This window comes from Halohasta salina (genome assembly GCF_024178165.1).
Taxonomy (GTDB): Archaea; Halobacteriota; Halobacteria; order Halobacteriales; family Haloferacaceae; genus Halohasta; species Halohasta salina.
Genome location: NZ_JAMZIE010000006.1, coordinates 1 through 55,221, shown reverse-complemented (window position 1 = coordinate 55,221; position 55,221 = coordinate 1). Strand labels below are relative to the sequence as shown.

General features: G+C 65.3%; 56 protein-coding genes and 1 pseudogene. 34 read left to right on the top strand and 23 right to left on the bottom strand.

Annotated features, from left to right (window positions below):
• Positions 1-50 precede the first annotated feature (50 nt).
• From NKJ34_RS12490 to NKJ34_RS12470, 5 genes are all read left to right on the top strand, one after another.
• Positions 51-323: a DUF7508 domain-containing protein gene (locus tag NKJ34_RS12490; protein WP_253738639.1), complete on the top strand. Its 273-nt coding sequence runs from the start codon at positions 51-53 to the stop codon at positions 321-323.
• Between the two features lie 40 nt (positions 324-363).
• Positions 364-2,562, top strand: coding sequence for an AAA family ATPase (locus NKJ34_RS12485; RefSeq protein ID WP_253738638.1), 2,199 nt, complete (start codon positions 364-366; stop codon positions 2,560-2,562).
• Between the two features lie 107 nt (positions 2,563-2,669).
• On the top strand, positions 2,670-4,733 hold the full coding sequence (locus tag NKJ34_RS12480; RefSeq protein ID WP_253738637.1) for an ATP-binding protein: 2,064 nt from the start codon (positions 2,670-2,672) through the stop codon (positions 4,731-4,733).
• Positions 4,734-4,816: 83 nt separating this feature from the next.
• A complete protein-coding gene (locus NKJ34_RS12475) occupies positions 4,817-5,218 on the top strand; it encodes a DUF7522 family protein (protein ID WP_425491824.1) in 402 nt (133 codons plus the stop codon).
• A gap of 45 nt (positions 5,219-5,263) precedes the next feature.
• Complete coding sequence (locus NKJ34_RS12470; RefSeq protein WP_253738636.1) at positions 5,264-6,157, top strand: hypothetical protein; 894 nt, start codon at positions 5,264-5,266, stop codon at positions 6,155-6,157.
• Here NKJ34_RS12470 and NKJ34_RS12465 read toward each other — a convergent pair.
• From NKJ34_RS12465 to NKJ34_RS12450, 4 genes are read right to left on the bottom strand one after another with little or no spacing between them, the layout of a single operon-like run.
• Positions 6,143-9,025 carry a DEAD/DEAH box helicase gene (locus tag NKJ34_RS12465; RefSeq protein WP_253738635.1) on the bottom strand — a complete coding sequence of 961 codons (2,883 nt, stop codon included), beginning with the start codon at positions 9,023-9,025 and terminating at the stop codon, positions 6,143-6,145. The genes NKJ34_RS12470 and NKJ34_RS12465 overlap by 15 nt on opposite strands.
• A gap of 50 nt (positions 9,026-9,075) precedes the next feature.
• On the bottom strand, positions 9,076-9,873 hold the full coding sequence (locus tag NKJ34_RS12460) for a metallophosphoesterase (RefSeq protein ID WP_253738634.1): 798 nt from the start codon (positions 9,871-9,873) through the stop codon (positions 9,076-9,078).
• Positions 9,873-11,732 carry a hypothetical protein gene (locus NKJ34_RS12455; protein WP_253738633.1) on the bottom strand — a complete coding sequence of 620 codons (1,860 nt, stop codon included), beginning with the start codon at positions 11,730-11,732 and terminating at the stop codon, positions 9,873-9,875. Before NKJ34_RS12455 ends, NKJ34_RS12460 begins: the two co-directional genes overlap by 1 nt.
• Positions 11,729-12,997 carry a Single-stranded DNA binding protein gene (locus NKJ34_RS12450; protein ID WP_253738632.1) on the bottom strand — a complete coding sequence of 423 codons (1,269 nt, stop codon included), beginning with the start codon at positions 12,995-12,997 and terminating at the stop codon, positions 11,729-11,731. Before NKJ34_RS12450 ends, NKJ34_RS12455 begins: the two co-directional genes overlap by 4 nt.
• A 104-nt stretch (positions 12,998-13,101) precedes the next feature.
• Between NKJ34_RS12450 and NKJ34_RS12445 the strand changes: the two genes are divergently transcribed.
• Positions 13,102-13,476: a DUF7510 family protein gene (locus NKJ34_RS12445; protein WP_253738631.1), complete on the top strand. Its 375-nt coding sequence runs from the start codon at positions 13,102-13,104 to the stop codon at positions 13,474-13,476.
• A 61-nt stretch (positions 13,477-13,537) separates the two neighbouring features.
• Here NKJ34_RS12445 and NKJ34_RS12440 read toward each other — a convergent pair whose 3' ends face one another.
• On the bottom strand, positions 13,538-14,566 hold the full coding sequence (locus NKJ34_RS12440; RefSeq protein WP_253738732.1) for a glycosyltransferase family 4 protein: 1,029 nt from the start codon (positions 14,564-14,566) through the stop codon (positions 13,538-13,540).
• Between the two features lie 157 nt (positions 14,567-14,723).
• On the opposite strand from NKJ34_RS12440, the gene NKJ34_RS12435 reads away from it, so the two are divergent.
• Positions 14,724-15,395, top strand: coding sequence for a 2,5-diamino-6-(ribosylamino)-4(3H)-pyrimidinone 5'-phosphate reductase (locus NKJ34_RS12435; RefSeq protein WP_253738630.1), 672 nt, complete (start codon positions 14,724-14,726; stop codon positions 15,393-15,395).
• 72 nt (positions 15,396-15,467) lie between these two features.
• Entirely contained in the window at positions 15,468-15,803 is a 336-nt protein-coding gene (gene trxA, locus NKJ34_RS12430; RefSeq protein WP_253738629.1) for a thioredoxin, read from the top strand.
• A 29-nt stretch (positions 15,804-15,832) separates the two neighbouring features.
• Here the strand turns inward: trxA and NKJ34_RS12425 are convergent, their stop codons facing one another.
• Both NKJ34_RS12425 and NKJ34_RS12420 read right to left on the bottom strand, forming a co-directional pair.
• A complete protein-coding gene (locus NKJ34_RS12425) occupies positions 15,833-15,976 on the bottom strand; it encodes a hypothetical protein (protein WP_253738628.1) in 144 nt (47 codons plus the stop codon).
• Positions 15,977-16,046: 70 nt separating this feature from the next.
• Complete coding sequence (locus tag NKJ34_RS12420; RefSeq protein WP_425491829.1) at positions 16,047-18,533, bottom strand: ATP-dependent DNA helicase; 2,487 nt, start codon at positions 18,531-18,533, stop codon at positions 16,047-16,049.
• A 222-nt stretch (positions 18,534-18,755) separates the two neighbouring features.
• Between NKJ34_RS12420 and tbsP the strand changes: the two genes are divergently transcribed.
• Together tbsP and NKJ34_RS12410 are read left to right on the top strand one after the other, a co-directional pair.
• Positions 18,756-19,574, top strand: a complete 819-nt coding sequence (gene tbsP, locus NKJ34_RS12415) for a transcriptional regulator TbsP (RefSeq protein ID WP_253738626.1) — start codon at positions 18,756-18,758, stop codon at positions 19,572-19,574.
• A 60-nt stretch (positions 19,575-19,634) separates the two neighbouring features.
• On the top strand, positions 19,635-21,341 hold the full coding sequence (locus tag NKJ34_RS12410; protein WP_253738625.1) for a YcaO-like family protein: 1,707 nt from the start codon (positions 19,635-19,637) through the stop codon (positions 21,339-21,341).
• On the opposite strand, the gene NKJ34_RS12405 is transcribed toward NKJ34_RS12410, so the two are convergent.
• Complete coding sequence (locus NKJ34_RS12405) at positions 21,342-22,343, bottom strand: mechanosensitive ion channel family protein (protein ID WP_253738624.1); 1,002 nt, start codon at positions 22,341-22,343, stop codon at positions 21,342-21,344.
• Between the two features lie 173 nt (positions 22,344-22,516).
• Here NKJ34_RS12405 and cbiT point away from each other — a divergent pair, with 173 nt between their 5' ends.
• Genes cbiT through cbiG form a run of 4 tightly spaced genes read left to right on the top strand, consistent with a single transcriptional unit; the run spans position 22,517 to position 25,651 of the window.
• Entirely contained in the window at positions 22,517-23,086 is a 570-nt protein-coding gene (gene cbiT, locus NKJ34_RS12400) for a precorrin-6Y C5,15-methyltransferase (decarboxylating) subunit CbiT (protein WP_253738623.1), read from the top strand.
• The gene (locus NKJ34_RS12395; protein WP_253738622.1) at positions 23,083-23,793 is read left to right on the top strand and encodes a cobalt-factor II C(20)-methyltransferase; all 711 of its coding nucleotides are present in this window, start codon (positions 23,083-23,085) and stop codon (positions 23,791-23,793) included. Before cbiT ends, NKJ34_RS12395 begins: the two co-directional genes overlap by 4 nt.
• Complete coding sequence (locus NKJ34_RS12390; protein WP_253738621.1) at positions 23,790-24,689, top strand: cobalt-precorrin-4/precorrin-4 C(11)-methyltransferase; 900 nt, start codon at positions 23,790-23,792, stop codon at positions 24,687-24,689. The genes NKJ34_RS12395 and NKJ34_RS12390 overlap by 4 nt, the downstream gene beginning before the upstream one ends.
• Entirely contained in the window at positions 24,686-25,651 is a 966-nt protein-coding gene (gene cbiG, locus NKJ34_RS12385; protein ID WP_253738620.1) for a cobalt-precorrin 5A hydrolase, read from the top strand. The genes NKJ34_RS12390 and cbiG overlap by 4 nt, the downstream gene beginning before the upstream one ends.
• Before the next feature lies 1 nt (position 25,652).
• On the opposite strand, the gene NKJ34_RS12380 is transcribed toward cbiG, so the two are convergent.
• Positions 25,653-26,111: a universal stress protein gene (locus NKJ34_RS12380; RefSeq protein ID WP_253738619.1), complete on the bottom strand. Its 459-nt coding sequence runs from the start codon at positions 26,109-26,111 to the stop codon at positions 25,653-25,655.
• 313 nt (positions 26,112-26,424) lie between these two features.
• Between NKJ34_RS12380 and NKJ34_RS12375 the strand changes: the two genes are divergently transcribed.
• Genes NKJ34_RS12375 through NKJ34_RS12355 form a run of 5 tightly spaced genes read left to right on the top strand, consistent with a single transcriptional unit; the run spans position 26,425 to position 30,408 of the window.
• On the top strand, positions 26,425-27,273 hold the full coding sequence (locus NKJ34_RS12375; protein ID WP_253738618.1) for a precorrin-3B C(17)-methyltransferase: 849 nt from the start codon (positions 26,425-26,427) through the stop codon (positions 27,271-27,273).
• A gap of 1 nt (position 27,274) precedes the next feature.
• Positions 27,275-28,237, top strand: a complete 963-nt coding sequence (gene cobJ, locus NKJ34_RS12370; RefSeq protein ID WP_253738617.1) for a precorrin-3B C(17)-methyltransferase — start codon at positions 27,275-27,277, stop codon at positions 28,235-28,237.
• 1 nt (position 28,238) lies between these two features.
• Positions 28,239-28,505, top strand: a complete 267-nt coding sequence (locus NKJ34_RS12365) for a ferredoxin (protein WP_253738616.1) — start codon at positions 28,239-28,241, stop codon at positions 28,503-28,505.
• A complete protein-coding gene (locus tag NKJ34_RS12360) occupies positions 28,502-29,185 on the top strand; it encodes a cobalamin biosynthesis protein (protein ID WP_253738615.1) in 684 nt (227 codons plus the stop codon). The genes NKJ34_RS12365 and NKJ34_RS12360 overlap by 4 nt, the downstream gene beginning before the upstream one ends.
• Positions 29,182-30,408, top strand: a complete 1,227-nt coding sequence (locus NKJ34_RS12355; protein WP_253738614.1) for a CbiX/SirB N-terminal domain-containing protein — start codon at positions 29,182-29,184, stop codon at positions 30,406-30,408. The genes NKJ34_RS12360 and NKJ34_RS12355 overlap by 4 nt, the downstream gene beginning before the upstream one ends.
• Before the next feature lie 8 nt (positions 30,409-30,416).
• Here NKJ34_RS12355 and NKJ34_RS12350 read toward each other — a convergent pair whose 3' ends face one another.
• Positions 30,417-31,295: a hypothetical protein gene (locus NKJ34_RS12350; RefSeq protein WP_253738613.1), complete on the bottom strand. Its 879-nt coding sequence runs from the start codon at positions 31,293-31,295 to the stop codon at positions 30,417-30,419.
• A 77-nt stretch (positions 31,296-31,372) separates the two neighbouring features.
• Between NKJ34_RS12350 and NKJ34_RS12345 the strand changes: the two genes are divergently transcribed.
• Positions 31,373-31,744: a DUF3209 family protein gene (locus NKJ34_RS12345; protein ID WP_253738612.1), complete on the top strand. Its 372-nt coding sequence runs from the start codon at positions 31,373-31,375 to the stop codon at positions 31,742-31,744.
• 26 nt (positions 31,745-31,770) lie between these two features.
• On the opposite strand, the gene NKJ34_RS12340 is transcribed toward NKJ34_RS12345, so the two are convergent.
• Both NKJ34_RS12340 and NKJ34_RS12335 read right to left on the bottom strand, forming a co-directional pair.
• The gene (locus tag NKJ34_RS12340; protein ID WP_253738611.1) at positions 31,771-32,616 is read right to left on the bottom strand and encodes a SprT-like domain-containing protein; all 846 of its coding nucleotides are present in this window, start codon (positions 32,614-32,616) and stop codon (positions 31,771-31,773) included.
• A gap of 249 nt (positions 32,617-32,865) precedes the next feature.
• Positions 32,866-33,657, bottom strand: coding sequence for a TrmB family transcriptional regulator (locus tag NKJ34_RS12335; RefSeq protein ID WP_253738610.1), 792 nt, complete (start codon positions 33,655-33,657; stop codon positions 32,866-32,868).
• Between the two features lie 364 nt (positions 33,658-34,021).
• On the opposite strand from NKJ34_RS12335, the gene NKJ34_RS12330 reads away from it, so the two are divergent.
• The gene (locus NKJ34_RS12330) at positions 34,022-34,798 is read left to right on the top strand and encodes a TrmB family transcriptional regulator (protein WP_253738609.1); all 777 of its coding nucleotides are present in this window, start codon (positions 34,022-34,024) and stop codon (positions 34,796-34,798) included.
• A gap of 2 nt (positions 34,799-34,800) precedes the next feature.
• Here the strand turns inward: NKJ34_RS12330 and NKJ34_RS12325 are convergent, their stop codons facing one another.
• Complete coding sequence (locus NKJ34_RS12325; RefSeq protein WP_253738608.1) at positions 34,801-34,998, bottom strand: heavy-metal-associated domain-containing protein; 198 nt, start codon at positions 34,996-34,998, stop codon at positions 34,801-34,803.
• 66 nt (positions 34,999-35,064) lie between these two features.
• Positions 35,065-35,841, bottom strand: a complete 777-nt coding sequence (locus tag NKJ34_RS12320; protein WP_253738607.1) for a 23S rRNA (uridine(2552)-2'-O)-methyltransferase — start codon at positions 35,839-35,841, stop codon at positions 35,065-35,067.
• A gap of 174 nt (positions 35,842-36,015) precedes the next feature.
• Between NKJ34_RS12320 and NKJ34_RS12315 the strand changes: the two genes are divergently transcribed.
• Together NKJ34_RS12315 and NKJ34_RS12310 are read left to right on the top strand one after the other, a co-directional pair.
• The gene (locus NKJ34_RS12315) at positions 36,016-37,140 is read left to right on the top strand and encodes a histidine kinase N-terminal 7TM domain-containing protein (RefSeq protein WP_253738606.1); all 1,125 of its coding nucleotides are present in this window, start codon (positions 36,016-36,018) and stop codon (positions 37,138-37,140) included.
• Positions 37,026-38,264, top strand: a complete 1,239-nt coding sequence (locus tag NKJ34_RS12310) for a sensor histidine kinase (RefSeq protein WP_253738605.1) — start codon at positions 37,026-37,028, stop codon at positions 38,262-38,264. The genes NKJ34_RS12315 and NKJ34_RS12310 overlap by 115 nt, the downstream gene beginning before the upstream one ends.
• A 4-nt stretch (positions 38,265-38,268) precedes the next feature.
• Here NKJ34_RS12310 and NKJ34_RS12305 read toward each other — a convergent pair whose 3' ends face one another.
• Genes NKJ34_RS12305 through samp2 form a run of 3 tightly spaced genes read right to left on the bottom strand, consistent with a single transcriptional unit; the run spans position 38,269 to position 39,444 of the window.
• The gene (locus tag NKJ34_RS12305) at positions 38,269-38,694 is read right to left on the bottom strand and encodes a GNAT family N-acetyltransferase (RefSeq protein ID WP_253738604.1); all 426 of its coding nucleotides are present in this window, start codon (positions 38,692-38,694) and stop codon (positions 38,269-38,271) included.
• Positions 38,691-39,191 carry a peroxiredoxin family protein gene (locus tag NKJ34_RS12300; protein ID WP_253738603.1) on the bottom strand — a complete coding sequence of 167 codons (501 nt, stop codon included), beginning with the start codon at positions 39,189-39,191 and terminating at the stop codon, positions 38,691-38,693. Before NKJ34_RS12300 ends, NKJ34_RS12305 begins: the two co-directional genes overlap by 4 nt.
• Before the next feature lie 52 nt (positions 39,192-39,243).
• Positions 39,244-39,444, bottom strand: a complete 201-nt coding sequence (gene samp2 / locus NKJ34_RS12295; RefSeq protein ID WP_253738602.1) for a ubiquitin-like small modifier protein SAMP2 — start codon at positions 39,442-39,444, stop codon at positions 39,244-39,246.
• Positions 39,445-39,559: 115 nt separating this feature from the next.
• On the opposite strand from samp2, the gene NKJ34_RS12290 reads away from it, so the two are divergent.
• Complete coding sequence (locus NKJ34_RS12290; RefSeq protein ID WP_253738601.1) at positions 39,560-39,928, top strand: hypothetical protein; 369 nt, start codon at positions 39,560-39,562, stop codon at positions 39,926-39,928.
• An 87-nt stretch (positions 39,929-40,015) separates the two neighbouring features.
• Positions 40,016-40,990: a replication factor C small subunit gene (locus NKJ34_RS12285; protein ID WP_253738600.1), complete on the top strand. Its 975-nt coding sequence runs from the start codon at positions 40,016-40,018 to the stop codon at positions 40,988-40,990.
• On the opposite strand, the gene NKJ34_RS12280 is transcribed toward NKJ34_RS12285, so the two are convergent.
• Complete coding sequence (locus NKJ34_RS12280) at positions 40,987-41,940, bottom strand: cation diffusion facilitator family transporter (protein WP_253738599.1); 954 nt, start codon at positions 41,938-41,940, stop codon at positions 40,987-40,989. The genes NKJ34_RS12285 and NKJ34_RS12280 overlap by 4 nt on opposite strands.
• Positions 41,941-42,038: 98 nt before the next feature.
• Here NKJ34_RS12280 and NKJ34_RS12275 point away from each other — a divergent pair, with 98 nt between their 5' ends.
• The 3 genes from NKJ34_RS12275 (at position 42,039) to NKJ34_RS12265 (ending at position 43,979) form a co-directional block, all read left to right on the top strand.
• Complete coding sequence (locus tag NKJ34_RS12275; protein ID WP_253738598.1) at positions 42,039-42,551, top strand: metallophosphoesterase; 513 nt, start codon at positions 42,039-42,041, stop codon at positions 42,549-42,551.
• Positions 42,552-42,641: 90 nt separating this feature from the next.
• Positions 42,642-42,785: a DUF7859 family protein gene (locus tag NKJ34_RS12270; RefSeq protein WP_253738597.1), complete on the top strand. Its 144-nt coding sequence runs from the start codon at positions 42,642-42,644 to the stop codon at positions 42,783-42,785.
• Positions 42,786-42,788: 3 nt separating this feature from the next.
• Positions 42,789-43,979: an inorganic phosphate transporter gene (locus NKJ34_RS12265; RefSeq protein ID WP_253738596.1), complete on the top strand. Its 1,191-nt coding sequence runs from the start codon at positions 42,789-42,791 to the stop codon at positions 43,977-43,979.
• A gap of 9 nt (positions 43,980-43,988) precedes the next feature.
• On the opposite strand, the gene NKJ34_RS12260 is transcribed toward NKJ34_RS12265, so the two are convergent.
• Positions 43,989-45,317: a hemolysin family protein gene (locus NKJ34_RS12260; protein WP_425491828.1), complete on the bottom strand. Its 1,329-nt coding sequence runs from the start codon at positions 45,315-45,317 to the stop codon at positions 43,989-43,991.
• Positions 45,318-45,461: 144 nt separating this feature from the next.
• Here NKJ34_RS12260 and NKJ34_RS12255 point away from each other — a divergent pair, with 144 nt between their 5' ends.
• The 4 genes from NKJ34_RS12255 to NKJ34_RS12240 all read left to right on the top strand — a co-directional run bounded on the left by NKJ34_RS12255 (position 45,462) and on the right by NKJ34_RS12240 (position 48,381).
• Complete coding sequence (locus NKJ34_RS12255) at positions 45,462-45,677, top strand: DUF7561 family protein (protein ID WP_253738594.1); 216 nt, start codon at positions 45,462-45,464, stop codon at positions 45,675-45,677.
• A gap of 103 nt (positions 45,678-45,780) precedes the next feature.
• Complete coding sequence (locus NKJ34_RS12250) at positions 45,781-47,556, top strand: ATP-dependent DNA helicase (RefSeq protein WP_253738593.1); 1,776 nt, start codon at positions 45,781-45,783, stop codon at positions 47,554-47,556.
• Positions 47,557-47,828: 272 nt separating this feature from the next.
• Positions 47,829-47,972, top strand: coding sequence for a DUF7317 family protein (locus NKJ34_RS12245; RefSeq protein ID WP_253738592.1), 144 nt, complete (start codon positions 47,829-47,831; stop codon positions 47,970-47,972).
• An 88-nt stretch (positions 47,973-48,060) separates the two neighbouring features.
• On the top strand, positions 48,061-48,381 hold the full coding sequence (locus NKJ34_RS12240) for a hypothetical protein (RefSeq protein WP_253738591.1): 321 nt from the start codon (positions 48,061-48,063) through the stop codon (positions 48,379-48,381).
• 69 nt (positions 48,382-48,450) lie between these two features.
• On the opposite strand, the gene NKJ34_RS12235 is transcribed toward NKJ34_RS12240, so the two are convergent.
• Positions 48,451-51,972: an LAGLIDADG family homing endonuclease gene (locus tag NKJ34_RS12235; RefSeq protein WP_253738590.1), complete on the bottom strand. Its 3,522-nt coding sequence runs from the start codon at positions 51,970-51,972 to the stop codon at positions 48,451-48,453.
• A 110-nt stretch (positions 51,973-52,082) separates the two neighbouring features.
• On the opposite strand from NKJ34_RS12235, the gene NKJ34_RS12230 reads away from it, so the two are divergent.
• Together NKJ34_RS12230 and NKJ34_RS16030 are read left to right on the top strand one after the other, a co-directional pair.
• Positions 52,083-52,892 (top strand): FAD-dependent oxidoreductase, encoded by an 810-nt coding sequence (locus NKJ34_RS12230; protein ID WP_256488741.1) that lies wholly within the window; start codon positions 52,083-52,085, stop codon positions 52,890-52,892.
• 15 nt (positions 52,893-52,907) lie between these two features.
• Entirely contained in the window at positions 52,908-53,246 is a 339-nt protein-coding gene (locus tag NKJ34_RS16030; protein ID WP_484494514.1) for a DUF7999 family protein, read from the top strand.
• A gap of 21 nt (positions 53,247-53,267) precedes the next feature.
• Here NKJ34_RS16030 and NKJ34_RS12220 read toward each other — a convergent pair whose 3' ends face one another.
• From NKJ34_RS12220 to NKJ34_RS12210, 3 genes and pseudogenes are all read right to left on the bottom strand, one after another.
• A complete protein-coding gene (locus NKJ34_RS12220) occupies positions 53,268-54,401 on the bottom strand; it encodes a DUF5305 domain-containing protein (protein ID WP_253738588.1) in 1,134 nt (377 codons plus the stop codon).
• Positions 54,402-54,447: 46 nt separating this feature from the next.
• Positions 54,448-54,939, bottom strand: coding sequence for a hypothetical protein (locus tag NKJ34_RS12215; protein WP_253738587.1), 492 nt, complete (start codon positions 54,937-54,939; stop codon positions 54,448-54,450).
• Between the two features lie 86 nt (positions 54,940-55,025).
• Positions 55,026-55,221 (bottom strand): annotated as a pseudogene (locus NKJ34_RS12210) (IS1595 family transposase); the annotation flags it as partial.

Below are 55,221 nucleotides of genomic sequence, written 5' to 3'. Positions count from 1 at the left end.
CGGTGACGTAGCCGCCGCCTACTTATCGACGGAGCCGTAACCGCCGGGAAATGAGCCTCCGAAAACAGTGGCGAGAGTTGGATCGGTCGACGGTTCGGCGCGCGCCCGACGCCTACGGGCTCTACGAGTTGGGCGACGCCGAAGGCACCAGCCTCGGGGTCGGGATCGGCGTGCTGCGGGACGCCTGCAAGGAGGCGCTGGCCTACGGCCCGCCGGCGGGGTTCGAACCGGCCGACGTCGACGGCGGCGACCCCGTGAAGGTGCGCTGGGAGCGGGCCACCTCGAAGGCCCACGCCGAGACGCTCCTCGACGAACACCGCTGAGCGGCGTGTGTGATAAACCACCGGCGCTCCAACGGGAGGTATGAGCGAGGATGCGGGAGTCGAACTCACCGTTCGCAGCGCCGAAAAGCGGGACGCCGGCCGGGGGATCGCCCGGCTCCCCGACGGAGCCATGCGGGAACTTGGCGTGCTGAGCGGTGACACGGTCGTCATCGAGGGTGAGGCCGCGACCGTCGCCAAGGTGTGGCCCGGCGGCCACGGGACCGCCGCCGGCTCGGTGCTGGTCGACGCCGACACCCGAACCAACGCGGGCGTCAAAGTCGGCGAGACCGTTCGGGTGAAAAAGGAGCCGGTCGCCGAAGCCCGTCGGGTACGGCTGCGAGCCCCGGCAGAACTCGCGGCCGCCGACATCGCCCACGAGACGATCGAAACCGCCGTCGAGCGGGACATCCGTGACCGGCCGATTCGGGCCGGCGAGGGCGTCCGCATCGAGCGGCTCGCCGGCAGCCGCTTTACCGTCGAGACCACCGACCCCGAAGGGACCGTCCGGGTCACCGACTCGACCCGACTGATGGTCATCCCGGCCGAACCGGTCGACGAGCCGACCGACGCGGACTCGGAGCCGACTGCCGGCGGGGCCTCGCCCCCACCCACCACCGACCTCCGAGCCGACACCGAGGGGCGCAGCCGGCCGGCGACCGGCGTCACCTACGAGGATATCGGCGGTCTCGACGACGAACTCGAACTCGTCCGGGAGCTGATCGAGCTCCCGCTGTCGGAGCCCGGCGTCTTCACCCGGCTCGGCATCGACCCGCCGAAGGGCGTGCTCCTCCATGGTCCCCCTGGAACGGGGAAGACCCTGATCGCCAAAGCGGTGGCCAACGAGGTCGACGCCAGTTTCTACACCGTCTCCGGCCCGGAGATCATGTCGAAGTACAAGGGCGAATCCGAAGAACGGCTCCGGGAGGTATTCGAGGAGGCCGGCGACAACGCCCCGGCGATCGTCTTCTTCGACGAGATCGACTCGATCGCCCCGAAACGCGAAGACGGCGGCGACGTCGAAAGCCGGGTGGTCGGGCAACTCCTGAGTCTGATGGACGGCCTCGACGCCCGCGGCGACGTGATCGTCATCGGGGCGACCAACCGCGTCGACTCCCTGGACGTCGCGCTCCGCCGCGGCGGCCGGTTCGACCGCGAAATCGAGATCGGCGTCCCCGGCGAGGCCGGCCGCCGGGAGATCCTCGACGTCCACACCCGACGGATGCCGCTGGCCGACGACGTCGACATCGAGACGCTGGCGGCCCGGACCCACGGCTTCGTCGGCGCGGATCTCGAATCGCTGGCCAAGGAGGCCGCGATGACCGCCCTCCGGCGGGTCCGGGCCGAGGGTGGTCGACTGCGGGGGATCACCGTCGGGCGGGCGGATTTCGAACACGCGATGGCGGCGGTCGAACCCAGTGCGATGCGGGAGTACGTCGCCGAAACCCCGACGACCGGTTTCGACGACGTCGGCGGCCTCGAAGCGGCGAAAGGCGAACTCGAACGGGCGGTGACGTGGCCCCTCCAGTACGGCCCGCTGTTCGATGCCGCCGACACCGCCCCGCCCGCCGGGGTGCTGCTCTACGGCCCGCCCGGCACCGGCAAGACGCTGCTCGCGCGGGCGATCGCGGGCGAAAGCGGGGTCAACTTCATTCAGGTCCAGGGGCCCGAACTGCTCGATCGCTACGTCGGCGAGTCCGAAAAGGCCGTCCGGGAGGTGTTCGAACGCGCCCGGCAGGCCGCCCCGGCGATCGTCTTCTTCGACGAGATCGACGCCATCGCCGGCGATCGAGACGGGTTCGGCGGCGATTCGGGCGTCGGCGACCGGGTGGTCTCCCAACTGCTGACCGAACTCGACCGCCTCAGCGACAACCCCAATCTGGTGGTGCTGGCGGCGACGAACCGTCGGGAGAGTCTCGACGGCGCGCTGCTGCGGGCCGGACGGCTCGAACGCCACATCGAGGTTCCCGAACCCGACCGGGAGGCCCGGCGGGCAATTCTCGACGTCCACACCCGCGACAAACCGCTGGCCGACGACGTCGACCTCGAGGCGATCGCCGACGCCACCGAGGGGTATTCGGGCGCGGAACTGACCTCAGTCTGCCGGGAGGCCGCCCAGCAGGCGATCGTGGCGGTCGCCGACCGCTACGAGGGCCCGACGGCCAACAAACACGCCGACGAGGTGGAGATCACCGACGCGCACTTCGAGACGGCCCTCGCGTCGACCGCGGCCAGTCGCTGAGGACCCCGTTTCCATACCGGCCCTGCGTGTGAATTCCGGCGGAATCGGCGGTATCGGCGGGGATGATCCGGCTTTTTATCACGCTTCGATACGAAAGGAAAACGGTAATGACTGCAGCGTGGACGACGCCTGCTGGCGTGGCGTATATGAGTCTGTTTTTCGTCAGTGGGATTGCCTGTTTTGCCGCGATTCCACGTGCGCGAACGTTTACCGACGTCGAAATGCGACGAGGACTGGTCGGACTGCTCGCGACGACCGGTCTCTGGGCCGTGCTCAAGACGGGGTTTTTCGTCGTCCCGGATCCGTTTCGGGAGGCCACCTACACCATCGGGCTGGTCTCGGGGTTCGCAACCGTCTGGGCGTGGCTCTACTTCGCGTCGGCCTACACCGGTCGACGACTGCATAGAAACCCGACACTCCGTCGGCTCGGCGCGGGTGTGTTTCTGACTGTCGTGACGCTAAAACTCACGAACCCGCTGCACGGCCTGTATTTCACGACCACGGAGGTGACAACGCCGTTTCGGTATCTGGCAATCGACCACGGGTTGATACACTGGGCCTCGACCGGCCTGTCGTACGTACTCGCGGCCGTCGGGCTGTTCATGATCTTCGAACTGTACGTCGACTCGGAGTACGATACCGGGGCCCTCGGTGTGCTCACCGGGCTGCTCGCGGTGCCTGTCACGCTCGATCTCGTCGCGATCTCGACACCGAGGCTCCTCAATCTCATCTATGCACCGGTCGGCGTCGCAGCGTTCGCGATTGGAGCGCTGTATCTGTTCGGCGACCGGTTTCTGGCGGTTCGAACGGCCGCACTGAGTGGTGATGCGGCGGTGATCGTCGACGACGGCGGTCGGATTCGGGACCGGTCGGCGGCGGCCGTCGAGGCGTTTCCGGCGCTCGAAGACGCGACCGGCGAACCGCTGGCCGACGTGCTTCCGGCGGTGGCAGCCGCACAGGAGCGTGACGGGACGGTCGTCGAACGGGACACCGGCGAGGGGTCGGAATACTATCTGGTCTCGCCGCGATCGATGACGCTTGGTGACTCGACGGTCACGGTCATCGCGCTCGCCGACGTCACCGATCGGGAACGCCAGCGCCGCCGGCTGGTCCAGCGGGAACGTGAACTCGACCAGCGCAACGAGCTGTATCGGGCCGTCATCGCCGCGAGCTTCGCGTTCATCATCCGGATCGATATGGCCGGGCGGTTCAGCTTCGTCTCCCCCTCGGTCGAGGAGTTCCTCGGCTACGAGCCGGACGACCTCGTCGGCGAGCCGGTTTCGATGCTCGCCCCCGACGAGCAGGGGATCGAACAGCTCGACGACTACCATCAAGAGGTTTTCGACGGTGAATCACTCCAGATACGAGATCTCCCGATCACGGCTCGGAGCGGCCGTACCGTTCACGTCGACGTGCGGACGGTGCCGATATACGAACCGGGTGTCGACCCGGCCGAGCGGACGCCGGCCGATATCGTCGGGGCGCAAGCAATGGTCCGGGACGCGAGCCAGCGACGCCAGCGGGAGGGGTTGATCAGCGTGATGAACCGCGTGCTGCGACACAACGTTCGCAACAAGCTGACGGTGATCAACGGCCGGGCCGCGATGTTGGCCGAGACGCTCGACGGGGACGCCAAATCGAACGCCGATGCGATCGTCCAGGCGGGCGACCGACTGTTGAACCTCACCGAATCCGCCCGTCGTATCGAGGCGAACCGCGAACTGTCGCCGGAGTTGCGGGCCGTCGACGTGATGCCGATCATCGGCGATTCGGTCGCCCAACTGACCGAGCGCTACCCCGAGGTATCGGTGTCGACCGAGATCCCCGAGACCGCGGTCGCCGAGACGCTGCCGCGGATCGAGACGGCGCTGTGGGAACTGCTCGAAAACGCCGCCGAACACGCCGGCCCACAGCCGACCGTCTCTGTGACGGTGACGACGACCGACCAACAGGTCGTCATCACGATCACCGATTCGGGACCCGGACTGCCCGAGGACGAACGGCAGGTGCTGGCCGACGGGAAAGAAGAGCCGCTGGTTCACGGCCAAGGCCTCGGCCTGTATCTCGCCTACTGGATCATCACGAACCTCAAAGGGGAGATCGAGGTGCCCAAATCACAGACGGGAACGACGATCGAGGTCAGACTCCCGGCGGCGTCGACGCCCCCCTGACGGGATCGATCCCGACCCGATCGGGTATCGTGTGGGAATCCCGACCCATGGATTCAAATCACCACACGACGTAGGCCGGAACTATGAGTGAAGAAGAACCGATGACCGAGCAGCCGCTCACGGATGCCCGAGCCGAACAACTCACAGCCGCCTGCCGGAGCGCCGTCGGCGACAACTGCCGGTCGGTTACCTACTTCGATGCGACCAACTACATGCAGGTGTACCTCCGCGGCGACCTCGAACAGGACGCCGACCTGATGTCGTTTATCGGCCACGAGTGGCACGACTACAAGACGACGACCGACGCCTACGCGGGCTCGGAACTCGGCTCCTACCGCTACTCGATCCGCGTGTTCGACAACGGGTTTCTCGTCCGGGTCGGCGTCGGCGACAGCGGCGTCTTCGTCACCACTGACGGGCTGCAACTGAAGGATTTCGAGTCGCTGGTCGCGACGATCTCCGAGCTGCTCGAAAGCTGGGAGTAGGCTCCCGGTACTGATAACCCGCTGACTCACGTACGCCGAGCCACCGTGTCATCCCGGCTGCTCCACGAACTCGGGTCCCTGCCCTCGACCGTCGTCGACTGGTGGCGACGAACGACCGCCGCCACGGCGGCCGAGCAGTGGCTCGTGTTAGGCGGGCTGCCGGCAATGCTCGTCTCGCTGTGGGTGGTCCCGCCGGTCGACGGCCCGGGGTTCAGTCTCGCCGTCGACTCGCTGTTCGAGAGCCCACAGACGCTGTCGACGGCCTTCACGACCAACTACATGCACGCCAGCGGCCGCCACCTGTTCGACAACCTGCTCAACTTCTGGATCACGCTGTTCGGGATCTACCCGCTGGTGGCGGTCGCCGACTGGCACCGTCAGTTCCGGCTCTCGGCCGGCGTCTACCTGCTGATCGGCCCCTTCGTTATTGCGTGGCTAACGCTGCAGACGCTCGGGACGATCACCGATCAGCCGTCGGTCGGCTTTTCCGGAATCGTCGCCGCCTTCCTCGGGTTTCTCCCGGTCGTATTGGCGGCAGCGGCCAGCGAGGTGACCGACGGCGAGGTCGACGCCGAGTGGGCGGCAGTCCCGTTTCTGCTCTCGCTGGCGGTCGTCTTCGCGGTCCCGTCGGTCTCGTACTTTCCGGTCCAGCCGATGGTCGCTTTCGGCCTCGTCGTCTGTGGACTGACCATCGGTGGCGTCCTCTGGCAGGCCCACCCACCGCGGCGGCTCGCCTCCTACAACCGCCGGCTCGATCCCGACGTTCGGCTGGCGTTCCTGATCGGCACAACGGTGTTCGTCTTCGGCGTCGCCGGGGCGCTGCTGTTCGTTCGGCCGGGGACCAACGTCTGGGGGCATCTAGCGGGGTATCTCGTCGGCTTTGCGGTCCCGTATTTCGGCTTCGTTATGCGGCCACTACGTATTTCAGTCCCAGAATGACTGCGTGCGGGCGTACTCCCGCTCCTGTTTCAACAGGTCGCGGTAGAACTCCATCTCGTCCTCGCGGAACCGACTGATGATTCGGGCGGCGTTGTGCGGGCCGACGCCGCGGGCCGCCAGCGCGATCACCGCCTGCTTGCCGTGGCTCTGGACGAGGTTGGCGGCCCGGTAGGCCCGCCGGGTCATCTTTTCTGCTTCGTCATCCTTCTCGTCGGTCCGGACCGCCGACACCACCTCGTCGGCCCACGGGTTCAGCGCGGCGACCCGCGTCGACCCACAGTCGGGACACTCGGGTTGCTCGCGGACGCGCCGGACCTTGGTCGTGTGGTCCCAGTCTTTGCAGTGGCAACAACACAGCAAAACGCGGTCGTTCCGAATCCGCTTCTTGATGGATTCGATCACGCTGGCGTCGGCCTTCTCCGGGACGAGTAGCTCCTGCCCGCTGGGACGGGCGGTCGTCCCGATCGGCGTCTCGTCGCCGATGACCACGAGTTCGAGGTCGTCGGACCGAATCCGTTCGAGCACGTCGGCCGTGCCGTCGACGTCCAGATCGCGGTGGAAAATCTCCCGCATCGCCTCGTCGTACACCGGCGTTCCCTCCAGCGCCGCAAGCAGGCGATCGCCGCCGAACCGGCCGCGACCCTGATACCGCTTGAGCGATCCGAACTTGGCAGCCACCTGCGCCAGCGTGAACTTCAGGGTCTCGGAGTTCTTCAACGCGAGTTCGAGATAGGATTCGAGGTGGGCGGGCTCGGTCGACCGGAGGACCTCGCGGAACGTGCCGGCCCCCACGCCCTGTGGCACCTCGAAGCTGATCCGGTAGGGGTCGACGCTCATCCCCACCGAGGAGCCGGTCCGTTGGCCGACCAGCGCCGACAGCAGCCGCCCCAGCGTCTCGTTGATCTCGTGGCCGAAGGCGGCGTTGACCCGCACCGTCCGACCGCGGGACTCGATACAGATCCGCCGGTCGGTCGGCAGCGAGAACCCCGCCTCGACGTGGCGGTCGATGGGACTGATAGCGGGTTCGATGGTCGACTCGTCGGTCGGATACCGACCACAGAGGTCGCGAGCGACCGCCGACTGCGAGGCTCCCGACTCGAACTGCGAGCCAGCGACCCCACGGAGTTCGCCAACCTCCCCGGCAACTGCGGCGGGAACTGGGATCTCTTGGCCGACCCACGAGGGGACCTCGCCGGCGGGGTCCTCGATAGGCGCGACGTTCACCCGTGCGTCCTCCTCGTCGATATCGTTGATCCGCCACATCTCGCCGCGCTGGATGAACACCTCCCCCGGCGCGGCGAAGTTGACGACAAAGCGCTCGTCGAGGGTTCCCACTTGGGTTCGGGAGGACATATCGTGGACCTCGTAGCTCTCCTCGTCGGGGATCATCGAGAGGTTGGCGTAGTAGTACTGCCACGTCCCGCCCGACTTTTCGAGCTGGTCGGCGTCCTCGTCGAGCCACAGCAGCCGGTTGCTGTTGAGTTCCCGAACGACAGCGCGGAACGCTTCCTCGCTCAGATCGTGGAACGGGCGGGCCCGCGTGACGGTTTCGTAGGCCCGGCGGGCGCTCACCTCGCCGAAATCCATCACCAGCCCGACGACCTGATTGGCGACGACGTCGAGACTGCCGTACTGGATGCCGGCGGATTCGACCAGTCCCTCGCCCGCCCGGCGAGCGATGGCGAGCGATTCGAGCGTGTCGTCGGGGTGGCTCGTAATGATCGTCCCCCGAGAGACCTGATCGTGGCGGTGGCCCGCCCGGCCGACTCGCTGGAGCAGTCGGGCGACCTCGCGGGGACTGCCGTACTGGACGACGTGGTCGACCCGGCCTACGTCGATCCCGAGTTCCATCGAGGAGGTACAGACCAGCGCGTCGAGTTCACCCTGCTTGAATCGGTCCTCGACGTCCACGCGAACGTCACGGGACAGCGAGCCGTGGTGGACCTCGATCGCCGCGCCGAGTTTCTTGAATCGGGAGCCGAGCGCTTCGGCCGTCTGGCGGGTGTTGACGAAGATCAGCGTCGACTCATTGTCCGCAACCAGATCACGGATCGCCCGGACGTGGCTAGCGATCTCTTCGGTGGTTGCGAGTTTCCCGGCGAGTCGTTCGTCTTCGGCCGTGATCTCGGGATGGGTGACGGTGAATTCGACACGACTGCCGACGTCGACCTCGACGATCGAGAAATCACGGTCGCTGTCCGTTTCCGACGCCAGGGCGTCGAGCCGGTGGCCGGTCAGAAACGCCGCCACCGCCTCTGGGTCGCCAACGGTCGCAGACAAACCGATCCGCTGGAACGACCCCGACAGCAGCCGCAGGCGTTCGAGGCCGACGGTGAGTTGGGCACCGCGTTTCGAGGCGGCGAGTTCGTGGACCTCGTCGACGATCACGTGCCGCACGTCCGCCAGCGCGGTCCGCAGTTTCGACCCCGTGAGCATCGCCTGCAACGTCTCCGGGGTCGTCACCAGCACGTCCGGCGGATCGTTTGCCTGCTTCCCCCGCTGGTACTGGGTCGTATCGCCGTGTCGTACGTCGATCTCGATATTGAGCCGCTCGCCCCACCAGTCGAGTCGGTCCCGCATATCACGGTTCAGCGCCCGCAGCGGAGTGATATAGAGGGCACAGAAGCCGTCGGTCGACCCCTCGCGCTTGCGGTGTTGGACGATCGCGTCGAAGACGGGCAACATCGCCGTCTCGGTCTTACCGGTGCCGGTGGGCGCGATGACCAGCGTGTTGCGGCCCGACGCGAGCGACGGGATCGCTCGCCGCTGTGGCTCGGTCGGCGTCGAAAACCCGCGATCAGAGAGAGCCGCCCGGACGGTCTCGCCGAGATGGGAGAAGGCGTCGACACCCGACTCCGCAGAACTCATTGTCCTATTATATGGCGCGAGAGAATTAAGCACACCGTCGTCGCGGTGGCTCAGACCGAATCGTACGCGCCGAGCCGCGTCCCGTCGAGGAGATAGCAGTCGGCGTCGATCAATCCCTCAGGCAAAAACGGCGAGAGAAACCCCTCCCCCTCGACGTTGATCCACGTCCCACCGGAGCGGTGGTTGAACGCCGGGACAACGACGAGTTCGGGATCGCCCCACGCCAGCGAATCGGGGTCGGCGTCGACGCCTGCGGCCAGCACCTCGGGATCGAGTCGCCCACGGAGCCACGCCGTTTCAGTACGGTAGCCGCCGACGCTGTCCTGTAGTTTGACGGTCGGATGCTCGTGGGCCATACAGATCACGTCTGCCGACAGGAGTTCGGGCGCGGGCCACGTGTGGCCGTGACAGACGGCGACTGTGCCATCGCCCAAGAGGCCGCCCGACTGTGGCAAGAGGTCGACGCCCGCCCGGTTGCCCCACAGTTCGTCGAGACCGCCGTCGTGGTTGCCGAGGGCGACCGTGATCCCGATACCGAAATCCTCGACGACCGCCGAATACAGGGCGTCGAGTTCCTCGCGTTCGGCCCCCTCGACCGAGCCGATCCGGTGGCCGAGATCACCGAGTACGATCAACCGATCCGCGCGCTCCGTTTCCAGCAGGTCCAACAGTCGCTGGCGGCGCGCCGAGGCGTCGCTCGGCAGTTCGACGCCGCGTTCGTAGCGGAGTCCGGCCTCGATGCCGGCGTGGTAGTCACCGACTACCAGCCCCCGTTGTTCACCGAGGTCGACCGTCGCCGCCGGGGCGTCGGGAACCGGCTCGACTCGGGGGCGGGAGCCGCGGTCCATCAGATCGCTTTGAGCGTGTCGTCGGCCGGTTCGTAGCATCGACCGCCCATCAGCGCGTCGGCGATAGCCTCCTCGACGGCCGCCTCGCCGACCCCGTAGGCATCGACTACCTCACCGACGAGCAGCCCGCGATCGACGCCGTCGCCGTCGTCCAACTGAGCCATCGTCTCGATGACCGCGTCTTCGAGGTCGACATCATCGGCTGGCTGGTCCGTCGGCTGCTCGTCGACCGGCTGTTCGTCGGTCTCGGACACCGCATCGGCAGCGTCGGTCTCGTCGGCCGGCTCGCTGGCCGACTCGTCGGTGGCCCCGGCGTCGTCCTCGAAATCACCCACGCCGTCGTCGAAATCACCCACGCCGTCGTCGAAATCACCGAGTCCGCCCGCATCACTCGATGCGGGGTCGGCCTCGGCTTCGGCCCGCTCGGCGAGTTCGTCGGCGTCGGGCACGTCGATGTCGGCCTCGCCGGCGGGGTCGACCTCGTTGCCGCTCGAAAAGCCGGTATCGAACTCGGATTCGAGTTCCTCGCGTTCCTCCTCGTCGAGCTGGTACATTCCCGTCTCGTCGGTCGACGACGGTTCCTCCGCGTCGGCCGTCGCAGCCTCGTCAGCGCCAGCCGTAGCTTCGGATGACGATGGTGATTCCGCCGATTCGGGCGCCGTGTCTACCGACTCGTCGACCGGCGCGTCGGTCGGCTCTGTCGGCTCCGCCGCGGCCGTCGGTTCGGATTCCGTGTCGGTCGACCCGACGGATGACGGATCGCTCGCCTCCGGTGTCCCGTCGGTCGTCGCATCGACGGTCTCCTCGTCGGGTGCGCCGGTCGCTGTCTCGGTCGTTTCGTCGACCGTTTCGGTACCGTCGACCGTTGGCGTCGCGCCATCTGCCGGTTCTCGCTCGCTCGTCGACTCCGCTTCGCCCGTCGGTTCTGCTTCGTCTGTCGGCTCTGCTTCGCCCATTGGCTCTGCCTCGCCCGTCGAATCTGCTTCGTCCATCGACTCTGCTTCGTCAGTCGCCTCCATCTCATCGGTCGACTCGGTCGCGGGCGTCGACTCGACTTCGGGGTCTGCCGTCGGTTCGGCCGGCGAGTCAGCAGTCGTCGCTACGTCGGCCGCGCCGCCGAGGTCGATATCGACTTCCGGAAGCGGGCCGAGGGTGGCATCGCCGCCCTCGTCGGGCGCGAGGTCGAGCGGGCGGACCTCCTCGCGCTCGTCGGCGACGAGTTCGAGGGTGTCGACCGCGAGTCGGCGAAGCCCCTCCAGATACGCCGTCGTCGTTCCGTAATGGTCGAGCGCGCGGGGGATGCCCGCCGCCAGCGAGTCGTCGACCCCGGCTTCCGAGAGGGCCGTCCGGAGTTCGTCGCCACGGAGCGGCGAGTCGATGGCCGCCGCACAGACGGCGATCCGCTCGAGGGTCGACTCCGCGGCGGAGACCGCCCACCGGTCGCGGGTGTCGGCGTCGACCTCGCTGAGACTCTCCGGCCGCACCGAGGTGAACACGCGATCGGAGTCCTCGGGCTCGAAGGTCCGGGCCTTCCCGGTGATCGCCACGAACGCCGGCGGCGTCGTCCGATCGAGGAACGCCTGTGCCGGCGGCTGGTACTGGCCGGCGTAGGTGACGAACGCGCCGGTCGGGTCGACGATCCGGCCCCGAAGGGTCTCGTCGTTGATCGACTCGGATTCGGTCAACACCCCGACCGCGAACAGCCGGTTGACTCGGAGCCCCGTCGGCGTCACCACGTAGTTCGGCGCGCGCTCCTCGTCGCTCTCGGAGTAGGACAGCGACGCGTCGTCGAACTCCGCCGCAAAGGGGCGGTAGGCGACCTCCCGGCGGCCCGGACCCGAGTCACCGTCGGCGCTCATTGCCGCACCTCCGCCAGCGCGGCCGTCGCAAGCGCCGCCGGATCCTCGTCGGCTTCAGCGAACTCCTCGACGGTGAGGTTCGCGCCGTACTCGTCGACCGACAGCGTCCCACGAACTCGGTAGGCACCGCCTACTAAGTTGTCTCGAATCGCGTCGGCGACGACCTCTTTGTCCATCGCATCGCGGGCCGCGTCTTTGGCGTCGCTCACGTCGCCGCCGTAGATCTCGGCAGTCAGCTCCGAGCCGATGATCGCCGTGACGGTGTCGGTGCCGTCGTCGACGATGGCCTTGATCCGGAGGTCGTCTTCGCCCTCGACTGCGCCGTGGGTCCGACACTGGCCGTTCTGGATCACACGACCACAGTCGGGACAGCGCTCGATGAGCCCCGAGCCGTCACGGACTTCCAGTACGTTGCCGACGACCTCGACATCGAACAGCCCGCCGTTGTCGACCGCCTCCGCGATCGAAAGCTGCGGGGCCGAATCGGTGATTGCGACCGGATCCGAAAGCGGCTCGACCGCCGAGAACTCCGAGAGGTTGACCGACGGCGAACCACGGAACTCCCGGATGTACACGTCCTCGATCCGCAGATCCGCGCCGACTTCGATGTCGGGATGAGGGTCCCAGTCGGTAAACGGCAGCCGGGCGGTCTCGTCGGCCAGCACGCCCGAGAGGATCGTCGTCTCGCCGTCCCGGCCGTCGATCGTCCGGGACTCGACCTCCTGCACACGGACCTCGACGTTGCGGCCGCGGTCGCCGGGTTCGAGATCGATCAGGTCGCTGTCGCCGCCGATAGGGTGGTCGACCGTGACCGTGTCGTCGGCCATCGAGACGGTCGTCGACTGGCCGAGGTTGAGTTCGGGGCGGCCGTCCCACTCCCGGACCCCGGCGTTGCCGACGACGATCGAATCGCCTGGCTCGAAGCCGAAATCCTGCCACGCGGTGTAGGAAATCGTCCCCGACCCGTCGGCGAGCTCTCCCTCCCGGATCGTCACGTCTTCGCCCTGATACCGGATCGTGCGGGTACCCTGCGTGAGCACTCGCACGGTGACGTTCACCGAGTCCTGTGTGGTCGTGATCGAATCGAGGTCCAGCGTCTCCGGCGTCGACGAGCCGCCGCCCCCGCCGTGTTTTCGGCGAACGCTCTGGGCGGCCTCCTCCAGTGGCACGTCGAACTCCAACAGCGATTCCAGATCCGCTTTGACCTCCTGTTTGTCGATGCCGAGAGCGGAGGCGAGCTCCTCGGCTTTGGTGTCTACGTCCATCGTCTCTCCGTTCGGCAGCCGACAGTAAAAAGCATGTGCGCAACCCGCGGCTCACAGCGGTGATGCGGGGAACTGCTAAGTGGGTCGACGTCACACCGTAGGGCATGAGCGAGTCACCGACGTCAGACGAGGAGTTCGCCTACACGACCCGGATCGAGGACGGCCGGACCGTCATCGACGTGACCGGGAAACACGACGTCGCCTTCGTAATCCAGTCGGCCAGCGGCGAGCGCATCTACTTCCCGCCGGAGGACATGAGCGAGCCCGCAGAGCAGGACAGCCCCTACCAGTCGTCGGACAGCCCGTATCAGGCCGACAGTCCCTACCAGCCCGCCGAGGGTGACAGCCCCTACCAGCCCGCCGACGACCCCGAAGTCAGCACGCGCGGCGTCACCGAAACCCGAACCGGGTTCCGGATCACTCATCCTGAACCGGCCGCCGAAATCACCGTGTTCCGCGGTTCGGTAGCCAGTGCCTAGCGGTCAGTAGCCAACGTATACGGGCGCGGATTCTGCAAAACGCGTTGGGTCGACGGGGAGCCTATTCGAGAGCGGTGGTGTACACGTCGAGGAGATCGTCGGCGACTTCGTCCCACGTCCGTGGCTCGTACTCGGGCGGTCCCTCGCGGGCAAGGGCTTCGTCGATGCCGCGAGCGATCGAGTCGGAGTCGGTCGTCACCTCGACGAGACAGCCGTCGGGCAGCGTCTCCCGAACACCGCTTTCGGTGGCGACGACCTGTGCGTCCGCCGCGAGTGCCTCGGTGATCGTCAGGCCGAACGGTTCGGCCCGCGACGGCGAGATGAAGACGTCGGCCGCCGCGTAGTAGTCACCGAGCTGGTCCTCCGGAATGTAGCCCGCGAACTCCACGCGGTCGGTGATGCCGAGCAGCTCGGCGAACATCTTGAGGTGCTCGGTCTGGTGGCCCGAGCCACCGAGGACGAGCGTCGCGTCGGTGTTTTTGACCTTGTCCATCGCATACAGCAGGTGGCTGATCCCCTTCTGGTCGGTGTGTCGACCGACGAAAAACAGCATCGGCCCCTCGATACCGAGATCGGCCTTGACGTCGAAGCCGGTCGTCTCCAGGGAGGAAAAGCCGTTGTGGACGACGTGGGAGTCCGCCTCGTACAGTTCGCGGACGTTCTGCCGGGTGATCTCGCTGACAGAGATGAGGACGTCGGACTGCTTGGCGACCCGGCGTTCGGTCTCGACTTCCCGCTCGGGTGGGTTGATGTTGCGATCGCTCGACAGCGAGTGGAACGCCGAGACCCACGTGGCCTCGGTCTCGCGTTTGGCCCGGAGCCCCGGCCCGTAGCCGAACCAGTCGTTGGTGTGGGCGATGTCAGCATCCTCGGCCAGTTCGACGAACTTGTCGCTCATCCGGCCGACACGGGTGATGATGTCGCCCTCGCCGGTCGGGACGCTGTGGATTCCCTCGCGGTCCTCGGGCGCGTACTCGGCCGGCAACAGGAGTTGGATGTCGACGTCCTTCTGTTCGAAGGCTTCGAACACTTCGCCCACCCACGTGTCGAGACCGCCGGTGACGTTCGGTGGAAACCCCCAGCCTAGCATAAGTATGCGCGGATCCATACCGTGGGATTCGCCTGACCCCCACTTATCAGTTGGCCCGTTTGAGATATTCGTTCATTGCCACGAACTACACGGGCCACCTCGGGGTGCACGCCGGCCGGACCGAAACGCCGAAGCGGTCGACGGCCGATGTCGGGACATGGATATCGTCGTCAACGCCGCGATGAGCGCCGACGGAAAGCTCTCCTCGCGCCGCCGCGAGCAGATCGAGATCAGCGGCCCCGAGGACTTCGACCGCGTCGACCGTATCCGACGGGAGGTCGACGCCGTCGCCGTCGGCATCGGCACCGTCCTCGCCGACGATCCACACCTCACACTCGACGATCCCGAACGACAACAACAGCGACGCGAGCAGGGTTGGCCCGCCAATCCGGCCCGGGTCGTCGTCGACTCCCGCGGCCGAACCCCACCGGAAGGGCGGATCTGCGACGACGCCGCCGAGACCTACGTCCTCGTCTCGGCGACCGCCCCCGAGACCCGACGGCGAGCGTTGCGGGACGCTGGCGCGGAGGTGATCGTCGCCGGCGATGACCGCGTCGACCTGCCAGCCGCTGTCGCCGAACTCGAAGCCGCCGGTATCAACAGCCTACTGGTCGAAGGCGGTGGTGAACTGATCTTTTCAGTCATCGAAAACGAGCTTATAGACAGGCTAACAGTGTACGTCGGCTCGCTCGTCATCGGTGGTCGGGACGCGCCGACGCTCGCCGACGGCGACGGATTCGTCGACGGGTTTCCCCGGCTTTCGCTGGCGGCCGTCGAACGGGTCGACGACGGTGTTCTGTTGCGCTACACCGTCCCGGCAGCGGAGTAGCGAGCCGACGGTCGTGCGATACCGTGACACGCGCCTGCAACTGTTATACTGTTCGAGCCTGTAGGTGATGGCATGAGCACCACAACGACCTCCGAGCCGATCCACGTCGAAGATGAAGATCACTTCGAAGAACTCGTCGACTCCCACGGGCTGGTTCTCGTCGACTACTACGCCGACTGGTGTGGCCCCTGCAAGATGCTTGAACCGACCGTCGAGGAGATCGCCGATGAGACCGACGCGGCCGTTCTCAAGGTGGATATCGACGAGCTACAGGCGTTCGCCAGTTCGAAGGGGATCCGCAGCGTTCCGACCCTGGAGTTCTACCACAACGGCGAGTCGGTCGACCGCGTGATCGGTGTCCAAGAGAAGGACGACCTCATAGACGCACTCGACGAAGCCGCCGCCTAACGGGAGTCGGCTCGCGGGACCCAGACGACTCAGGCGACCCGTGCGAAGTCCAACCGGTGGCCGGTGAGCGCCTCGTGGTCGGCCGCACGCTGTTTTGCCGCTGCGGCCGACTCAACGACCTGTTCTTCGGCGCACTCTCGGCAGACGAGGTGGTACAGTGATGACTCCGACATTTCGTCGACCGTCACCGAGAAGCATCTTAGTTACCGACAAGTTATCGGACAGTAGGTACCGGCTACGGGGTCACTCTCCCCCGTCCCAGAACGCCGCGAGCTGGTCGGCGAGGAACTCGGGCGTGAGCCGGTCGAACTCGCGGCGTTCTTGGGCCGACAGGAAGGGCCGCACCGACCGCGGCCGGTCGGGGAGGTATCGCTCGCCGACGAGGATCCGAACCCCACGTTCGTCGGGGCCGCGCAGCACGCGGCCGATGGCCTGCCGGACCTGCCGGACAGCAGGGACCGTTAGCGCGTAGGGGAAGGCGTTGTCGGCACCGAACCGATCGCCGTATGCGTGTTTGACCGCCTGCACGCGGGGCGAACCGATGTTGACCAACGGGACGCCGAACACTGCACAGGTGTGAAGCTTCTCGCCGTCGTAGTCGACGCCTTCGGTCAACGTCCCACGGGTGCTGGTGACCAACACGCTGTGGTCGTCACCGAAGAACTGCGATTTGAGTCGTTGGGTCTCCTCGTGGGACGACGACCGGTCGAGCACCACGGGTTTGTCGACCGACTCTCGGAGTCGCCCGGCGGCCCATTCGGCTTCGGCGTAGTTCGGATACGCCAAAAGGACGTTGCCGTGGCTCCGGGCGATCTCGCGGGCCGCGTAGGCGTAGCGCTCTCTGGTCTCGTTGTGGTTGTCTGCGGTCGGCGGCCCCCGGTTGCGGGCGGTAAACGGCATGACGTCGACGATCCAGCTCTCGCGGTTCGACACCGGAAACTGCAGGTCGTAGCTCCGCCGGTCGACCCGGCGCGTGGCTCCCTCGTCGTCCGGCGAGCGAGTCGACAACGACTCGAGTCCGCTGACGGCTTCGAAGATCGGAATCGGTTCGAGTGTCGCGCTCATCAGGATCCCGCCGCCGAACTCGCCGAGGATCTCCCGGACCTGTTCGGAGGGGATGCAGTTGTACATCACCAACGAGGCGTTGTAGACAGTCTGCCACGGATAGTCGGGGTCGCGGTACTCGGAGTCGCTGGGTTCCAGCGTGATCTCCCGGAAGAACGCGGTGTGGTCGCGGCTCCACCACCGAGCGAACAGGACGCCAGTGGCCGTACAGACACAGTCGCGGTCGATCCCCTGCTGTGAGCAGACGTCCTCGACGGCTGCGCCGACAGCCCCCAGCGTCCGGAAGAAATTCCCCGTGTAGCCCGCCCCCTCGGCCCACGCGGTGAAGGCGTCGGGCTCGTCGACCTCGGGATCGCGGAGTTCGAGTTCGACCCGCTCGTCGGGCAACACCTCGGTCACGAAGCCGGTCCCGTAGCCGTCGAACCGCTCGTCGAGTGCCGTCTCGACCCGCCGGTCGAGCCACTCGATGGCCTCGCCGTAGAACCGGTAGGCACGTTCGAGTGCCTCGTAGGGGACGTCGTGGTCGGCGAGTCCCGACTCGATCCGCTCGCGGTTGTCAGGGTGTTGGCGGGCCCGTTCGAGCAGCGTCCCGAGATCCCGCCGGGCCTGTTTGAGCGTCACCCGCCCCACGGTGTCGCTCAGCAGATCCCGGACGCGTTCTTCGAGCCGATGGGCCTCGTCGACGATCACCAGCGTCCGCTCGTCGAGGATCGACTCGGTGAGGTGGCGGGTCCGACTGTCGAACAAGTGATTATAGTTGCCGACTACCACGTCGGCGTTCTCCAGTAGGACACTCATAACGCGGTGCGGGCAGGTACCTGCCTCGACGGCCGCCGGGAGGAACTCGCGGGTCGACAGCACGTGGTCGGTGCCCGCCTCGAAGCCGACCGGCGAGCCGGCCTCGCGGGCGTACCAGTCGGCCTCGAACGGACAGTAGAGCGGCGTCGACTCGTCGTCGGTGAACGCGGCGGGAGCCGCGGGCTGTGCAGTGCCGTACGGGGCGGAGACACCCGCGGTTTCGAGGGGATCGTCGTCGCCCCCGCTCAGGTCCCGACGGGCGGTGTCGGCGAGCTCGCGGGCGCGGTCGGCGTCCCACCACTGGTCGGCCGCGTCGTCGGTGCCCTCGATGACGACAGCGGGCTCCGGTCCGGCCTCGCCGTCGAGGTCGGGCGAGGCGGGCGTGGCCGAGTCGGGGGCAGTCGACCCACCGGCAGTGTCGACGCGCTGGCTGCCCGACTCCTCGGCGCGGACGAGATCCGCGGTCGTCTCGCGGAGTTCCTCACACCGCGATTGGACGCTCGTGTCCGGCGGAAAGGAGTCTTCGCGCCCGTAGGGACAGAGGTCGGCCTTACCGACGAGGCCGACGCCCGAAAGCGGTTCGTCGAGTCCCCGGTTGATGGTCCGCAGATCCTCGACAAACTGCTGGCGCTGCTGTTTGACGGGGGTGGCGACGACGACGTTCTCGAACCGATCGGTCTCCCGGAGGAGGGACGCCGCGGCGGTGAGCGCGGCCATCGTCTTGCCGGTGCCGCAGGGACCCTCCATTGCGAGATACCCCTCGGCACGAACGGTCTCGATGGCGGCCTCGATGGCGTCGGCCTGGTTCTCGTAGGGCCGCTCGAAGCCGAAATACCGCTCCCAGTCGGGTGGTTCGTCGGTTGACACGGTCTGGTTGGCCTCCAGCGCGTTCGCATTTATATCCTCGGAGTCGACCGATCGCCGCCCCCGGCCCACACCGGTCGATCGACCGACAGTATTTTGTGATTTAATGACACAACAACCGTTCAATGACGACCCTCCACGCTTAATTTAGTGTTGGAGCGACTAATGAGGTTGAAACGACCCGACAATATTAAATAGAAGTTATTGCATTATACCATACCATAGATGGCCCCAAATTTACTCGAACAGGATATTACTGATATCCTGCAGACTGCCCTCACAGAAGCAACCGACGACCTGCTGTTGGTCGATCCGACCGAGACCGCGATCCGGGCACTGGTCGACGTTGCCACGGCGTTCGACGGCGAGCTCCCGGCGGTACGACTGCTCGCCGAGGAGCGAGTGCTCAAGGAGACGATGGAGGATTTCCTCGTGGCCAGCCGCGCGGCCGACCTGATCGACGCCGGCCAGCTGTCGATCCGGACGCTGGCCGAGCCGGCGGCAAACGCGTTGCTCCTCTCGACGGCGTCGGTTCAGGCGCTGGTAGCGGCCGGCGATCGGATCGGCGCGCTGACGACCGACGACGACACGTTCGTCGAAAGCGCCCGCGAGAGCTACGACGCCCGATGGGACGACGCCGAACCGTTCGGCCTCCGAACGCCGCCGATCTCACGGGTCAGAGAGACGCTGGCCTCCGACATCGGCGAGGACGTCCGGGCGGACTTCGACGCCGTGCTGGCCGGCCTCGAAACCGCCCGCGGCGACGGCGAAGGGCTCGACGAGGTGACGATCTCGCTTCTGGTCGCGGCGCGAAACGAGGTCCTGCTGTACGACATCTCCAAGTGGGGCGAGGACGTCGGAATCGCCAGCAAGGCCACCTTCTCGCGGACGAAAACTCGGCTCGAAGACATGGATCTGATCGCCACCGAGAAGGTCCCCATCGACGTCGGCCGGCCACGGCTCCGCCTCCAGCTCGGCGACGACCGGCTCCGGGAAGCCGACCCCGACGAGCTCGCCGACATCAGCCAGCAACTCATCGAGTAGCGACCGGTTGCGACCGGTCGCCATCGGCGCGTTCTTGTGGTCCCCGCGATCAGTCGACGTATGGAAATCGGTCTCGTCGGCAGCGGCCCCGCCGCAGCAGCGCTTCGGGCCGCCTGTGAGGACGTCGACTGTTCGATCAGAGAACTGGAGCCGACGGCGATCAGCGCCAGCGACACGCCGGCGGTCGGCGCGGTCGTCGCCCCCTCCGGGGCCGGGGTCTTCGAGACGGCGACCGACGCCTTCGACCGCTGGGTGGCCGTCGAGATCGGCGGGATCGGTGGCCACCCCCAGCCGTCGGTCGATGCGACCGTCTCGCTGTACGGCCCCGACGCGGGCTGTTTCCGGTGTCTCCGCCAGCGCGTCGCCGCCAGCGACGGGACCGCCGGCGGCGAGCCCAGCGGCTCCCGGTCGACGGTGCGGCTGGCCGGCGCGGTCGCCGGCTCCGAGTTGATCGGGCTGCTGTCGGGCGACCGGGCGGCCGGTCGGATCGTCGAACTCCCGTGGCAGGAGCGGACGTTCCTTCCGGTGCCGGGCTGTGAGTGTGAGTCCACCGAGGCGGGGGCGTTCGAACTCGCCCACCGCTCGGTCGGCGTCGAAGACGCCCTCTCGCGGGCCGAACGCGCGGTCGACGATCGAGTGGGGCTCATCACGGAGGTCGGCGAACGGGAGTCGTTCCCGGTCCCCTACTACATCGCCGCGACCGCCGACACGACCGGCTTCAGCGACGTTCGGGCCGCGGAGTTCGCCGCCGGCGTCGACCCCGACTGGGACCGCGCCTACATGAAGGCCCTCGGCGAGGCGCTGGAACGCTACGCTGCGGGCGTCTACCGGCGGGGGGACCTCGACGGCGGCTCCGTGCGGACCCGCAGTCGGCCGGTCCCGCCGAGCCGATTCGTCCGCCCCGACGACGCCGAGACCCCTGATCCGGAGCAACGGATCGAGTGGGTCGACGGTGTCGATCTGCGGACCGAAGAGCGCGTCTCGCTGCCCGCCGAGTTCGTCCAGTTCCCGCCGCCGACCCGCCGGTACCGCCCGCCGATCACCACGGGGCTGGGCCTCGGTAACTCGACGGTCGAGGCCACCCTCTCGGGGCTCTACGAGGTTATCGAGCGCGACGCGACGATGCTGGCGTGGTACTCGACGTTCGAACCGTTGGGGTTGGCGGTCGACGACCCGGCCGTCGACGAACTGCGAAAACGGGCGCGAGCCGAATCGCTGTCGGTGACGCCGCTGTTGGTCACACAGGACGTCGACGTCCCGGTCGTCGCAGTCGCAGTCCACCGCGACGGCGAGTGGCCCCGGTTCGCCGTCGGCTCGGCGGCCGATCTCGATCCGAACGCCGCCGTCCGGTCGGCGCTCGCGGAGGCACTCCAGAACTGGATGGAGCTGCGCGCGCTCGGTCCCGAGGCCGCCGCCGACGAGAGCGGGGCCATCGGTGAGTACGCCGACTTCCCCGATGTCGCTCGTGAGTTCGTCGACGCCGCCGACCGCATCCCGGCGTCGTCCCTCGGTAAGCCCTCCCTAACCGGCCGTGAGGAACTCGAAGCGGTCGTCGATCGGGTCGACGATGTCGGCCTCGCGAGCTACGCCGCCCGGCTCACGACGCGGGATGTCGAGGGGCTCGGCTTCGAAGCGATCCGGGTAGTCATCCCGGCCGCCCAGCCGCTGTTTACCGGCGACCCCTACTTCGGCGAGCGGGCCGAGAGCGTGCCGCAGTCCCTCGGCTTCGAGCCACGACTCGACCGACCGTTCCACCCCTATCCGTAGCTACGGGGTCGGATCGTCGGCGGGGTGGGCGTCGCCTGTCGGATCGGCGGCCGGTCGGGTCTCGGGCGGCTCGGTGACCTGTCGGACGGCAGTCCGTGCTTCGCCGCTGGTGTCGTCGAAGACGAGGTGCTGGTGGGGATAAGCCATCTCGGCAGTCGCGTCGGCGTCGGCGAACGCCTCCCGGATCTCGGTGCGGACCGCCGACTCGATGGCGGCGATCTTGTATGGGGATTTCACCCAGTAGCGGAGTCGGAGCAGCACGCCGTTGTCTGCGTAGTCGGCGATGAGACAGCCCGGATTGGCCGGATAGCGGGCACTGCCGACCCGGATATCGGGGCCACCTTCGATGACGTCGTCGGTGTCCCGGGCCGCCCGTTCCATCAGCCGTCGGGCGGTCGGGATGTCGGATTCGTAGGTCACAAGCACGTCCAGCGAGAGTCGGGTCCGTTCATCCTCGGCGGAATAGTTCGTCACGTCCCGCTCGCGGATGTTACCGTTCGGAATAACGAGGAACGTGTTGTCGAGGGTGAAAATCCGGGTGTAGCGGATCGTGATGTCGTCGACGAAGCCGCGGGTACCGTCTTCGAGCTCGATCATGTCGCCGATCTCGAAGGGCTGGTCGGCCAACACGAAGATCCCGTTGAGGATGTTGCCGACGATCGGCGCGAGGATGATACCGACGACGGCCGAAAACACCGTCACCGAGAGGACGATGTTGCCGATGCCGAGGCCGACCAGCGAGCCGGCGACGAGGACGGCCCCGAGGACCGTCGACCCGCGGATGATTCCCAGCACGGTCTGGGCGACGCTCTGCCGGGCGAACCGCCGGGCGACGGGCCGACCCAGCAGCCGGACCAGCAGCTTCGAGAGCCAGATACCCGCCGCAACGACCAGCAGTGCCGCCACGAACCGATAGCCCGGAAACTGGAGCCACCCGGGAAGAACCTCGACGAGCAACTCCTCGCCGCCGGTCGTCAACGGCGACTGATCGAGACGGGACATACTCGCGGCTCACAGCCCGCAGGAAAAAGCGTTTCTTCCGACGACGGCCCCCCAATCCCGGCGGATAGGCAGTGCCTACTGAAGTGATTCGACTGTTTTGCCCAAGCAATCCAACCGCAGTTTCGCTACACCAAGCAAAATTGTTTTAATGCCGGCGTCAGTCGACAGAGTCGATGCCGATTAGCCTACCCCACGACGCCAAGGCGGGGCCGACGAAACCCGAGGTTCGGTCGGTGCTGCTCGGGAAACTCGAACTCGACGAGACGGACCACTTCGCGGAGGTCGGATCCTGTACCGGCGCAGTGACGATCGAGGCCGCCCGGCGGGCCGCTCGCGTGACCGCCCTCGAACGCAAACCCGAACGGCTCGCCGTCACCGAGAAGAACCTCGCGGCCAACGGGACCGAGACTGAGGTCGACCTCGTAAACGCCGAGGCCCCCGCGGGGCTGCCAGAGGACGCCGACGCCCTCTTTCTGGGCGGGAGCCGGAACTTCGAGGCCGTGTTGGATCACGCCGTCGACACCGGCGTCGACCGGATCGTGATGAACGTCTCGCGGCTGGAGGTCGCCGGCCGCGCCACACAGGCGTTCCGCGACCGCGGGATTCTCGACGAGGTCGTCCAGTTCCAGGTGAGTCACGGCTACGAACTCGCGGGTGCGACGAGTTTCGACTCCGACAACCCGGTTTACATGCTCGTCGGCAGTGCGAGCGACGACGGCGAGAACGCGGAGGCGACAGCGTGACGCTGTACGGCATCGGGCTCGGTCCTGGCGAGGCCGACCTCGTGACGGTCCGCGGCAAGCAACTGCTCGAATCGGTCGACGTCGTCTACTCGCCGGGGCGGCTCTCGCGGACGGTCGCGCTGAACCACGTCCCCGAATCGAAGATCGGCGACCTGGAGTTCCCGATGACGCGCAACGTCGAGAAGCTCCGGGCGGCCTGGAAGCGTGCGGCCGCCGAGATCGCACCCCACGCCATCGACGGCGACGCCGCCTTCGTCACCCTCGGGGACCCCAACGTCTACTCGACGTTCGGCCACCTCCGCCGGACCCTCGATGCATTCCACCCGGCGGTCGACGTCGAGATCGTCCCCGGCGTGAGCGCGATGACCGCCTTCGCCACGGCGCTGGGCGTCGAGGTCGAAGCCGGCGCGGGACTGGCACTGCGGGAGGCTGCCGACGGCCACGCGCCGACCGGCCCCGACCGGATGATCCTCTTCAAGGTGACCGACGCGCCGTCGACCCACGAGCGGCTGGTCGAGGCGGGCTACGACGTCAAGTTCGGCCGACGGCTGTTCATGGAACAGGGCGAGACGGTCATCACCGACGACCCGAGCGAACTCGCAGAGCGGGACTACTACACGCTGGCCTACGCCGAAAAGCGCGGCGTGACCACCGAGTCGGCGACCGCGGCCTTCGGCGACGGTGTCGCCGACGGGGGACACTCGTGAGCGACGAAACGGATCCACAGTCGGCGATCGATGCAGCGGGCGAGCGTCGACGGGCCGAACTCGACGATCGAATCTTCGATCACAACGCGGGCGACGAACAGGAGGGCATCCCATTCGTGGGTGCTGGTCCCGGTGATCCACGACTCCTCACCGTCGCTGGCAAGGAACTCCTCGAAGCGGCGGATCTGGTCGTCCACGCCGGCTCGCTGGTCAACAGCGAACTCTTAGCGGAGTACTGCGACCACGCCGAAACGGTCACGTCGATCGGCAAAGATCTCGAAGAGCTGATTCCGCTGATGCGGGATGCCCACGAGGCGGGCCGGAACGTCGTCCGGCTCCACAGCGGCGATCCGGCGATCTACGGCGCGGCGATCGAACAGATGGACGCCCTCGAACAGGAGGGCATCCCCACGTATTTCGTGCCGGGCGTCACCTCGGCGTTCGCGGCGAGTGCGACCCTCCGGACGCAACTGACGCTCAACGAGGTCTCGAACCACGTCGCGTTCACCAGACCCCAAGGAAAGACCCTCACCGCCGAGGAGGACCACATCAGCGAGTTCGTCGAGATGGGCGACGTGACGACCTGTATCTATCTCGGCACCCACGCCGTCGCCGACACGATGGACCGACTCATCGACGACGGCCACGACGAGGACATCCCCGTGGCCGTGGTCTACCACGCCTCGTGGCCCGACGAAGACGTGCTGGTCGGGACGATCGGGACGATCGGCGAGAAACTCGACGCTGCAGGCCATCGGGCCTCGGCGATGGTGATCATCGGCGATGCCGTGACGGGTGCGGGCTACGAGCGGTCGTACCTCTACGGCGACTGGGCGAACCGTGGATCGGACAGCGACGATACGGAGCCGGACGATCAGGAGACAGCAACCCAATGAGTACTGACGACGACAGCAGCGGCGGACACTGTAGCACAGCCGACAGCGACGGCGAGGTCGCCGAAGAAATTGCAATCATCTCCTTCGGCCGGAAAATGGAGACCGCCGAGGAAATCAAGGCGGAACTCGCCGACCGCTACGAGACGATCGACATCATCGAGTACCACGGCGAGGTCTTCGACGACCACTGGGGGGAGTACGACTGCTTTATCGGCCTGATGGCCAGCGGGATCGCCATGCGGAAGACGGCCCACCTGCTCGACGACAAGTGGGACGATCCCGCCGTCTGCGTCGTCGACGAGGCACTCACGTGGGCGATCCCTCTCACTGGTGGCCACCACGGCGCGAACCAAGTGGCCCAAGACCTCGCGACAATGGGGGCGATCCCGGCGATGACCACGGCCTCCGAAGCCGCGGGCAAGCAGGGTGTCGAGGCCCGCGCGAAGGCGATGGATGCCCACGTCGTCAACGGGCGGTCGACCATCCAGACCAACCTCGCCGTGTTGGACGACGATCTCGGACCCGTCGCCCGACTCGACGGCCCGCAGGCCGTGCTCGTCGGCGACGACGTGACCGTCCTCAAGCGCAACGGGGACGAGGGAATCGTCATCGGGACCGGCAGCGTCTCGGGGGCGTCGGCGGAGTCGTTCATCGCGGCGTGGGAGACCGCCCTTGATGAGACCGACTACGGGTTCGAAGACGTCGACTTCGTCGCCACGGCGACCAGAAAGGAAGACGAGGAGGGCCTCTTGGAGGCTGCCGAGGAGTTGGATCTCGGTGTCGTCGCCTTCGACAAGAAGACCCTGCTCGACCACGAGGGGCCGACACCGTCGAAATCGAAGGAACTGATCGGTTGGCCCGGCGTCTCGGAGGCCTCGGCGATCGCCGGCGGCCGAAAGCAGGAACTCCTGCTGGAAAAGATCGGCTACGAAAACGAAGTGACCGTCGCCCTCGGGCAGTAGCCTACGCCTCCCGGACGTAGGTCACCGGACAGGACGCGTTGAGCATGACCGTCTGGGCAGTCGACCCGAAGACGGCCTTCCCCGCGGGTGTCCGGCCGCGGCCGCCGACGATAACGAGGTCGGCACCGATCTCGTCGGCGATCTCGGCGATCCGGTCGCCGGCGTCGCCGTCACCCGCAAGCCGGCCGTGGACGGTGTAGTCGACGCCGGCGTCGGCCAACTGGTCGGCGAGTTCGCGGATTCGGACGTTCCGCTCGGCGACGACGTCCGGCGTCACCTCGCTGTCGGGATCGAAATGGAGCCGTTCGCGGGTGTCCTCGTAGCCCTCCTCCGAGAAAACGTGGGCCAGCGCCACGGTCGCTCCCGCCGGTCCGGCGATGTCGATCGCCGCCTCTGCCAACCGATCCATGCTGGGCGTCTCACCGCTACCGACGCCCAACAGTACCGTCTCGAGGCTCATTGGTCGCCCCCAGTAGTCGTTTCGTCGCTGTGCCCTGCCCGGAAACTGTTCGAATCCATACCCTTCATCGGAGCCGGGAGGACAAATATTTACTGAAATTTGAGTAAATGTATCGAACATTCGCCGTCGACCGGCCGTACGGCTGGAATCGGCGGTTTCTGACCGTAACCGGCCGCAGAACGGTTCGAGGGAGTAGTCGCCAGCTATTCTTTTTCAATTGTACTAAGACAACCACAATTGTTTTGTGTCCGAGGCAGAACAGCATTGGCATGCGACAACAGCGACGAACCGCCGGCGAAGGGTTGATCACCGGATGAACAGCGCCGCGGCCGACGGGGTTGGGACGCTCTACGTGGTCGGTATCGGCCCCGGCCTGCCGGACGATATGACCCAGCGCGCCAAGGAGGTCATCGAGACCGCAGACTGTGTGATCGTCTCGGACCTCTATGGGGCGTTCCTTCGGGAAGATGGGACGTTGCCGCCCGAAGAGCGGGTCGACGACGAGGGGCGTGTGAGGAGGGACGACGGCCACGAGCAAGAACTCGTCCGGTCATCGATGGGTCGACAGACCGAACTCGCCGAACTCGCCTTCGACCGGGTCCGGGAGGGCGACGACGTGGCCCACGTCTCCGGCGGCGACCCCTCGGTCTACGGCAAATCCGACCTCGTGTTCACGATGGCCGACGAGACGGATGCCACCGACATTCCCATCGAGATTGTCCCCGGCGTGACGGCCGCCCTCGGCGGCGGCGCGATGGTCGGTGCGCCGCTCTGTAACGACTTCTGTACGATCTCCCTGTCCGACAAGTGGCGCGGCTGGGAGGAGATCGAAGCCAAACTGCGGGCTGCGGCGATCAGCGACTTCGTGATCGTCCTGTATAACTGCTGGCGGAACTACGAGCGGGCCGTCGAGATCGTCCGCGAGGAGCGCGTCGACGACGCGCTGGTGGCGATCGTCAACGACGCCGGCCGGGCCGACGCCGGCCGCAACGGCGAGGACCATTTCATCACGACGCTCGGCGAGGCAATCGATCACGACGACAAGGTCTCGGGGATGGGGACCTCGCTGATCATCGGGAACCACGAGACCGAAACCTGGGAAAACGACTACCGAACGTTCCTCGTCACCCCGCGCGGCGGGCGTGACGTGGAGGATTTCTAAAATGAGCACGGATACCAACACGGAGCAGACAGGCGAATCGGCGAGCGACGAATCGGGCGGCTGTACGGCGACCAGTGGATCGACCGCCGACTCCGGCGGCTGTACCGCCGGCTCAGGGACCGATTCGGGATCGAGGAAGCGACAGTCGGTCGACGAGAAGATCGACGCGACCGTCGAGGAGTTCGACGCCGAGCCGGGGCAACTGACCGCGGTGGGACTGGGCCCCGGTCATCCGGAGGGAATGACCCAGCGATCACGGGCCGCGCTGCTGGAGGCCGACCACATCGTCGGCTACACGACCTACATCGACCTGTTGCCCGAGGAGATCACCGAGGCGGCCGAGGAACTGTACGACACGCCGATGTGCGGCGAGGTCTCCCGCACGGAGGAGGCGATCGACCGGGCGCTGGCGGGCCACGATGTCGCCATCATCGGCAGCGGCGATCCCAACGTCTACGCGCTGTCGGGGCTCGCCCTCGAAATCCTCGAATCGAAGGGCGCGACCGCCTCGATGGTCGACTACGAGGTCGTGCCGGGCGTCCCCGCCGCCCAGTCCTGTAGCGCCCTCTTGGGCGCGCCGCTGGTCAACGACACCGTCTCGATCTCGCTGTCCGACCATCTGGTGCCGATGCCGGAGATCGAGTCCCGCCTGCATGCGGCGGCGAGCGAGAGCTTCACGATCGTGCTCTACAACCCGTGGAGCCGCAAACGCCGGGAGAACTTCCGGAAGTGCTGTGAGATCCTACAGGCCCACCGCGACCCCGACACGCCGGTCGGGATCGTCCACAGCGCGGGCCGAGACGACGAGGAGACCATGATCACGACGCTCGACCGGCTCGAAGAACTCGGCGAGAGCGAGATCGTCGACATGACGACCACGATCCTGGTCGGCAACGAGGAGACCTACGTCTGGGACGATCGGATGGTCACCCCTCGCGGCTACGAGACCAAGTACGACTACTAACATGACCACCTACGAAGTCACCCTCAACAAGGATCCCTGCGACGGCATCTTCGCCTGTCTCACCCGCGATCCACGGTTCGTGGAGGCCGACGACGGACTGGCGACGATCGACCCCGACGCCGATCCGATCTACGACGGCGGCGGCGAGGTCCACGAGGAAGACGGGAGGGTCGTCGCCACGTTCGACGACGACCGGATCGAGGAGGCCAAGCAGGCTGCGGCGGCCTGCCCTACGAACGCGATCGTCGTCGAGGAGGTCGAGGAATGAGCCTCGCGGCCCCCGCAGACCTGCTGGCGGGCCACCCCGCGACGGCCTACTTCTGGGGCCGCGTCGCCGGCGACGGCACGGTCCACCGCGACCACCTCACCGTGACGACTAACGACGAAGACGCCGCCGAGACGATCAGCCGGATCGTCGGCGGCGACGTCGACCACGACACGACCAGCCGCGAGTACGCCCACGACACCGACCTCACGAAGACCGAAGACGAGTACACCGTCGAAGTGACGAGCGACGATCTGTTCGGAACGAGTGGCTCGCTCGGCCTCCCGGTCGACGGCCGAGGCAACTACCGGTTCGCCGCCTTCGCCGACCACCGGCGTGATCTCCTCCGCGGCCTGCTCGAAGGGTGCGGCACGATCTGTTTCAAATCCTCCAGCGGCACGGTGGGCATCTCGTTCGTCCACGACGACGACGAGCTGCTCGAACTCGTTCAGCAACTCATCGACGACTGTCCCGTAGACGCCGCCTGCGGCGATCTCTCGGCGACCTCGTCGGGTGGCTACTGGTTCGGCGTCGACGACGATGTCGCGGCCGACTTCGGGATGTGGCTCTACGAAGGGACCGAAGACACCGGCCTGTTCGCGCCCAGCCGCCGCCGGAAACTCGTCCAGAGTCTCGATCAGGCAACAGACGTCGACTTCGACCGCTCACAGTTCGACCAATGAGTCAGGGTCAGCTTCGGAACGCCATCGATTCGGTCGACGACGAGGCCGTTCTGCTGGTCGGCCACGGCTCGCGCCGCGAGAAGTCCAACGAGCAGGTCCGGGAGTTGGCGGCGATGCTCGAAGATCGGTTGGAGATTCCGGTCGACGCCGCCTTTCTGGAGCTCGCCGAGCCCGCGATTCCCGATGCTATCGAGGGACTGGCATCGACCGTCGACTCCATCACGGTCGTCCAACTGTCGCTGTTCGCGGCGAGCCACGTCAAAAACGACGTGCCCCTCGCCGTGCAGCGGGCCCGCTCGACCCACGAAGCCGAGATCAACAACGGGGCCCACCTCGGGATTCACCCCGCGATCGTCGACCTGCTGGAGGACCGTGCGGCGGCCGTCGAGGACGAACTGGGCATCGACCGCGAGACCGACGACGTGGCCGTCGTCGTCTGCGGCCGCGGCTCCAGCGACCCCGACGCCAACGCCGACCTCCACAAGCTCTCGCGGCTGCTGTACGAGGGGCGAGCGTTTTCCCACGTCGAAGCCTCCTTTATCGGGATCACCGAGCCGACGTTGGACGACTCGCTGGCGGAGATCGCCAAACAGCGCCCCGATGCGGTCGTCGTCCTGCCGTACATGCTCGGCGATGGCGTCCTCACCGGGCGGATCCGCGAGTGGACCGACGAGTTCGATTCGGAGTACCCCTACGTCGACGCGCTGGCTGGCGACCCACTCGGCACCGACTCGCGGCTCCTCGACGTGCTGGGCGACCGCTGGCAGGAGGCTCGGACCGACAGCGTCGAGATGTCGTGTGACACCTGCAAGTACAAGGTCGACCTCACCGGCTACGAGGAGGATACCGGCGGCGCGCGGGCGATGCTCCGGGCGCTGACCCATCAGGAGACCCACGCCGACCGCAGCGACGTCGACGACGAGCCCCACACCCACGACGCCCCCGAGAAACATGTCGCCGTCTGCACGAACCAGACCTGCGCCGCGGATGGTGCACCCGCGGTGCTCGAACGCCTCCGGCAGGAGGCCCGTGACTCCAAAGAGTGTGACGCCCGGATCACGCGGTCGTCCTGTCTGGGGCGGTGCGGCGAGGGGCCGATGGTCGCGGTGTACCCCGAGAACGTGTGGTACGGCGGTGTCGAGGCCGCGGATGCCGAGCGGATCGTCTCCTCGCATCTCGACCGCGACCGGATCGTGAGCGACCTCGTTGATCAGACGCTGTAGCCGGCGGCTTACCGGCCGTCGGACTGGTCGACAACGACGATAATCGTCGGCTCCGAGCGCGTGCCCGCACAGTCCTCGCCGCGCTCGACGGCGACCGTCCGGTTGTCGGCGACCACCTCGGCCGGCAGTTCCGCCGAGGCCTCGATGGCGAGGTGCTGTGTGCCGCCCCGTGGAAGTCGATTCGAGCGCTCGTAACTCCGCGACTCGTAGCGAACCCTCACTCTCGCCTCTCGACCGGTGTTCCGGGCGTCGACGCCGGCGAGACAGCCCGACAGCGACGGCGGGTCGACCGCCCGCGTGAACACCGTGGGGTTGCTCGCGGTGAGCGTACCGATCTCCTGTTCGGTGTAGACACGGTTGGCCTCGGGGTCCTCGTGGGTCGGTGTCAGGACGGTCTCCTCGTCGAGACCGATGCTGTACTCGACGCCGCCGGCGCTGTCGACACCGACCAACAGGAGCCCGACGGCCGCGATAGCGACCACCGCGAGGCCGGCGGTCCGCCGGTCGACCGCCAGCCGGTCGCCCTGGAGGGCGTAGCCGAGACCGACGAACAGCCCGGCGGAGGCCGCAAGCAGGACGAACACGACCCCCTCGCTCGGCTCGTACCGCGAGATCACGTAGCCGAGACAGACGACGTACGCCAATCCCGAGACCGCAAACGCGACCGTATCCAGCGGCTCGCGGTCGACCGCGAGGCCGACGACGAAGAAGACGAGAAACGCGAGCAACAACAGCGCGGCGGTGACGGTAATCGAGAGGTCGAAAACGACCTCGCTGGCGAAGTACGCCAGCGTACCGAGGGCGAAGGCGACACCCAGCACGTACAGCAGGGTCTCGCCGTCGACGGTCGGGGTCATCGAACAGTCGCCGGTGGTGTCGGATCCCACATAGCTGCTTGGGTCGGTCAAACGGGCCCGAAAGCGATACCGAACCGGCTTTGAGGTGCGAACCCCACCACCGGAATATGAGCTGTCACGAGATCGAAGCGCTGCGGCTCGGGCTGATGAACGTCCTCGGTACGGCCGATCCGGCGGCCCGCGAACACGCCGAAGCGGAACTGGAGGGCCACCTCTCGGGCCCCATCGGGGCGCTGGCCGAGGCCGACTCGCTGGCCGCCATCGAACGTCATCTCGATGCCGCGCTGGTCGACCTCGAAGAAGAGATCGCCGACACACCCAGTGACGACCCCGAGTACGACTACCTCCGGGGCCGACTCGTCGCCGTCCGGGACGCCGAACGCGCCGTCCACCGCATCACCGCACAGGGCGAAAGCGTCCTCGCGGGGCTCGGCGAGGCCCACGACGTGCTTCACGAAACGTTCCCCGTCGAGGACTGATCGGCCCCTCAAGCGGTCCGGGTCGGCTACGACGGTCGCTCCGTCGAACCGATGTCGCGCCGATGGATCAGCGGCACTCGACCGTCGACGGCCGGATCCAACTCGCCGTCGGCGAACGCTCTGATCGTCGCGTCGTCGTGGTCGCCGTGGGCGAGATACCACGCGCCGGTCCGGAGGTGGAGCAGCACCTCGCAGTCGGTGCAGTAGCGGTAGCCCGTCGACCCCTCGCCGCCGTGGGCGGCCTGCCGAACGCTCTTGCAGAGCCGGTGTTTCCCCCACCACTCCCCGCAGTTCGGACAGCCGTAGACGTAGGCGAAATCCGACCGGCGGCGCTCGTAGTAGGTCGAACACCGCCCCGGCAACGCGAGGGGCTCGACCCACGCCCGAAAGGAGTCGCCGTGGCCCGTTTCGATGGTGAACCCGGCGTCGACCGCCGTGCTCTCGCCACCGGTCGCGGGCTCGGTATCGGCGTGGTCGCTGTAGCCGTCGGCGGCGGTCGCGGCCGCGCCGTCGGCCCGCAGTTCGATCCCCCGATCGGTGACGACGGCCCGCTGGCCTTGGTGTTGGTACTGCCACGCGTGGACGAGTTCGTGGCGGATAGTCTTCTTGCAGGCCTCGAAGCCGGCCCGCTCGTAGGTGTGTTCGGTCAGCGTGATCGTTACCCGACCCTCGCCGCCGTAGGAACACCGGCCGTGTCGACGCTTCGCGCGCGTCGAGGTCGCCCACGTGATCGCCGCGAGGTCGACGCCGTCGAGGGGCCACTCGTCGCCCCGAACCACGCGTTCGCCGTACCCACGGGCCCGCCGGGAGAGCTCGTGGTCGTCCCCCAGCCTGCCGACCGTGTCGACTTGCTGACTGTCTGTAGTTCCCACTGGTCGGCGGTTGGTGAGCTCCGGTATATATACTCACGGGTGGGGTCGGTCCGGCGTGTGGTCGGTGCCCGCGAGAGACTGTTACCCGGTTCATCAAAAATCGAACAGCCGTGAAAATGTCGCTGTTTAATGTTGATCCGTGGGCTCGATGTAGATGGGTAGACTCGTAGTCCGGGGTGTTCCCCGTCCCCGAACGTGCTACGCCTTCCTACCTGTTCCCCCACGTTTCGGCCCTTCCCCCTTCCGTATTTATCCGTCGGTGAACTCGCCTTGCGACATCAACCGACGCGCAATGACGACCAGCCCGTTGCCGAACCCCTCGCCGTAGATCGCGTGTTCCTCGTTCGTCGAGGGGACGATCGTACTCACCAGGATCTTCGAGCGGTCGATCAACACGAGCCGCCCGATGGCGGTCTCCTCGTCGTCGCCACCCTCGTCGCGGAGCCATCCCAGCCCCGAGACGAACGTGGTTGCCTCGGGGATCGCCTCCTGGATCGCGGTTCGGATGGCCTCGGTCGGCGCGCCGATCAGCAGGTCGACGCTCCGGGTCATCCCGGTTAGCTTGTCGATCAGCCGGTCGGTCAACAGCGACTCGTCGCCGACGACGAACACGACCTCGCTTTCGGCTTTGTCGAGCAGTTCGTTCGTCCGGCTCTCGATCGCCGTCGAGCCGGTCATCGCCCACACCTGCTGGATCGACGACTCCTCGCGGTCGTCGACCGTCTCCATGTCGTCCAGGGCGTTCCGGAGGCGGTCGACGCGGGTGTCGTACTGATCCCGGAGCGTGTCGGTCGCCTCCGACAGCGAGACCGCCCGAAACCGCTGGGGGCTCGAATGCTGGATCTCGACGAGTCCCTGGGCTTCGAGGATGCGAACCGCATCGTAGACGCGAGTGCGCGGCACGTCAGTCATCTCGCTGAGTCGCTTTGCGGTGCCCGTTGACAGCCGTGAGAGACCGACGAAACAGCGGGCTTCGTACTCCTTGAGCCCGAGCTGCTGGAGGACGTCGACGGCCTCGGTTACGTTATCTGATGTGGCCATGAATCAACAGTTCCGGTGAACCCGGTCATACAGAATACTCATGTCCCCAGACCCATAGCTATTGTCACTCGATTCGTGAAAATGATCCTGGGTCAAGCGGGACTATCCGTATAGACAGACGGCTGGTAACTTTTCACGCAAAAAGTGAAAATCTGTTGTGACGGTGGCCGTAACATACTGGCGAGTTCAACACTGGTGCTCATATAGAACGAACCCCACCGTTGTATAGATTTTCACCCAGTTAATCACAAAAACAATATACGCACAGAGGCCAACAGGAAGATAGTACCATTGGCATGATTGCTATCGTCGGCCATCTCACGCAGCCGCGGTCGACGGTAGCCGCCCGCTGTCAGCTCCCCGTATGACTACTCACCGTTCAGATCAGCACTCGACAGCCATCGAACAGCTCGAAGCGTTCAGACTCAGCACCTACGCGGCCCGAACGTTCGTCGCGCTCTCCAGTCTCGGCTCTGGAACCGCCAAGGAGGTCAGTCAGGTCGCCGACGTTCCGCGAACCCGCGTCTACGACGCCGTCGAGGAGCTCCGCGACCGGGGGCTGGTCGACGTTCAACAGTCCAGTCCCCAGCGATTTATCGCGGTTTCGGCCGAGACCACACGCCGAAAACTCGACCAGGACCTCCAACAGCGTCTCACGAAGTTGACGACGGCGCTCGATCAGCTCGAAGCGGTCGACAACGGGACCGAACAGCGGGGTATCTGGACGGTCAGCGGTCGGGAGACGATCGTCGACCGACTGCTGACGTTTTTCGGCGAGGCCGACTCGGAGATCGTCTACGTCGCCGACGATGGGTTCTGCTCGGAACGGCTCATCGAGGGACTTTCGGCGGCCGTCGACCGCGGCATCTCGGTCAGCGTCGGCGGACTTTCGGCCGAGACGATGGACCGCCTTCAGGCCGAGATGCCAGCCATCGACCGAATCGACCCCGCCGCCCGAGCCATCCCGATGGTCAGCCGGTTCCTGTTGGTCGACGGGAGTCGCACGCTGCTGAGCGTCCAGGTCGGCAACCCGACCCCGGACGCCGAGACGGCGATCTGGGGGGCCGGAGAGGCGAACGATCTCGTCGTGATACTCAAATCGATCTGCGGGTTTACAGGCTCGATCGACGGAAGTCAGTAACCCTACGCGACGACCTCGTAGCCGCTGTCTTCGATGGCCGACGTGACGGCTCCCTCGTCGACGTCGCCATCGACGACGACCTCACCGGCCTCGTGGTCGGCGTCGACGCCCTCACAGCCCGGTAGCTCCGAGACGGCGCTTTCGATGTTGGATTCACACCCGGTACAGCTCATCCCACTCACTGCGAGTGTCAGACGCATATATACCCGGAGCAGCCGGTGAGGTATTGATCTGACGGTCGAAACGAGAGCGTCCGCCAGCAGTCGTCAGTCGACGCGTTCGGCGAAGGCGAACTGGGGTTTGACGTCCGTAATGCGGACAGTCACGCTGTCGCCCGTCTCGGCCCCGGAGACGAAGACGGTGAAGTCGTCGACTTTGGCGATGCCGTCGCCCTCGTCGCCGACGTCGACGATCTCGACCTCTAGCTCGTCGCCAGTCGCCACCGGCGCGGTCAGGCGATGCTTGCCGATCAGATAGATCTCCGAGGAGCTGTCACGGGAGGCGTCGGGGCTCGACCGCCGGACGTACTGGAACTCCTCGCCGATTTCGGCTTCGAGGTCGTCGAGGTCCTGCCCCTGAAACACCTTGACGACGAAATCCCCGCCGGTGCCGAGGTGTTCGCAGGCAACCCCGAAGGCCTGCCGGGCCAGATGGACCGACCGGGCGTGGTCCAGTTCGTACTCGCCGGTCATGTTCGGGGCCATATCCGAGAGCACGACGTCCGCGCCCTCGTCGCCGATCAGCTCGCGGAGCCGATCCTTGGTCCGGTCGTCGGTCATATCGCCCTTGATCGTCTCGATGTTGTCGTGGTCGTCGAACTCCCGGATGCGCTGGAAGTCGACGCCGACTACCTTCCCGTGTTCGCCGACCTCTTCGGCGGCCACCCCCAGCCAACCGCCGGGCGCGGCCCCGAGGTCGACGACGGTGTTGCCGGGGCCGAACAGCCCCGCGGTCTCGTCGAGTTGTTTGAGCTTGAACGCCGCCCGCGAACGGTAGCCCTGCTGCTTGGCTCGGTTGTAGTATTTGTCTTTGCCGCGTCCCATTATCGCGTCGCCTCCGTGGGTCGGCGCGCTGGGCCTGCCGATACGATGGTGCTCATAGCCACTGCTACAGCCGTGAGACGGAAAAGCCGAGCGATGATCCGTCTCGAATAGCCGGCCGCCACTGACGTTCTCGTCGGGTTTAAATAATTGAAACATAACATTTTATCGGAGAGAATGGAGGAGTCGATCACCACACTGATCGGTGGCCTGCTGGCGATCGGTGGCGTCGTCGGCCTGAGCGTCGCCTACGTCGCCCTCCAGCACCGGGATCACCCGGCTGCCCGTCCGCTCGCGGGAATCGCCGGACTCCCGGGAATTGGAGGGCTCTGCTACGCGGCGCTGACGGTCGTCCACATCTCGCCGGTTACCGAGGCGGTGTTTGCCGTCGGCACAGGACTTCTCGTCTTCACCACTGGCTACTTCCCGATTTTCGTCTTAGCCTACACTGGCCGCGATGACTGGCTGACGCCGCGCCGTCGCCGGGCGATAGTCGGCTATTTCGGCCTGCTGGGTGTGATCAGTGCGGTCGACATCCTCAGGAAACCAGTCGTGATCGAGACAGTCAACGGCCTCACCTTTCCCGTGTTGTTGAACAGAGCCGAGGGGCTGCTGTTCGTGGTCGCCCTCGTCTCTTCGTACGCGGCGGTGTTTGCTTGCATGGGAGTTCTCGCGCGGTTCCTCATCTCGCCGCGGAACATGTACCGCAAACAGACGGCGCTCATCTTCGGGGCTATCGGCTTCACCGTCGTCGGTGGTGTCGTCTACGAGGTCGGGGTCAATATCCATCCAGGACTGAATCTCAACTCGGTGTTGTATTCGGCCGAGGCCGTGTTGATCGCACTGGCGTTGTTCCGGTATGAGTTTCTCAACGTCGAACCGCTCGCGCCCGAGGTGGTCCTCGAACGAATGGACGATCCCGTCTTCGTCCTCGACGACCGCTCGCGGATCGTCGACACGAACCCCGCGGCCCGCGGGCTGGTGAATACCCCCGATCCTGTCGGCACGCCCGCCGAGGAGCTGTTGCCGGGGCTGCTGGATGCGGCTACCAGCGACCGGGAGTTCGTGCCACAGGTCAGGGGTGACGGTCCCGGTCGGCGCGTCGACGGTGGGGCGTCGAGGTCTACGACTGCAACGCCGCCCCGATCAGCGACCAGTACGACCGCGACCGTGGGACGGTGGTCGTGTTGCGAGACATCTCGGTCCAGAAACAGCGCCAGCGGACGCTCGAACGCCTTCACGAAACGACCCGGCGGTTCCTCGGGGCCGAAACCGCCACCGAGGTCTGTGAGATCGCGGTGACGGCCGCCGACGAACTGCTCGAATACTCTTACTCCGGGGCGATGCTGTACGACCCGGAGGCGGATTTCCTCCGGGGAGCCGCCTTCGCCGACGGGCTCGAAACGGCGTTCGCCGACGCCGGGGGCAGCGACGAGCCGGGCGATCTGACGGTCGAACCGGGCGAGACGGACATCTGGCAGGTGTTCGAGACCGGCGAGCCGATGCGCGGCGAACCGATCGATACCGACACTGTCGACATCCCTGTCGACATCGGCGGCTCCCTGCTGTATCCGCTGGGCGAGTGGGGCGTACTGGGGATCAGTGCCGGAGCCGACTACGAGGGATTCAGCGACGACGACCGGCAGTTCGTCGAGCTGCTGGCCTCGACGACCGAAAACGCGCTCGAACGCGTAACCAAGGAGCGGGAACTCCGCGAGAGCCGCGAGCTCCTGTCGACGCGCAACGATCAGATCGAGTTCTTCAACAGCGTGCTCAGACACGACCTGCTCAACGGAATGCAGATCCTCCGCGGCCACGCCGATATGCTCGCCGATACCGTAGACGAGGAGTTGCGCTCCCACGTCGAGGTGATCGACGACCACAGCGCCGACATCGTCGACCTCACACAGAACGTGCGGGCGGTGACGAACTCGGTCGGCGAGGAGTCGGCGACGCTGGAGGCGGTCGACACCGGCACGCTGGTGGCCGAGAGCGTCTCGAAAACCCGCGGAAGCCACGACGACGTCACCATCACGGTCGGTACCGATCTCGATAGCCTGCCGCGGGTTCGGGCCAACGAGTTCCTCGCGGCCGTCTTCGAGAACCTGCTTGGCAACGCGGTCGAACACAACGACAGCGACCGCGTCGAGATCGAGGTCGACGCGGTCGTCGACGGCGAGACGGTCACGATCCGCATCGCGGACAACGGGCCGGGGATCGACGACGAGGCCAAACAGGAGGTCTTCGAGCGATCGATTACCGCCGAGGACTCCGGCTCAATCGGGTTCGGACTCTACTTCGTCCGTGTGATGGTCGACCGGTTCGGCGGCGACGTCTGGTTCGAGGACCGAGAGGACCGACAGGGGGCCGTCGCTGTCGTCGAACTCCCCCGGGCAGACGTCGAGGAAACCGGACCCGGCGAGTGACCGGCTACCGACCCGCGGGCGACCGTCGACCCCACAGCCGACCCTCTCGCTCCTCGATCGCGAAGCCACACGCCGCATAAAAGGGTCGCACGCGCTCGTCGAAGGTCGCCGACAGCGGCCGCGGGGCCGCCCAGTCGGCGGCCGCCGTGATCAGCGACCGCCCGACTCCCTGCTCTCGTCGCTCTGTTCGAACGGCGATGGCAGATATATACACGGCATCGGGCCACGGCATGTCGTCGACCGTTTCGGTCTCGGTTACAAGCGCGACCGCGCCGACCGGCTGCCCCTCGCCAGCGACCAGTATACAGCCCCGACAGCCGGTTAGTTGCTCCCGAATCCGGTCGGCGTCGGTTTCGAGGAGCGCACCGTCGAACAGCCGCATCACGTCGACCAGATCGTCGGGGTCGGCATGGCGAATCGAGTGTGTCACTCGCTTGCGTTGCGCCTGTGGTCGAGTTCGAGCAGCAGCCCTTCGACGGTGGGCCGGTCGGATGGGGAGTTACCCACGTGGGAGTAGACGAGCCGTGGCTCGTCGCCCCGAAGGTCGATGATGACAGCCAGCGGCATCCGCCCCAGCAAGTCGTGGAGTTCGCCGAGGAACCCGAACCGGACCGGCTGGCCGAACCGGTCGGCGACGGCCGAGTCGGGGTCGGCGACTACCGGAAACGGGAGGTCGTAGCTGGCGGCCCACTCGGCGGCCCGCTCTTTGGATTCGGGGAGCACCGAGACGACTGCGGTGTTTCGCTCGCGGAACTCAGCGTAGCGGGCGGCGATCTCCTGGACCTGCTCCCGACAGTTGCCACAGAGGTGGTCCCGCTGGAACAGCACCACGACGAACGCCGTCTCGAGGGCGTCGAGTCGAAGCGGGTCCGGCCCGACCCCGCCGTTGGCCAACTCGACGGAGAGATCGGTCGGCTTCGAGTACATACCGGTGGCTCTCTCGTCGACTGATAAAAAGACTCAGTTCGCGTCGGCCCTGTTACCCGCCTTTGATCAGCCGCAACACCTGCACGTGGTCGGTCTCGACGGGCTGGTCCTCCGGCACCGGCGAGCCATCCACGAGGACCGAGACCTCCTGTGGACTGCGGTCGACTGCTTCGACCAGATCGGCGTAGGTCGCCCCGTCGTCGACGGTCACCTCACGGGCACCTTCGCCGACGACGTCGACGGTGACGTTCATACTAGGTGTGGGACGGCCGACTGACAAAAGGAGTCGGGTAAGCGGTATCGAGGATTGAGGCAGTCGTGAAGAAACTAATAAGGATTATCAACGAACAAACATCTGTTTCTTACACATGAACAGACGACGTTTCGTTGTTTCATCAGGATTACTCACCTCTTTGGCCGGTTGTTTGTCAGAAAGCGGCAACTCCGGGAGATCAATAGACGTACAAGTAAAAAACAGATCTGGTGATGAGTCACGAACTATCTCTGTTGAAGTGTATTCCGGCGATGAATCGGTTTACTCCGAAGAGCTGAGTATGTCTGACGGTGAATCCAAAACAGTCGAACTTTCAGACATATCTGGTAAAAAGACGTACGTCTTCGACGTGTCAACTGACAACGAACTCAACGTCGAAAAAGAATTCTCCGGAAGTGGATTGTATGAGGTCGAGATAACAGTACATCCAGACGAGATCGATATCTCTGCGGCTGTTATTTGAATCACGTACTCTCTTCGACTACTCGCATAGACATCCCTGCAATACGGTCTCGGGGTGTTTATCATCCCACCGGCCGCTTGTGCGTATATGAGCGAGGTCGACGCCGAGACCGCCCCCGGACGGGAGATATGGATCGAGAAGTACCGCCCCCAGACCCTCGACGAGATCAAAGGACAGGACGACATCGTCGAGCGCCTCGGGAGCTACATCGACCAACGCGATCTGCCGCACCTGCTGTTTTCGGGCCGCGCCGGCATCGGCAAGACGACTGCCGCGACCGCCATCGCTCGGGAGGTCTACGGCGACGACTGGCGGGGGAACTTCCTCGAACTCAATGCGTCGGATCAGCGCGGGATCGACGTCGTTCGGGACCGGATCAAGAACTTCGCCCGATCGTCGTTCGGCGGGTTCGACTACCGGATCATCTTCCTCGACGAGGCCGACTCGCTGACGTCGGATGCCCAGTCTGCCCTCCGCCGAACCATGGAGCAGTTCTCCGACAACACCCGATTCATTCTCTCCTGTAACTACTCCTCGAAGATCATCGACCCCATTCAGTCACGGTGTGCCGTCTTCCGGTTTTCACCCCTGTCGGACGACGCCATCGCCGCACAGGTCGACGAGATCGCCGCCGCCGAAGGGATCGAGGTCACCGACGACGGCCGGGAGGCACTGGTCTACGCCGCGGGTGGCGACATGCGCCGGGCGATCAACAGTCTGCAGGCCGCCGCCACGACGGGCGAGGTCGTCGACGAGGAGGCGGTCTACATGATCACCTCCACCGCCCGCCCCGAGGAGATCGAGTCGATGGTCACTGACGCCATCGCTGGCGACTTCTCGAAGGCCCGGGCCACGCTCGACACCCTGCTCACCGATACGGGGATGGCCGGCGGCGACATCATCGACCAGCTGCATCGCTCGGTGTGGGAGTTCGATCTCTCCGAGCGCGATGCCGTCCGGCTGATGGAGCGTATCGGCGAGGTCGACTACCGGATCACCGAGGGTGCGAACGAGCAGGTCCAGTTGGAGGCACTGTTGGCCTCGCTGGCGATGAACGATTAGATCCCTGTGCCTTCGGGCTCGATGTAGACGATATCCACGCGGTCGTCAGCCGTTTTTAGCTTCGTCTTGATCTGGCCGATATCTGCGTCGATGCTGTCGGTGACGAGTTCGGGATCGAAGCTCACCTCGGTCGTTACGAGCACCTGTGCCGGGCCGACGAACACCGTTCGGAAGCCCTCAACGTGGCGCACGCCCTCGTGGTCGACGATCACGTCTCGGAGTTCGTCCTCGACTTCGGGTTCGAGACTCTCGCCGAGCAGGAGTCGCTTGTTCTCCCATGCCAACGCGAGGGCGAAGCCCATCAGCAGCAGACCGATCAGCAGCGCGGTCACCGCGTCGTAGATCGGATTGCCGGTCAGTTGGCTGAGGACGATTCCGACGAGCGCAAGTATCGCACCCAGCAGCGCGATAGCGTCCTCCGTGTAGGCGGTGAGTGTCGTCACGTCGCTCGTCTTCCGGAACGCCTCCGGGATGCCGGACCAGCCGTACTCCGTGATCTGGCGCTGGAGTTCGGCGTTGGCCTTCATGAAGGCGTAGGTCTCGAACCCGATCGCCCCCAGTAGGACGACGACGCTGACGTACCACGCCGGAAACGGGCCGACACCGAGGAGGGTTACCGGGTCGACCGTGCCCGTGTGCGGGTGGAGGATCGCCTCGTAGCCGTGTTTGACCGACTCCCAGCCCGCGATCCCAAAGAGGAGGACCGAGACCAGAAAGCTGTAGAAGAACTGTGCCTTGCCGTAGCCGAAGGGGTGGTCCTGATCGGCCGCGCGGTCGCTGTACCGAATGCCAACGAGCAGGAACACCTGATTGCCCGTATCGGAGATCGAGTGGTAGACCTCCGAGAGCATCGAGGGGCTCCCCGTCAGGAGGAAGGCACCGAACTTGAGCACCGCGATCGCGCCGTTGGCAACGAGCGCCGCGAGGACGACCGATTTGCTGCCTGCCATACCTATCGGCTCACGTGTCGGTCGGTTAATCGTTCCGGGACTCGTCGCCGAGCCGCCGGCAGCAACGTTTTTCTGCAGCTAGATGTTGAGGGGTGGTAATGCTCACGATCGTCTCCGATACCCACAGCACTGGCGGCCACCGGCTCGACGGCCGAACGCTGGATGCGGTCAGGGAGGCCGATATCGTCGTCCACGCGGGCGATTTCATGACCGAACCCGTCCTCGATGCCTTCGAGGCCGAATCGTCGACCTTCCGGGGGGTCCACGGCAACAACGACGATTCGGCGATCCGCTCGCGGCTCCCCAAGGCTCGTACGGTAGAGTACGAGGGCGTCCGATTCGCGGTCACCCACACGGTTCGCGGCGGCAACACGGCGCTGACGCTGTTCGGCAAGGAACGCGAGGCCGACGCGGTGATCTTCGGCCACAGCCACCGACCGACCGCCGACCTCGCTGGCGAACTCCCCCTGATCAATCCGGGGAGCCACGCCCAGCCGCGCGGCCATCGGCCGGCCCACGCCGAGTTGGAGCCGATCGCCGGCGGGCTGCGGGGCCGACTCGTCACCCCCGACGGCGAGGTCTTCGAGACGTTCGACCTGCATGCCGAGTGACCGTCGGTCGCGTCGACACGTCGCAACCGCGCTCCGGTCGCCGCGTCGACACGTCGAAACGCCTTTGAAGAGGCCGATGAAAGGCCGCCTATGGTCGTCTCGCTCTTCGATGATCCGGTCGTCATCGGACTGATCGTTCTGCTGGTCGGATTCGTGTTCTTCGGCTACCTCCTGATGCGCCGGACTGTCATGGGGCTCCGCGAAGGGTACGAAGAGGGCCAACGGCGGGAGTAATCGATGGTCGCCTTCGAGACGCTGTCGACGTTCCTGATCGCCGCCGCGGCGAGTCTGTTTATGGCGTGGGCCATCGGTGCGGGCTCTTCGGGGTCGACGCCGTTCGCCCCCGCAGTCGGAGCTAACGCGATCTCGGTGATGCGGGCCGGGCTGATCGTCGGCGTGCTGGGCTTTCTCGGGGCCGTCCTCCAGGGAGCCAACGTCACCGAGGCCGTCGGCACCGAACTCGTCGTCGGCGAGCCGCTGACGGCCACGGCGGCGATCGTCGGCCTCATCACTGCCGCCGTGCTGGTCGCCATCGGCGTCTTCGCCGGCTACCCGATCGCCACGGCCTTCACCGTCACCGGGGCCGTCGTCGGTGTCGGGCTGGCGATGGGTGGCGGCCCCGCGTGGCCGAAGTACGTCGAGATCCTCACCCTCTGGGTGCTCACGCCGTTCGTCGGGGGCGGGATCGCCTACGGCATCGCCAGCCTCCTTCGGGGCGACCGGCTCCACGAGGACTACCTGATCGCGGGGCTTGGCGGTGTAATCGGCCTCATCGTCGCCAACATCGGCTTCGCGTTCCTCGGGCCGCCCGACGGACAGGGCTCGATCGCCGGCGCACTCGGCGGTCGACTGCCGCTGCCCGCTTTCGGCGGGATCGCTGGCGGTCTCGTCGCCTCGCTGGCGCTTGCTGGCCTCGCGGCGTCGGCGCTCTGGTTCGTCCTCAGGCGGGACCGGACCGCCGGCCAGCGCCGGTTCCTGCTGGTGCTCGGCGGACTGGTGGCGTTTTCGGCCGGTGGGAGTCAGGTCGGCCTCGCTATCGGGCCGCTGATCCCGCTGCTCGGCGAGATACAGCTCCCGATCTGGGCGGTCCTCGCCGGCGGCGGGTTCGGCTTGCTTCTCGGCTCGTGGACCGGTGCGCCGCGGATGATCAAGGCAATCTCACAGGACTACTCCTCGCTGGGGCCGCGGCGATCGATCGCCGCGCTGATCCCGTCGTTCGTGATCGCCCAGACAGCAGTCGCCTTCGGCATCCCGGTGTCGTTCAACGAGATCATCGTCAGCGCGATCGTCGGCAGCGGGTACGCGGCGGGCAACGCCGGCGTCAGCCGGCAGAAGATGGTTTATACCGTCCTCGCGTGGGTCGGCTCGCTGGTGGTCTCGTTCGTTCTCGGGTACGGCATCTTCAGCCTCATCTCGCTGGTGCGGTGACGAGGACGGTCAGGTCAACTCCGGCTCCTCGTCGACCTCGGTTTTCGGGTACTCCTCGGTGACCGTAATACGGGCCTTCAGGATCCGGGTGTTGTCGACCTCCTCGATGGCGATTTCGACGCCGTCGTACTCGAAGGTCTCGCCCTCCTCGACGAGCCGCCCGGCGCGGTTGAAGACGAACCCCGCCAGCGTCTCGAACTCCTCGCCCTCCGGGAGGTCGATCTCGAGGACGTCGTTGACCTCGTGGATGTTGACCTCGCCGCGGACGATCGTCGTCTGGTCGTCGACGCTGTCGAAGGGCTCGCTCTCGTCGCCCTCCAGGATGTCGCCGACGATCTCTTCGACCATGTCTTCGAGGGTGATGATCCCCTCGGTCGTCCCGAACTCGTCGAGGACGATCACCATCTGGAGGCGGTTTTCCTGCATTTCGGCCAGCAGGTCGTCGGCGTTTTTCGATTCGGGGACGTGCAGCGTCGGCCGGACGACGTCATCGAGCGTTCCCTTCCCCTCGGAGTACTGGTGTTCGCGGACCAGATCCCGGACGTTGACGATCCCGATGATGTTGTCGAGGTTGCCGTCGTAGACCGGCACGCGGACGTGATCGTTGCTGATACAGGCCTGAATCGCCTCCTCGATCGAGGCCTCACGCGAAACCGCAGTCACGTCGAGCCGCGGCGTCATCACCTCCTTGGCGATCGTGGAGTTGAACGTGAAGATGCGTTCGAGCATTTCCCGCTCTTCCTCCTCGATGACGCCCTCGCGTTCGCCGGTCTCGATGATGTCCTGAATCTCGTCGCGGGTGACGTAGGGGGATTCGATCTGCGAGGAGCTTCCGGTGACCCGGTTGACGATCCGGGTCAGCCGATCGAAGACGACGATGAGGGGAAACAACACGTACTCCGAGAGTTTCAGCGGACGAGCGATCCGCAATGCCCACGACTCGGTGTTCTCGACCGCGTAGGACTTCGGCGCGCTCTCGCCGAACAGCAGCACGACGGCGGTGATCCCGAAGGTCGCCGCGACGACCGCCTGCCCCTGTGACATATAAAAGCCGAACAGGGTGGTGGCGATCGAGGACATGGCGATGTTGACGATGTTGTTGCCGACGAGGATCGTCACCAACAGCCGGTGGGGGTCGTTCTTCAGCCCCTCGACGATGGTCGCGTTCTTTATCCCCTCGTCGACCATCGAGTCGATCCGGTGTTGGGGCAGCGAGAAGAAGGCGATCTCCGAGGACGAGAAGAATCCCGAGAGCGCGATCAGCACCACGATGCCAACGACACCGAGGATGGTGATCGTCGTCGTATCGAGAACCGGTAGCTGCAGCGCCGAGAGCATAAAGGAAACGCCTGCAAGCGATAAACCCATGTCTGGAATAGTTGCTCGGCCCTGAAATTAAGCGTTGTCCTCCCGGCGGTCCGACCAGCGACGACCGACTCCACAAGCGGTGCAGTAAAGAGCCGTCGACACCTACCGCCGTCGATGGCAAAACGCCGGTGTGACGGCTGCGGAACGAAAGTCAAGATCGCCGGGGGGATCGGCGACTTCTGGAGCTTCGATTTTACGCCGACCGGGGGGATGCTCCTCGAACTCGCCGACGGCAGCGAGCACTTCCTCTGTCTGGACTGCGTCGACAAGCTACCTGACGACCACGACCCCACCGCCGAGGACGTGGCCGCGCTCCCGGCCGAGGAGTAGCCGGCCGCTACCGGTCGGTAGTCGGTGGCTACCGTCCGGCTCCCGTCCGGTCGACCGTCACCGCATCCGCACGTTTTTGAGCGATGAAGCCCCACCAGTGTCCGTGAAGCCCTCGCGCATTCTGGAGGAGTTCCCCGCCCCGAGCTTCCGCGATACCCAACGGGAAGCACTGCGGGATATCCGCGAGGCGTTCGAATCCGATAACGACGTGGTCCTCGTCCGTGCGCCGACCGGCAGCGGTAAATCACTGCTTGCGCGGTCGATTATGGGCTGTGCCCGCGATCTGCAGACCGCCGAGCCCGCCGAAGTGACTGGCGCCTACTACACGACGCCGCAGGTCTCCCAACTCGACGACGTCGCGGCCGACGAGCTACTCGACGACCTCGAAATCATCCGCGGCAAGGGCAACTACAACTGCATCCTACCGGGCGAACACGACACACCGGTCAATCAGGCCCCCTGTGCCCGTGAGAAGGGGTTCGACTGCTCGGTCAAACACCGCTGTCCCTACTACTCCGACCGCGCCATCGCCTCCGGGCAGCCAATGGCCGCGATGACGCTGGCGTACTTCATGCAGACCGCCGGCTCGGACGTCTTCGGGATGCGCGATGTGGTCGTCATCGACGAGGCTCACGGGCTCGCCGAGTGGGCCGAAATGTACGCCACCATCGAACTGACGCCCGCCCGGGTCCCCGTCTGGAGCGAGGTCGACATCCCCGAGATCAATGCGGCCCACAACCCGGTCGAGCGCGCCTCGGCGTTCGCCGAACGACTCTCGAAGGTCTGCCGGGCGGCGAAAGACGACCTGACGAACAAGCCCGAACTCACTCCCGAGGAGGTCGCCCGACGGGACCGGCTGAACGAACTCGTCTCCGAACTCGACTGGTTCGTCGACGACTACCGGAGCCCCGACAGCCCGACGACGTGGGTCGTCGACCAACCCGGCGGTGACGGAACGGCGATCACGATCAAGCCGCTCGATCCCGCCCGCTACCTCCACCATACGGTCTGGGACCGCGGCGAGAAGTTCGCCCTCCTGTCGGCGACGATTCTCAACAAGGAGGCGTTCTGTCGACAGGTCGGGCTCGATCCCGAGCGGGTCGCGCTGGTCGACGTCGAGCACACCTTCCCCGTCGAAAACCGGCCGTTATACGACGTGACACAGGGGAAAATGACCTACGAACACCGTGACGAGACGATCCCGAAGATCGCCCGCCTTATCGTTCGGCTGATGGCCCGCCATCCCGACGAGAAGGGCCTGATCCACGCCCACTCGTATGCCATCGCCGAGCAGTTGGTCGACCGGCTCACCGAGTTCGGTGTCGGCCCGCGGGTCCGGGTCCACGACACCGACAACCGCGACGCCGAACTCGAGGCGTGGAAAGCCAGCACCGACCCCGAACTGTTCGTCTCGGTCAAAATGGAGGAGGCCCTCGACCTCAAGGGCGATCTCGCCCGCTGGCAGGTGCTCTGTAAGGCACCCTATCTGAACACGAACGACTCGCGGGTCGCCCGGCGGCTGGAGGACGGCCAGTGGGCGTGGTACCACCGGACGGCGCTGCGGACGGTGATTCAGGCCTGCGGGCGGGTCGTGCGTGCGCCCGACGATTACGGGGCGACCTATCTCGCGGATGCGAGCCTGTTGGATCTCTTCGAGCGCGCCGAAGCCGACACCCCACCGTGGTTCCGCCAGCAGCTCGACCGACTCTCGCGGCCCGACCTCCCCGAGTTCGATCCAGCCGCGGCCCTCGCCGGCGTCGACGGCGGCCCGGCTGTCCGTAGCGGTGGCTCCGGACGGCAGGCCGGACGGACGCGAACCGAATCCGACGCCGATCGCCGACAGAACCACCCGCTGTCGGACGTCTGGGGCGACGGCTGAACTAGATAAGGGTCGCGCCGTAGGCGAGCATCGAGCCGAGCATCATGACGGTGAAGAAGATCGCCATGAACTTCTGTCGATCCATACGCTCAGTCACTGCCGAACCGTCTTAGCTCTGTTGTTGGTCGACGCCGTCGCCATGGCACGAAAACAAGAACACGAACTAAAACCGAGAAAAAACAAATGTTCGTATATCTTTGAGCCATTTCGACCGAGTAGTATGGCACTGAATCTCACAGAAGCTTTAGATACATGGTGTCTGTATAGAGTGTATGGCAACGAACGGCCTGCTGACCGCACTGACACTGTACCGCTGTGGAACCCTCACGTTCGGTCAGGCAGCGACCCGCGCCGGCCAGACCGACGACGCCTTCGCACGGACCCTCGCTGACTACGGCATCCCCGCCCACGACTGACCGCACCGCCCCCGATTATCGCAATGTGATACCTATAGGGAAAGTATTAGTATCATCGTAGACAGAATTTCGAACGGAGGGGTGACACATGTCAACACATGAGAAGCGGTTGTGTGAGAGTCCGGAGCTATCGCGTGCGGAGCACTGGGCAGCCCACGCGACAGTCGAACGCTGGATTCGGACCCACGACGACCCCGACTCGCAGGCCGACGCCGACCGGCTGCTTGTCGGCTCGCGCCTGCGGTCGCGGCTCGAAACCGGTCGCCAACCGACGCAGGCACAGCTATCGCTGCTCGGCGAGCGCTGTCGGGCACGGCTGGCCGACGACACCGTTCCGGAACGGGATCGCGACCCGCTTGCGGGGGCTCTCGAGCGGGTCGACCAGTGTCTCGACAGCTGTTCGCCCTGAGCAGCCCGCTTCAGGACCGGCGTTCGTGTGGTGGGAGCGCCGGACCCGTCGCGGCCGGCTCCGTGTGGGTCACGTCGTCCGGAGGTGGCCCTGTCGGGGTTCGTAGACGTCACCCTTCCGCCGAAGCTTCTCGATCTCCTGTTCGGCTTTCGAGGCATCCATCCCGATCTCGCCGGCGCGTTCGAGGACCTCGTCGACGGGCGCACCCTCCTCGAACTCGTCTTCGATCTCGGCGATCAACCCCTTGATGTTCTTGATGCGGTCCCGCTGTGTTTTCGAGGTGCCGGTCTCGACGACGTCGGCGTCGAACTGCCCGGTCTCGGGGTCGACGCCGATATCTTGCAGACAGGAGCGAACGATCGACACCGACCGCTCGGCATCTTCTTCGTCTACGGTATCCGAGAGCCGGACCCGCGCGCTGGCCTCGGCGAGTCGAACCAGCGCCTCCAGTTTCCGGGCTGTGACGGGGATCGGCGCGTCCTCGTCGGCCCCCTTCGAGCGGAGGTCGACGTAGAACTCCCGGATGGTCGCCTTCGCCTCGTCGGTCATCGTCGGGAAACACGACCGCTTGGCGTGGGCGACGTATTTCCGGAGTAACTCGGCGTCGATCTCGGGGGCGACCTCCTCGGTGACCGAGTCGACCTCGTCTTGGGTGAACTCCGAAGTGGGCACGTTGGCCCGCTGGGTGTTCAACTCGCCGGCGTAGTTGGTCGTGAGGATGTGGTCGGCGAGCTTGCCGTCGTGTTCGGGATCCGGGGTATCGGTCACTGTAAAGATGAGATCGAACCGCGAGATCAGCGCGGGTTCGAGGTCGATCTGTTCGCCGATGGGTTCGTACTGGTCGAACCGACCGTACTTGGGGTTGGCCGCCCCGAGCAGCGAACACCGGGATTTGAGCGTGGCGTTGATCCCGGCCTTCGAGATGCTGATCTTCTGTTGTTCGAGCGCCTCGTGCATCGCCGAGCGGTCTTCCGGCCGCATTTTATCCAGTTCGTCGACCGCTGCAATCCCCTTATCTGCCAGTACGAGCGCACCGGCTTCGAGGGTCCACTGCTGGCCGTCGCCGAAGTCATCGCGAACCGCCGCCGCAGTGAGCCCGGCCGAACTCGATCCTTTACCAGAGGTATAGACGGATCGTGGGGCGATATTCTCGATATATGATAACATCTGGGAGTTGTGCGAGATGATGTTGTTCGTGAGATAGTTGTGGGTATCCTCGACTTCCAGATCGTAGACCCACTCATCATCCGGGTCGACTGGTTCAATCGTCTCGATTTTCTCCCATCCCACGTCACCTTCGGCCAACTGTCGAAGCGCATCAATACCGTGTCTGAGCGTGTCGACACCACCGTCCGAGGCAATGACTGTCTGCTCGGCTGTCAGTTCCGGTAGCGAAGCTTCGAATGCAGACACAACGCGTGACAGCGCATCACGACTCGGATTCCGGCTACCTCGCTCGTAATGCTGATACGTGCTTCGTGGAAGATTACATGATGCCTGTGGTAGCCCGACTGCCTCCCGAACACGTTTGAGTTCAGCCCCGAGATTTGGCACCACATCGAGGTTCGTGTTGCTTCCAGTCCCATCGTGCTCCAGTGCTGCCTGCGTTTTCCGTTCCGTAACAAAACCGATCTCGTCGACGTACTGTTCGAACTGGTCTCCGCTAATTCGGAGTCGGTAGCTGCCGTTCTGTCGTGCTGCAATCTGGGACCTGATGCCAAGCGAGAGTAGTAGGCTTCGGACGTTTGCCAACAGCTCATGGCTCATTGAGGCAACTGAGATCTCTCGCTGCGTTGCTGAAACGTGGCCTTCACCCTCGATATACCCGCTGAGAAATGCGGCTTTGATCTCGGTCGACGCTCGCAGAATTGCAGGTGGGACCCGCTGTGTGTCGGAGCCGGTGAGTAGTTGACTGTCGGAATGCGCAAGGAAGCTGACGAACTCACCTGACGAACACACGAGTTCCTTCGCGTCCTTCCCGTCGTGTGGTTCTCGAATCGTCGTGTTCAATCCGATCTCCGAAAGCGTCTGTGCAGCGTCGGCCAAGACTTCCTCGTCGTTATTTGTAATCGAGACGAAGCCAGTATTATTCTCGCGCTGCTCGACGTATCCCTCTGCGACAATGTATCCCAGAAGGCGTGCTAACTCCGGCGTCCACCGGTCCGGCAATGACAATTCGACCGCGTTGTATGACTGAGACGCCCGATACGTCGCTTTAACTGCATCGGATCCATCGCTTGGGATCGCCTGCGGAACTCCGATAAAATCACCAACAGAGAGGTCTTCAGCACGAACCGGTGTGAACTGACCGTTTTGCTGGACGAACAGCGGATGTGATGGCGTAACCGTTACTGATGAGCCCGTCTGTGTCGTGATCCGGTACAGTTGTTCGGGAGCCTCCCGTTTCCAGACCTTCGTTGCGTGACCAGTCCCGAGTGTTCCGTCCTGTTTGAGTGTCGGGATTGGAATGTCGACGTAATCCCACACGCCATCGTCGACCGGCTTCGGGTCGTCCAAATTCGATTCAACGAGATCCCGAATCTCCGTCTCGGAGCCGTCCGCCAACGTGACTCGCGTGTCTCCGCTGACGCACTTACCAGTACCAGGGTCACCGATAAGCAGCATATGGAGGTCGCCACGGATCCGCGAACCGTCGGGGAGTTCTTTGGTCACCCCCGAAAACAGCTGGAGGATCATCGCCAGCTTCTCTTCGTCGTAGCCGTAGATCGAGGGCGCAACCGAGGCGACCATCTTCTCGTAAATGTCGGGCTCGTTCGAGAGTTCGGTGATCTCGATGATATCGTCCTGATCGATATCCATGTCCTCGAAGACCTCGTCCTCGATGGTGACCGAGACGCCGTCCATATAGAGGTCGAACAGCGAGGATTTGCCCTCGTTGCCGTCCATCTGCTCGATGTGGAGGACGCCCACGACGGTGACGTGGTCGCCAGCGGTGACTTTGCCGGTGATATCGTCCTCGATGTTGATGTCGATGCTCTGTGGCGTCTCGCCGCCGCGCAGTCCCTCGGGGCTCTCCTGAACGCGGAGCTTCTGGGCGTCGACGAACTCCGACTGGTCGAAGTTGATCTTGAAGGGGCCTTCGCGCTCACAGCCCTGACAGTCGTGGGGTTCCTGAAAGTCGCCGTCCTCCTGTGGGATGTAGTTCATCGTCCCACAGCGCTGGCATTCGAACGCTGAGTCCGTTATTTTGGGGCGGACGTCGGTCGCCTTCCGGATGATCCCCTGTACCGAGATGAGTTTGCCGATGTGGTTGTCGTGGACGCGGATGCTTCGGATGTCGACCGAGTCCGGGAGGTTCTGCAGGCGGACGTGGGCGTTGCCGAGTTTGACGTCGGCCGGCAGATCGTACAGGCGGAGGGCCTCCTCGGCGTACTCCTGAATCTGGTCAGGTTGGGAGCGGTAGTCCTCGGCGAGGTCCCGATCGAACTGGTAGAGGTCGTCGTAGTCGATGTACAGCGAGCGCTGTTCGTTGGGGTACTGCTGGGCAAGCGTGCCGATCTCCTCGCGGTAGTAGTTGCGATAGAACTGGATAAACCGATCTGTGAGTTCCTGATTCCCGGCCTGAGCCATTACGGATTCCGTATGTCGCCATCACGTATGAAGGTCCGGTTCGCCGCCGACAGGAGCGATTCGACAACCGAACCACGAAACACAATTCGGCGGAGTCCGAAACGGATGATATGTCATCCGAGCAGACTTCGGCGCAGGAATCGGCCGACCACACCGCCGGGAGCCACGAACTGTTGATCGTCGGTGGCGGCGTCGCCGGGCTGATGGCCGCGACGTTTACCGCACGGGCGGGCATCGAGACGCTGGTCGTCAACGACGGCGAGTCGGTGCTCAACCGTAACGCCCACCTCGAAAACGTCCCCGGATTCCCCGCGGGCGTCGACCCGCGGCTGTTCGGCGACATGCTCAAATCGCAGGCCACCCGTAACGGCGCGGAGTTCCAGTCGGCCCGCGTGGCGGACCTCGAAGGGAGCCTCGAAGCCGGCTTCGTCGCCACCGCCGAGACCGACGGCGAGACCCGCGAGATCCTCGCCGACCGGGTGTTGGTCGCCTCCTTCCCCGACGCCGACTTCCTCGAGGAGTTCGACGTCGACATTCGGGAGGCCGGTAAGAAGCAGTACGTCGACGAGGAGCACGGCCGGACCGGCGTCGAGGGGCTCTACGTCGCCGGGCGGATCACCGAACGCTACCATCAGGCCGTGATCTCGGCGGGCGACGGCGCGAAGACGGCGATCACACTGATCCACGACGCCGAAATCCCCTTTTACAACGACTGGGTCGTCCCCGAGGGGTATTTCACCGACCGGGGCCGGGAGGTGCCGCCGGGCTGCGAGGAGATCGACGCCACCGAACAACAGGCCAGACAGGCCGAATCGCGGGCGGCCATGCAGGAGTACTTCGCCGAACCGCACGACGCCCAACAGCGCACCCACCCGAGTCTCGTGGACGACGACGTGGGGCGGGTCGACTTCGGCGAGTAGGGCAGCCGACTGTGGGTGGTGCGTGTTCGTGGACCGAGCGCGTCAGTTGGTGCAAAGATTTTTCACAAAAGACCAACACAGTGTCTAGGTGTGAAGCACACTCTCGATAAGTCCAGGGAATTCAGAGTTATGAGGGAGATGAATACAAACAACGCAATTAATCTGTTAGCACCATCGGCCAACCGGGTTTTCCAGGTCGTCGACTACGAGGACAACAGCCTTCGGGAGGAGCTAGCGGATCTCGAACCCGGCAAGCTGGTGCGGGTCAATCTCGAACGTGTCGGGGGGCGGGCGAACGTCTGGAAGGCCAGTTGGCCCGGTCGCGCCGAGTCCGAACCCGCCGGTCGACCGTAGGAGCGGCCGTTTTGGGAGAAATCACTCTTCGTGATTTTCGGGTTCGGCGGCCGTATCCGCTCTATCGTCGGCCGAGTGCTCTCCGTTCGAGGGTTGTGACACCGTTTTCGAGGGCCGGTACGTGTAGATATAGTCGTTGTGGAGTACGTAGTACCGTTCCTCATCCGGGTCTTCGATGACACTGTTGTTCGTATCGATCGCGAAGTCGACGAGTGCACCCAGTGAGGCGGCCTCGGCCTGTGGCCTATCGAACGCCGCCGCCGGGAGTTCGATCGTCGAAATCCACTCATCGAAGGCTTCACGATCGTCTTCATACGCCATCAGTTCCCGATCAGCCTCGGAGAGGTCCTCTCGACTTGCAGTGACCGCTCCGATCGAGCCGAGCGCAACCAGCAACAGCACCGGCCCACCAAGAGTTTGCAGTGGCCCGCCGGGTTGGGTGGCTGGGACTGTCCGAGATGTCTCGTACGATTCGACTGTCGGACCCGCACCACTGATCCGGTAGCCGCCACCGTCGAAGACAATAGGCAGTGTGAACACGTCCGTCTCGTCGACCGTGTTACCGTTGACCGTCCCGTCCGAACGGACCGTCGCGCGAACGAGCACCTCCGTCTGTCCGGGTGAGCCGCCGACTTCCTCGCGGATCCGTTCGATCTCGGCTCGGACATCGCTCATATCCTGTGCAAACGAGACACGGACCTGTTCGCCCGGATCGACGGACTCGACGGTCGTGCTGTCGAGCGGTTCAGTTCGCTGCCAGTACACCGTTTGGCTGTCGCTCCCGTCGTCCTGGTCGACGTTCCGCATGACCAGTGAGAGCGATACGGTCTGGCTCAGACTCCCGCTGTCCCGTACGGTATACGAAGTAGCGAACGTCCCTTGGAGCACCGGTGAGAGCCGTGTGAAATAGATCGGTCGATCGGTGAGTGTGCGACCCTGCTCGTACAGTGAATTGTCCGTTTCGACGGTCGCGCTGTGGGTGAAGTTCCCACTCACCTCCCATGCCGTCACCCGCTGTTCGGTCGTTGGTTCCGGAGCGGCGTGTGCCGTGTAGGTCAGCCACCCACCCAGCAGTGCAATCACGACGAGTACGCCCAGTACGATCGTGAACTGCTTGTCGAGAACAGCCCGCAGTCGGAGTTGCCAGTCGACCATACTACTGCAGGAGCGTAGTTTTGTTTAGTTACCACATCACTACTGGTCAGTAAAGACCGGCTACCAGTCGACGCACACGCGTCAGGAGCCCGTATCCACGGTCCAGACTCCGATCCCGGATCCGCCCCGTCCCGAGGAGTTCGATTCCGAGATAGTAAAACGGGACACCGATCACGGCGTCGATGGCGATGACCGGGGCCCACGGATGTACCGCATACAGTGTTTGAATCACCGGTAGAGGGAGGATAGCGAGGTAGCGGTGTTCGACGACGAAGCGCCGGTAGTAGCCCGTCTCGGGTGAGGCCTGCAACGTGACCGTTGCGTTGGCGACGCTCCGCGGTCCGACGTGTGACTCGTGTGGACTGACTGCCACGCCCTCGCTGGCCGGTTCGAGATAGGCAACTATCGGGATGACACCGCCGTTGTCGACGGGGTAGGTCAGGTTGGTCGACTCGCCCTGTGGAACCACCGTCGGTTTGTCGGACTCGAACTCCGCGCTGACGATCCCGTACTCTTGGGTTCCACTAGGACCAACCATGGCTGCAGTAGCGCTGACGATTAACAACCCTGCGAGAAGACCAACGACAATCCGTGTACGCTCTTGTGGCGGAGATTGTTGGTGAGTCATAGTGCAGCTTCGAGGATGCTTTTTAGAGCTTCTTCACCTGGTTTTCTGAAGACCTCACGTCGGAGCTGAAACGCTCTGAGGTACGGTGTGAGTTTATCCTTTGAGACACCTCGATGGGGTGAGAGCCAGGATCGCACCAGCGATCCGTGGCTCTCGCAGGTGTTCACGTGAACGTCTCCATCAACGTACTCG

What these genes read in the sequence shown, in the direction of transcription:
- NKJ34_RS12490 (WP_253738639.1), top strand. Translation starts at nt 51, where the DNA reads ATGAGCCTCCGAAAACAGTGGCGAGAGTTGGATCGGTCGACGGTTCGG.
- NKJ34_RS12485 (WP_253738638.1), top strand. Translation starts at nt 364, where the DNA reads ATGAGCGAGGATGCGGGAGTCGAACTCACCGTTCGCAGCGCCGAAAAG.
- NKJ34_RS12480 (WP_253738637.1), top strand. Translation starts at nt 2,670, where the DNA reads ATGACTGCAGCGTGGACGACGCCTGCTGGCGTGGCGTATATGAGTCTG.
- NKJ34_RS12475 (WP_425491824.1), top strand. Translation starts at nt 4,817, where the DNA reads ATGAGTGAAGAAGAACCGATGACCGAGCAGCCGCTCACGGATGCCCGA.
- NKJ34_RS12465 (WP_253738635.1), bottom strand. Translation starts at nt 9,025, where the DNA reads ATGAGTTCTGCGGAGTCGGGTGTCGACGCCTTCTCCCATCTCGGCGAG.
- NKJ34_RS12460 (WP_253738634.1), bottom strand. Translation starts at nt 9,873, where the DNA reads ATGGACCGCGGCTCCCGCCCCCGAGTCGAGCCGGTTCCCGACGCCCCG.
- NKJ34_RS12455 (WP_253738633.1), bottom strand. Translation starts at nt 11,732, where the DNA reads ATGAGCGCCGACGGTGACTCGGGTCCGGGCCGCCGGGAGGTCGCCTAC.
- NKJ34_RS12450 (WP_253738632.1), bottom strand. Translation starts at nt 12,997, where the DNA reads ATGGACGTAGACACCAAAGCCGAGGAGCTCGCCTCCGCTCTCGGCATC.
- NKJ34_RS12445 (WP_253738631.1), top strand. Translation starts at nt 13,102, where the DNA reads ATGAGCGAGTCACCGACGTCAGACGAGGAGTTCGCCTACACGACCCGG.
- NKJ34_RS12440 (WP_253738732.1), bottom strand. Translation starts at nt 14,566, where the DNA reads ATGCTAGGCTGGGGGTTTCCACCGAACGTCACCGGCGGTCTCGACACG.
- NKJ34_RS12435 (WP_253738630.1), top strand. Translation starts at nt 14,724, where the DNA reads ATGGATATCGTCGTCAACGCCGCGATGAGCGCCGACGGAAAGCTCTCC.
- trxA (WP_253738629.1), top strand. Translation starts at nt 15,468, where the DNA reads ATGAGCACCACAACGACCTCCGAGCCGATCCACGTCGAAGATGAAGAT.
- NKJ34_RS12425 (WP_253738628.1), bottom strand. Translation starts at nt 15,976, where the DNA reads ATGTCGGAGTCATCACTGTACCACCTCGTCTGCCGAGAGTGCGCCGAA.
- tbsP (WP_253738626.1), top strand. Translation starts at nt 18,756, where the DNA reads ATGGCCCCAAATTTACTCGAACAGGATATTACTGATATCCTGCAGACT.
- NKJ34_RS12410 (WP_253738625.1), top strand. Translation starts at nt 19,635, where the DNA reads ATGGAAATCGGTCTCGTCGGCAGCGGCCCCGCCGCAGCAGCGCTTCGG.
- NKJ34_RS12405 (WP_253738624.1), bottom strand. Translation starts at nt 22,343, where the DNA reads ATGTCCCGTCTCGATCAGTCGCCGTTGACGACCGGCGGCGAGGAGTTG.
- cbiT (WP_253738623.1), top strand. Translation starts at nt 22,517, where the DNA reads ATGCCGATTAGCCTACCCCACGACGCCAAGGCGGGGCCGACGAAACCC.
- cbiG (WP_253738620.1), top strand. Translation starts at nt 24,686, where the DNA reads ATGAGTACTGACGACGACAGCAGCGGCGGACACTGTAGCACAGCCGAC.
- NKJ34_RS12380 (WP_253738619.1), bottom strand. Translation starts at nt 26,111, where the DNA reads ATGAGCCTCGAGACGGTACTGTTGGGCGTCGGTAGCGGTGAGACGCCC.
- NKJ34_RS12375 (WP_253738618.1), top strand. Translation starts at nt 26,425, where the DNA reads ATGAACAGCGCCGCGGCCGACGGGGTTGGGACGCTCTACGTGGTCGGT.
- cobJ (WP_253738617.1), top strand. Translation starts at nt 27,275, where the DNA reads ATGAGCACGGATACCAACACGGAGCAGACAGGCGAATCGGCGAGCGAC.
- NKJ34_RS12365 (WP_253738616.1), top strand. Translation starts at nt 28,239, where the DNA reads ATGACCACCTACGAAGTCACCCTCAACAAGGATCCCTGCGACGGCATC.
- NKJ34_RS12360 (WP_253738615.1), top strand. Translation starts at nt 28,502, where the DNA reads ATGAGCCTCGCGGCCCCCGCAGACCTGCTGGCGGGCCACCCCGCGACG.
- NKJ34_RS12355 (WP_253738614.1), top strand. Translation starts at nt 29,182, where the DNA reads ATGAGTCAGGGTCAGCTTCGGAACGCCATCGATTCGGTCGACGACGAG.
- NKJ34_RS12345 (WP_253738612.1), top strand. Translation starts at nt 31,373, where the DNA reads ATGAGCTGTCACGAGATCGAAGCGCTGCGGCTCGGGCTGATGAACGTC.
- NKJ34_RS12335 (WP_253738610.1), bottom strand. Translation starts at nt 33,657, where the DNA reads ATGGCCACATCAGATAACGTAACCGAGGCCGTCGACGTCCTCCAGCAG.
- NKJ34_RS12330 (WP_253738609.1), top strand. Translation starts at nt 34,022, where the DNA reads ATGACTACTCACCGTTCAGATCAGCACTCGACAGCCATCGAACAGCTC.
- NKJ34_RS12325 (WP_253738608.1), bottom strand. Translation starts at nt 34,998, where the DNA reads ATGCGTCTGACACTCGCAGTGAGTGGGATGAGCTGTACCGGGTGTGAA.
- NKJ34_RS12320 (WP_253738607.1), bottom strand. Translation starts at nt 35,841, where the DNA reads ATGGGACGCGGCAAAGACAAATACTACAACCGAGCCAAGCAGCAGGGC.
- NKJ34_RS12315 (WP_253738606.1), top strand. Translation starts at nt 36,016, where the DNA reads ATGGAGGAGTCGATCACCACACTGATCGGTGGCCTGCTGGCGATCGGT.
- NKJ34_RS12300 (WP_253738603.1), bottom strand. Translation starts at nt 39,191, where the DNA reads ATGTACTCGAAGCCGACCGATCTCTCCGTCGAGTTGGCCAACGGCGGG.
- samp2 (WP_253738602.1), bottom strand. Translation starts at nt 39,444, where the DNA reads ATGAACGTCACCGTCGACGTCGTCGGCGAAGGTGCCCGTGAGGTGACC.
- NKJ34_RS12290 (WP_253738601.1), top strand. Translation starts at nt 39,560, where the DNA reads ATGAACAGACGACGTTTCGTTGTTTCATCAGGATTACTCACCTCTTTG.
- NKJ34_RS12285 (WP_253738600.1), top strand. Translation starts at nt 40,016, where the DNA reads ATGAGCGAGGTCGACGCCGAGACCGCCCCCGGACGGGAGATATGGATC.
- NKJ34_RS12280 (WP_253738599.1), bottom strand. Translation starts at nt 41,940, where the DNA reads ATGGCAGGCAGCAAATCGGTCGTCCTCGCGGCGCTCGTTGCCAACGGC.
- NKJ34_RS12275 (WP_253738598.1), top strand. Translation starts at nt 42,039, where the DNA reads ATGCTCACGATCGTCTCCGATACCCACAGCACTGGCGGCCACCGGCTC.
- NKJ34_RS12270 (WP_253738597.1), top strand. Translation starts at nt 42,642, where the DNA reads ATGGTCGTCTCGCTCTTCGATGATCCGGTCGTCATCGGACTGATCGTT.
- NKJ34_RS12265 (WP_253738596.1), top strand. Translation starts at nt 42,789, where the DNA reads ATGGTCGCCTTCGAGACGCTGTCGACGTTCCTGATCGCCGCCGCGGCG.
- NKJ34_RS12260 (WP_425491828.1), bottom strand. Translation starts at nt 45,317, where the DNA reads ATGCTCTCGGCGCTGCAGCTACCGGTTCTCGATACGACGACGATCACC.
- NKJ34_RS12255 (WP_253738594.1), top strand. Translation starts at nt 45,462, where the DNA reads ATGGCAAAACGCCGGTGTGACGGCTGCGGAACGAAAGTCAAGATCGCC.
- NKJ34_RS12245 (WP_253738592.1), top strand. Translation starts at nt 47,829, where the DNA reads ATGGCAACGAACGGCCTGCTGACCGCACTGACACTGTACCGCTGTGGA.
- NKJ34_RS12240 (WP_253738591.1), top strand. Translation starts at nt 48,061, where the DNA reads ATGTCAACACATGAGAAGCGGTTGTGTGAGAGTCCGGAGCTATCGCGT.
- NKJ34_RS12235 (WP_253738590.1), bottom strand. Translation starts at nt 51,972, where the DNA reads ATGGCTCAGGCCGGGAATCAGGAACTCACAGATCGGTTTATCCAGTTC.
- NKJ34_RS12230 (WP_256488741.1), top strand. Translation starts at nt 52,083, where the DNA reads ATGTCATCCGAGCAGACTTCGGCGCAGGAATCGGCCGACCACACCGCC.
- NKJ34_RS12220 (WP_253738588.1), bottom strand. Translation starts at nt 54,401, where the DNA reads ATGGTCGACTGGCAACTCCGACTGCGGGCTGTTCTCGACAAGCAGTTC.
- NKJ34_RS12215 (WP_253738587.1), bottom strand. Translation starts at nt 54,939, where the DNA reads ATGGTTGGTCCTAGTGGAACCCAAGAGTACGGGATCGTCAGCGCGGAG.